We start from the raw sequence: 56327 nt of genomic DNA on the forward strand, positions 1-56327 counted from the left end.
AGGCTGTGCCCGGTCTCCTCTTCACGGGCGCGGAGCCCGAAGATCGTTGAACGGATGATCTTGATAGTCTCGTCGAGATCCTCGACCGCTCGCCCGACGCGGTCGTTCGCGCCCGGGTGCTGGATGAAGCGGGCTGCGCTCTGCAGGGTCATGCCGGTGGCGAACAGCCGCTGGATGGCGAGGTCGTGCAGGTCCCGGGCGATGCGGTCCCGGTCCTCCAGCAGCGCCAGCTGCTCGGCGTCGCGACGGCGGTCGCCCAGCTCCAGGGCGAGGGCCGCCTGGTCGGCGAAGCCGAGCAGCGGGCCGATCTCCTCATCGGTGAAGGCCTGCCCGCCGGCGGGCCGGGCCAGGAGCAATACGCCTTTGACCTCGCCCGCCGCGATTCCCAGCGGCACGGCGACCGCGGGGCCCAGTCCTTCGAACCGGGGCGGACCTGCCGTGAAGCGCGGATCGCCGTTCAAGTCGGTGGTGGTCACCGGTGAAGCCGCCGCGCATGCTGCCCCCGACAGGGTGCCCTCGGCCGGCACGGTCAGCCCCAGCCGGGCGGACGCGTCGCCACCGAGGGCGAGTTCGACCCTCAGATGGTGGGCGCCGGGGAGCGGTACGGACACGTCCGCCACCTCCGCGCCGGTCATCTCGCGCGCCCGCTGGGCGATCAGCCCGATGACGTCCAGCCGCGGGCTTCCCGACAGCAGGGCCCGTGTGATCTCCCCGTTGGCCCGCAGCCAGCCCTGCTGCCGCTTTCCCTCCTCGTACAGCCGGGCGTTGTCGATCGCCACGCCCGCCGCGACCGCCAGAGTGGAGATCACCGCCTCGTCCTCGGCGTCGAACTCCGCACCGCCGCGCTTGTCCGTCAGATACAGATTGCCGAAGACCTGGTCACGCACCCGGACCGGGACGCCGAGGAAGGTGCGCATCGGCGGGTGGTGGGCCGGGAAGCCGTACGAGGACGGGTGCGTGGACAGGTCGGTCAGCCGCAGCGGTTCGGGGTGCTGGATCAGCTCGCCCAGGATGCCTTTGCCCGTCGGGAAGGGCCCGATCTCGGCGATCTCCTCGTCCGTCAGCCCGACGGTGAGGAACTGAGACAGGGTACGGCCGTCGGGACCGATCACACCAAGTGCCGCGTACTGGGCGTCGACCAGGGCGGCGGCGGCCTCCACGATGCGGCGCAGCGCCTGGGTGAGGTCCAGCTCACGGCCCACCGAGAGCACGGCCTCGAGCAAGTGGTGCACCCGGTCGCGCGTGCCACGGGCGGCATCGATGCGTGCCTGCAGCTCTTCCAGCAGCTCGTCGAGCCGCAGCTGCGGCATCCGCGACACCGTCTCCTCCCCGCCCATCTCCGCGCGTCCTCCCGGTCCGGTCACCTACCCCGTCGGCTGCCCGCGCTCACGCTACCGGCTGTGGGAGACACTTGAGCCATGAGGGAGGTTTTCGCCCATGCCGGCCTGGTTGCTCCTAAGGGTTGCTTTGTCCCACGGTGCGGGGCCCATCTCCGCCACGTATTCCCCGAGGATGTTCAGGCCGTGGACCCACAGGGCGCGTTGCACCAGTTCCACTGCATGGGCGGGTCGAGAGGCAAACCGCCCAGGTGAGCACGCGGCCGTCGCCGTCGACTACCTTGCCGGACGGGGCGCCTCCCGAACGGGCCGCCTCCCGAACGGGCCGCCCAACTCGCCCTCATCGGGCGCCCCCTCGCAGACTTCGCCAACATGACGCGCCAATGGCGCAATGGGCTACCGACATCGCCGAGGGCCGGCCCGACGAACTCAAGGCAGCCGCACCCGACTGGGCAGAATTCGAAGACCTCGCACGCCGCGACGGCCGCGCGCCGACGAAGCCCCACGTACAGCAGGACCTGTCGTCGGCTCGTGAACCGCCGGAGTGTGCCGCGTACTCCTGCGGACCACGCCACAGCTCGCTCCGCCCACGCCGCCACCTGTCGAAGCTCCAGGCACCGGTCCGCCCGTACTGAACCACGACAGAACCCGCCTCTTTGGCCGGATCACGCACCAGGGAGTGCTCCGCTCGCCGAGCACTCCCCAGGCAGCTGAGATCGGGGTCAGGAAGCGGTACGGTCCGGCAGGTCCGCCCATCCCAGCGGGTACGCGTCGCGCCCCTCGGTCACCGCCGGTTCCCCTCCGGCCTCGGCGAACGCGGTGAGCGCGGTGATCAGCGCCCCGCGCTGCTCCGGGGCCATCCGCTCGACGATCGCCGCGATCTCGTCCCGTCGGCGTGCGGTGACCTCCTGGACGAGGCGGTGTCCCGCGGGCGTCAGGCTCAGCACGTTCTCCCGTCGGTTCTCCGGGTTGACCCGGCGGTCCATGAGGCCCGCGGCCACCAGCCTGTCATTCATGCGCATCGCCGTGGACGGGCTGACGCCGAGCCGATCGGCCAGGGTTACCAACTTGACGGCCCCCTCGACGGAGAGCACCACCAGCATCCGGAACTGGGCCAGCGTCACCCGGTCCTCGACGGCCGCCAGCGATCGCGCCGACACGGCGACCAGAAGGCGGGAAGCGGTCAGTACCGCGCGGGTCACCTCATCCACGTCATCCGCCCCACCCCGGGGCCGCTTGCGCTCGTCCATGACGTAAGTTCTATCGGCTGAGCCGGGTGCGGCACACGCCGAGGCGAATCCGTCCCGGGGCTGCGGCTTCGGTAGCGCAGCAGGAGCATGGCCGCATCGTCGTGCAGAGGCGTCTCCACATGGGCCATGAGATCTTGGCGGATCGCCGCCAAAGCGGCCTCCGGATCCGGGTCCTTGAGGAAGCGGGCCCGCTCCTCGAGCGGATAGAAACAGCCGGCATGGTCCCGTGCCTCGGTGACACCGTCGGTGTAGAAGAGCAACTGATCACCGGGATCGAAGGGGACCCGGAACGGCTGCGCCGCAGGCCCGTCGTGCGCCCCGAGCCCGAGCGGCAACGCACGCTCGGGCGGTACCGCGAAGCGGACAGCACCATCGGAGCGTACGGACAGGGGGGCGGGGTGACCGTAGTTGAGCATGGTCACCATCGGCTCCGCGCCCACCTCGGCGAGCACCGCGGTCACGAACTTCTCCCCGCACAGGTGGCGGCCCAGCGCTCTCTCCAGCCGCTCGCCGACAGCCACGAGGTCCGGCTCGTCGTGCGCGGCCTCCCGGAAGGCGCCCAGGACCACCGCGGCCGTCTCCACCGCCTCCAGCCCCTTGCCCTGCACATCGCCCACGATCACCCGGACCCCGGCGGGCGAGGTCACCACCTCGTACAGGTCACCGCCGATGCGCGCCTCGGCGACGGCGGAGGTGTACGAAACGGCGACACGGAGGTTCCCCGCGCTCCGGGGGACCGGACGCAGCAGGACCCGCTGCGCCACTTCCGCAATGGAGCGGACGCTGGCGAGTTCTGCTTCTCGGCGCTGCCGCATGACAGCCGCCGCTAGGCCCGCGGCCGTGACTCCCGCGACGGAGATCATGGCGGTGAACCCCCGCCGCTCGTCGACCAGTCCATTGAACACGCCGAGCACGAAGCACAGAATCAGCGCGAGGAGGCCGATCAGTGAGGTGCGGCGCCATCCGCCGACCAGACCTGCGAAGGCAGGTCCCAGCGACACGAGCGGCAGGAACCCAACGTTGGGGCCGGCGGTGATGTCCACGGCGACGACGACCGCCATCACGGCGTACGGAAGGGCGCGCAGCAACCGGGAACTCGGTTGCCTTTTCTCGCCCATGTGCGCTCCGACTCCCGCTGACACGTTGCCCCGTACAGTGAAGCGTCCCCGGGCCATCGGCGCTGTCCAAGGCCACTCCTCTTAAGACTATGCAACGTTCTCGGCGTTCTGAGCATCACGGCTGTTTCGCCGTTATCAAAGCGAAGCTCGCGAAAGAGACATAGGGCTTGGGCAACGAAATGGACCCGGGAAGACTCTGAGGAGCCCCGACCGGCGGCTTGCGTGCACTGTCGAGCTACGTCACCGTGCCAGCGCCGCTCCCGACAGGCCGCGGCCGGGGCCCCTGCCCGGCAATCATTGCACAGTGCAAAAGATTGTTGTCAAGGACCCGCGCACCGTCTTCACCCGAGACAAAATCCCAAGTCGCCCGGCTCCAGTCCGCCCGCGCCGGACGGCGCAGCACGTTCACCGTGGTACGCCGCCTGGCAGCGCTCGCTGACAGCCGCCCTGGCAGTTCACTTGGGGGCGACGTCTGCTTCGACTTCCTTGAAGGTCTTACTGTCCACCAGTCCGGTGTCCTCCAGGACCTCCAGGTGATCCAGCACCGTCTGGTTGGCCTGGCGGGCGTGCCGGCGGATGAGGTCGTTCTGAGTGGAGGCCCTCACTTCTCCGATGGTGGCGAAGATCTTGCCGTGCGAGGCCCGCAGCAGGTTGGCAAAGAGGCGGTCGAACTCGGCACCATGAGCGTTCTTCAACTGGTTGACCCAGCCCTGCTGTTCCGCAGTGGCCTCATCCGGCAACCCGACACCGAGGATCTTGGCGTCCTCGCGCACCAGCTGGTCGAGCTTGCTGTGACCATCGATCAGATGCAATCCAGCGCGTTTTACGACCTCATTCGAGCTGTTGCTCTGCGCCAGCCGACCAGCCGGGATCTCCCACAGGCCCGCCTGCCGGACCTTGACCAGGAATGTCTTGTCCACTTCGGTCACGGGCTGCGGTCCCGACCCCGAGCGGCCCGCGGTGGAGACGGATTGATTCGAGGTGTCCGATCCGCCGAGGTGACCGCCGTTGTGCTGCGGAACACTGCCCGCCACGGACTCCGTTGAAGCCCCGCTGCTCCCGCCCTGAAGGGAGATCACCAAGGCGATGACCGCGACGGCGGCCATCATCGCGAGCGCTATGACGGCCGTACGCGTCCGGTCCTTGGGCCGCAAGGCCCGTCGATGGGGGTTCATGATGCCTCCCGTTGGCAATGGGGACTGTTTCGTCGTATCGCCGGGAGAGCTACGGCTGGCACGGCACGCACCGTGGAGTACGCAGAGGATCGCCGCGACATTCAACCGTCGGACGAGTCATCGTTCATGACGCGGACGCGTGCCGCGCAGCCGGTACGCCTGTGACGGCGACACCATCGGGCGGTCCGGCCTGAGGTGAATCAGGCCGGATCCAACCGCAGTGGATAACCGTGTTGAGGCGCAGCGGAGCGCCGTTCATCTTGGCCGCCACCAGGACCTCGGGCTCACCCCCGGTAGCCGTATCCAGGCGCAAGGCGCGCTGGTACTCCTGCTCGACACCGCGCTCCACACCATGGTCGGCACCCGTGAAGACGACTTCCGCGGCCCCGGACTCCACCCCCGCCTCGCCGAGCAGCAGCCGCAGCGGCACACCCGTCCACTCCGCGGTGCCGACCGCCTCGGCCAACCAAAACTCAAAGGCAACAAGGCAACCAGAACTACCGGCTCCCGGACGGCATCGGCCTCTCCCGGTACACGAGCGTCAGCATCCAGTGCGACCGCTTCGACGTCTCCTTCGGTGCCGCCGAGCTGACACGCGCATAGGTACGGGCATGGCGCCCGACCCAGGACCGGCGTTCCTGGCGACAGCCGTGACATGCGCGGCTGGGTCCACAAATTCAGGCTCCGGCGGAGTCGGTGTTCTCCTTCCTCGCGGCCAATACGCCGGGAAAAATCCGCCAGTCCTGAGGGGCGTGACAAATTCGCCTGTGACCGCGCCATCGACCACCGCTCCCGATCATGCGAGGGCGAAGTAGCGCAGCCAGATGTAGCCCGCTGCCAGGGCCACCGTCACAGCTGTCACGACCAGCCCGTACTTGGTGAACTGCCAGAAGCTGATGGGTGTTCGGTTGCGTTCGGCGATGCCCAGGACGACGACGTTGGCGGAGGCGCCAATGGCGGTGGCGTTGCCGCCGAGGTCGGCGCCGAGGGCGAGGGCCCACCACAGCACGTGGTTGCCGGAGCCGCCCATGTTCTCCACCAGGTCGCTCGTGATGGGCGCCATCGTGGCCACGTACGGAATGTTGTCGACGATGCCGGAGAGCACAGCGGAGGCCCACAACAGCACCATGGAGCCACCGAGTTCGTTTTCTCCGATCACGTTGGCGAGGGACTGGGAGACCTCGGAGATCACGCCGGTTTCGATCAGGCTGCCGACCATGATGAACAGGCCCGCGAAGAAGGCCAGGGTCGGCCACTCGACCTCGCCCAGGACCTCTCCGGTATCCGCCGAGGAAATGGCGACCAGGAGGCCCGCGCCCAGCAGCGCGACGATACTGGGCTCGTAGTGAAGGACGGGGTGCAGCACGAAGCCCGCGACGACCAGGGTCAGCACGATCAGACCCTGGATGAGCAGCTTCGGGTCGTGGATCGCCTCCCGCTCCTCGAGAGCCATGACTTCCTCAGCCCGCTTCTCGTCATGGACGAAGGACTTGCGGAACAAGAAGCGGCATAGCGCGACCAGGACCACTATCAGGATCGCGCTGATCGGGGCGAGGTGGACGAGGAAGTCGTTGAAGGTCAGCCCGCCGCGGCTGGCGATGATGATGTTGGGCGGGTCGCCGACGAGGGTGGCGGTGCCACCGATGTTCGAGGCCAGGACCTCGGCGATGAGGTACGGGGCGACGGGCAGGGCGAGCCGCTCGCACACCAGCAGGGTGACCGGGGCGATCAATAGGACGGTCGTGACGTTGTCCAGTGCGGCGGAGGCGACGGCGGTGATGACGCTCAGCATGGCCATCACGCGGAAGGGCTTCGCCCGGGCGCGCTTGACCGCCCAGATGGCCAGGTACTCGAACATGCCGGTCTTCTTGAGGACCCCGACGATGATCATCATCCCGAGGAGAAGGAAGATGACGTTCCAGTCAATGCCGCTGTGCTCGGAGTAGAAGGCGGAGGCGTCATCGGTCGCCTGGATCACCAGCATGAGCCCGGCTCCGCCGAGGGCGGCAGCAGTGCGGTGGATCCGCTCGCTGATGATCAGGATGTAGGCGCCGACGAAGACGACGAGGGCCGCCCAGCTGTGCCAGTCGTTCACGACAGTCCCATGAGGTGGTCCAGCAGGCGGGCAGCGGTGATCGCGCCGATGACCCGGGCGCGGGTGCCGTCGTGTTCGACCACGGGCACGAGCGGGCTCCGGCAGCGAGCCATCAGAGCAGCCGCTTGCAAGACCGTGCTGTCGGGGCCGATGACCGGCGGCACGGCCCTCCCCTTGGGCAGCCACTCGGCAACCGACAGGTCGGCAAGCATCTCCGGTGGCCGGTAGGCCTGCTGTTCATCGAGCACGGCGGCCTGGGCAGGATCCTTGACCACGTACTCGGGGATCAGGGCTGCAGCGACCTGGGAGCCGGGGAGCACGGCGTACGGCTGCTCGTCGGCGTCGACGACCAGCAGTGCGGGCAGCTTCTGACGTGCCACCAGGCGCACGGCGTCCAGCGCGTCGCTGTCCGCGGACACGAAGGGGTAGGGCTCGGCCAGGTCACGTGCGAGCACCGCGGGTCTCCTTGCCTCGGGTGTCTGCCGGGGATGACTGCGTGGGCACATCGGTGGGCGGTACGGGTCGGTTCTGCTCGCCTGGAATGCCGACAAGGTCGTCGACATGGAACATGCGGGCCACGGGCACGTCGGAGCTGCTGTGCGCGGCGATGGAGAACGCGATGCACACGGCGATGAGGGTGAAGGCCTCCTCGGCCCGCGGGATCCCGGACTGCAGCACGAGCAGTCCGTAGACCACGGAGGCGAAGCCCTTGGGCCCGGACCAGGCCGCCGCGAGCTTCTCGCGGCGGCTGAAGCGCGTACCGATCAGCGAGATCAGCAGCGAAGCCGGGCGGATCAGCACGATGGCCAGGACCACGGACGCGTAACCCCCGAGCGACAGGTCGCCGAACAACTGCGGGGTCAGCAGCGCGCCGAAGACCAGCAGCGCCGCGAACTTGCTCAGCTCCGCCAGCGCCTCCCCCAACGGCTCGAACGCCTCCTTCGCCTCCCTCTGGACCGACGCCAGGACCGCGCCCGCGGAAAAGGCGGCCAGGTAGGGGTTGGCGTGGGTGAGGTGGCAGACCGCGTAGAGGATCACGCCGACGGCGAGCGGCAGCAGCGGCTGCAGCCTGGGCTCCGCGCCCAGCAGCCGGAAACGGACCAATCGGCTGACGATCAGCGGGGCGGCGACGCCGAAGACGAGACCGAGCAGCAACTCGAGTCCGATCTCGCCGATCGGCGCTTCCGCGGAATGCGCCGCCGGTCCGGCGGCCGCGATGAACAGCAGGACGACCGGCAGCGCCAGACCGTCGTTGATGCCGCTCTCGACGTTCAGCAACTGCCGCAGCCGCGCCGGGACTTCCTTGCGGCCCACGATCGCGGAGGCGAACACCGGATCGGTGGGCGCCAGCACCGCGCCGATCAGGAAGGATGTCGTCCAGTCCAGGCCCACCAGGTAGTGGGTGATCAGCGCCATCCCGGCGAAGGCCAGCGGCATGCCGAGCCCGAGCGCCCGGGCCGGGTTTCGCCAGGCGGCCTTCAGCGCGGGGAAGGAGACGTGCATCCCGTCGGTGAAGAGCACCGCGAACAGCGCGAGATCCGCGGTCACGACGACGATCGAGCTGTCCGGGGTGATGTGGATCAGGCCGAGGAAGCCGTCGCTGACCAGCGCCCCGCCGACGAGGAAGAGGAGGGAGGTGGAGAGTACGGACCGGGCCGCCAGGCCCGACAGCAGCACTGCGATCAGCAGCGCGACGCCGAAGACGACAATGAGCGCCACAGGAATTCCCCGATCGGTGAAGAGAGCTCTCTCTTGATCGCCGACCAGGCTTCCCGGCACTCCGCAAGGCACCTTACCGGATCGTTACGCGGTCACAACGGAATCCTGACGCCTCAACCGCCCCGGTCGGAGCGGTAGTGTTCGCGCCAGGGCCCGCCGCGGCACCCGCATGTCGGCCCTGTGAAGGGGAGGGGCATGCACGGGAACCCCGTGATCCATTTGTCCACGCTCGCCATCTTCTCGGTGATCCTGCTGCCGCTGTGCATCGCGATGCTGCGCGGCTGGGCGCCCGGATGGGTACGCAGACGGCTCACGCCTCGGAGCATCCGCAACCGTGGTGCGGCAGTGCTGCTGCTCTACGGCTCCGCAGCGGTCAACGCCGTACTGCGCGCGATGGGAGCGTCCTACGAGGTCGTCATGGCAGCGACGGTTGTGGGGGCTGCCTGCGCCGTAGCGGGCGCACTGTTCGTCGCGGTCTCGGACGTTACGGAAAAGCGCGCACGCCGCAGGGCCGGGAACAACACGGCTCGCCCCTGACCAGAGGGGCAAGCCTGTAGGGCTCGGCCCGGGCGAGGTCCGGTCAGCCCCGTCGAGAACCCAAAGTGGCTGCGTGTACTGCCTGTACCGAATCGCTCCGCAGAGCAACCCTTCACCAGGGCCACTCGTCGCTTCGGGGCCGATGACCCGCGCAGTCCTCCGAAAGACGAAAATGGAAGAAGGCCGCACGGGCGACTCGGCCCGCTGCAGTGCACCGAGGAGGCAGCCATGCGCGCGCGTGACCTGGCGGAGGAGTACCCGTCGGTAAGCCTGGACAGCGATGCGCTGGATGCGGCCCGGTTGCTTGCCGAGCAGCGACTGCCCGGGGTGCTGGTGATGGACAAGGGCCCCGAGCCGTACGCGGTTCTGCCGGCCTCACGACTGGTCAAGCTGCTGGTTCCCGCCTACGTGATCGAAGACCCGACGCTCGCGAGTGTGGTCGACGAGCGCCACGCCGACCAGCTGTGCAAGGCGCTGGCGGGCCGGCCGGTGTCCGACTGCCTGCCCAAGGAGCGCCAGACACCGCCGGTCGCGGACCCCGACGACACCGCGCTGGAAGTGGCCGCACTCATGGCGCGCGAGCGCAGCCCGCTGGTCGCCGTGGTCGAACACCCCAAGGGCCGGAACCACGGCGACGCCCGGCTGCTCGGAGTGATCACCGCCGCGCATCTCCTCGAACGACTCCTCGTCGCCGCCTGAGCGGCCTGAGCGCGAGCAAGCTGAACTGGTACGGGGATCCGGGTGCGTGAGCCGTTCCGCCGTCAGGCCTCCGTTCACGCGGTCCAGGTCCAGTCGGCGACATCGGGGAGGTCGGTGCCGTGCTCGCGGATCCATGCGTGGTGGCGCAGGCGGGTGTCCTCCATCGCCCTGGCGGACCGGCGCGGCCGTACGGCGAGGCCCGGGACGCGGTCGGTGACGTCCATGACCAGGCGGTACCGATCGAGGTCGTTGCGTACGACCATGTCGAAGGGGGTCGCGACGTCGCCCGCGCAGGCCAGCACCACATCCGGTTCGCCGCTGCCGGTCTCCGTTCCGGCCCACTCCCAGACCCCGGCGCCGCGTGCGCAGTAGGCGTGGGCCTGGTCGATGGTCAGCCAGTCGAAGCAGGGCTGCTTGCCGGCGACGACGACGTTGACGTAGTCGCGGCTGTGCAGGACGTGGTCGGCGACCGAGAGCAGGGTGTTGGTGTCCGGCGGGAGGTAGACCCGTACGACCTCGGGGGACTTGTTCAGGACGTGGTCGACGAAGCCGGGGTCCTGGTGGGAGAAGTCGTTGTGGTCCTGCCGCCGGACGTGCGAGGTGACACCCTCAAACCGGGGCGTGACACCGGCCCCTACCCGGACATCTGCACAAAGGACAGCGTCACCGTCCCGGGGACCGTCCTCGCGAAGTGGCGCCAAAAGTACAGCCTGTTCAGCGGCAAGTGGCAGGAGCATGGTCCGGCCTGCGCAGCCGGAATGAAGGCGGCAACGGGAACCTGAAGAAAGAGGTCCTGGACAGCGTGGCCGTGCCCCAGAAACGTCTGCCCCGCGGACGCGTCGCGCAGACCCTGCTCGTAGCGGTGATCATCTGCATCGCGAATCTCCGGGCGGTCAGGCGCTTCCGGCGGGACAGCGCCTTCGTGCCACGCAAGAAGACCGCTGCGAAGGGCTCCGCCTCTGCGGCCATCGCACAGAAACCGGTGGGCGCCACTGAGGCTTGATCGTCACAGCAGCACCGCCTCACGGCGCCGAGCCCAGGGCCCAAAGGCCCCACGAACGACGAATCACCGGCGAGCCTTATGGCCCGACCGGTAACTCGTGAACGGAAGCGGGACGATCTCGTGAACGTCCCGAACGTCGTGTCCGAGGGGGGACTTGAACCCCCACGCCCGATAAAGGGCACTAGCACCTCAAGCTAGCGCGTCTGCCATTCCGCCACCCGGACAAGGTGTCCGCCGCTCGGCCCGTGGCCGTTCCGGCGGGGAAAACCATAGCAAACATCCGGCCGTGCCCGATCACACGACCGTACGACCGCGGGCCGTGACGACCGTGTGTCGGCAGCCTTGAGGCCTTGGGCTGCGGCGCCGGGCGCGGGAGGATGGCACTGGACCCCCCGCCCCGGGCGCCGGCCCGACCCGGGCAGTCCGTGGCAGCGAACCACGAGGAGGCAGCGTGAGCGAGTCGAAGCCGGCCCCTACCGGTGAGGACGAGGTCGTCGACCTGTGCCGGGACCTGATCCGGATCGACACCAGCAACTACGGCGACCACTCGGGCCCCGGTGAGCGCGCCGCCGCCGAGTATGTGGCCGAGAAGCTCGCGGAGGTGGGGCTCGAGCCGCAGATCTTCGAGTCGCGCCCGGGCCGCGCCTCGACGGTCGCGCGCGTCGCGGGCGAGGACCCGTCCCGGCCCGCGCTGCTCATCCACGGCCACACCGACGTCGTACCGGCCAACGCCGTCGACTGGACGCACCACCCGTTCTCCGGCGAGATCGTTGACGACTGCGTCTGGGGCCGCGGCGCTGTCGATATGAAGGACATGGACGCGATGACCCTCGCCGTCGTACGGGAACGGCTGCGCAGCGGCCGGAAGCCCCCGCGGGACATCGTCCTCGCCTTCCTCGCCGACGAGGAGGCGGGCGGCGTCTACGGCGCGCGGCACCTGGTCGACAACCACCCAGGCCTCTTCGAGGGCGTGACCGAGGCGATCGGCGAGGTCGGCGGCTTCTCTTTCACCGTCAACGAGAACCTGCGGCTCTATCTGGTTGAAACCGCCCAAAAGGGCATGCACTGGATGCGTCTGACCGTTGACGGCACCGCGGGACACGGCTCGATGACCAACACCGACAACGCGATCACCGAACTGTGCGAGGCCGTCGGACGGCTGGGCCGCCACGAGTTCCCGGTCCGGGTCACCAAGACCGTACGGTCCTTCCTCGACGAGCTGTCGGACGCGCTCGGCACCCCGCTCGACCCGGAGGACATGGACGCGACGCTCACCAAACTCGGCGGTATCGCGAAGATCATCGGGGCGACGCTGCGCAACACCGCGGCCCCGACGATGCTGGGCGCGGGATACAAGGTCAATGTGATCCCGGGGCAGGCGACCGCACACGTCGACGGCCGTTTCCTGCCGGGGCACGAGGAGGAGTTCCTCGCCGACCTCGACCGGATCCTCGGTCCCCGCGTGAAGCGCGAGGACGTGCACGCCGACAAGGCGCTGGAGACCAGCTTCGACGGCGCGCTGGTCGACGCCATGCAGTCCGCGCTCAAGGCGGAGGACCCGATCGCGCACGCGGTGCCGTACATGCTGTCCGGCGGGACGGACGCCAAGTCCTTCGACGATCTCGGCATCCGCTGCTTCGGCTTCGCACCGCTCAAGCTGCCGCCCGAGCTGGACTTCGCGGGCATGTTCCACGGGGTCGACGAGCGGGTGCCGGTGGACGGGCTGAAGTTCGGCGTCCGGGTGCTGGACCGATTCCTCGACCAGTGCTGATGAAGGCCCCTGCTGGTGAAGGCCCCTGCTGGTGAAGGCCCCTGCTGGTGAAGACCCTTGGGGATGACACGGCAGCCGCTGATACGGGGATCGAACGCACTTAGCCGGAAAGAGTGAAACACCCGGACAGCCCCGTGGCTCGGATTCCCCCTTCCTCGTTACGGCTGTGCAGTCTCGGCTGAGACCGCATGGCCGGCAGGGGAGGCGTGATCGGGATGCTCGACCTTCCCTTCGGCAACACGTGTGTCAACGCGAGACGTTGTACCGCAACCCATGAGGGTGTGATCCCGGGCCCCGGAGTGCGCGCCATGCACTCCGGGGCCCGGGAATTGGCGAGCGGGCAATCGCCCGTGAGCATGTCGAAAGGCGATAGGCAGCAGGGGAGCGAACCTATGCGACAGGTCGCGAGAAAGAGCCTGATCACGGTTGCGGCTGCGAGCGGTGTGCTCGCCGTGACCGGAGGCTATGCGTACGCGGACGCGGACGCGGGAGCAATTTCCGGGAACTCGCCGGGCGTTGGGTCCGGCAATACGGTCCAAGTGCCCGTACACGTGCCGGTGAACCTGTGCGGCAACACGGTCAACGCCGTTGGCCTGTTCAATCCGGCCATGGGCAACAACTGTGCCAACGTGTCCGGCGGCGGGCACGGGTCGGGTGGCAACGACGGCTCGTCCGCTCGTGCCGGGAGCGGCAATTCGGGGGGTGTGGTCTCGGGGAACATCGTGCAGGTACCGATCGATGTGCCGATCAACGCCTGCGGCAACAGCGTCAACGAGATCGGTGTCGGGAACGCCACCAACGGCAACAAGTGCGCGAATGTCTCTCAGGGCACGCCGGGGTACCCGCACGAGCCGGAGCGCCCGCACGACCCGGACCGCCCGAACAACCCGGACAACCCGAGCAAGCCCGATGACGAGGACAAGGGCAAGGACGAGGGCAAGGGCAACGGCCACGTCAAGCCCGGCCACGAGGACGACTCCGAGGTGAAGCCCGCGGTGGAGCACAGGCCGCAGGCCGTCACCGCGCCCGAGGGCGAGGAGGAGCTCGCCGAGACCGGCGCGGGCATGCTGGGCGCCGCCGGAGCCACGAGCGCCGCACTGCTGCTCGGGGGCGCCGTGCTCTACCGCCGCTCCCGGGCCGCGTCCAGGTCGTAAGTCCAGGACAGGCACGGAACGGCGCACGGCGGAGCGGGCCTCGCAGTCGCGGGGCCCGCTCCGTCTTCACCTTGTGTCACCGCATCGTCTCACCACGTAGCGCGCGGCTGGCGAATGATCCGGCGCCGCAGCCGCACCCGGCGGCTCCCATCCGGGTTGAGCCGCAGTCGGTCCAACTCCCAGTGCCCGTACTCTGCATGGTCGGTCAGCAGACGTGTGGCGGCGCTGCGGGAGACCCCTCGTGGCACGTACACGTCGCGAAATTCATATTCCGGCATCGCATCTATTGTGCGGGTAGTGCCCCACTACGGATAGCGTCTGCACTATGTCTGATGCTGCGCAGCCATCCGCTGCCGAGGTACGCGCCGCCGCCGAGGCGGTCAAAGCCGCGCTCGACCGCCACCTCGACGCGGTCGAGAGGCGGTCGGGAGAGGACGACCCGGCCGTCTACACCGCGTTCAACGAGCTGGCCGCGGCGGCCGAGGCGTACGACGAGCTGCTGTACGAGGTCTACGACGAGGTCACGCCCTTCGAGATCCCGGGCGACGGCACGATGCCCGCCTACACCGGCCCCGAGGAGCCGCACGCGCTCAGCGTGCTCATCCGCCGCGACTACACGGTCACGGAATCGCAGCGACTGCTCTCCCAGGCACAGCGGGTGGCCGACCTCGATCCGGATGTGGAGCTCGGCGGCCCAGGGCTGAACGGCGCCGAGGCCGGGACCGGCGTCGGCGTTCACGCGGCACTCGGCGTGCTGTTCGGGGAGTACGAACCGGACGAGATCGCCTCCCGGCACAAGGAGTTCGGCCTGGAGGAAGGTGACTCCACGCTGTGGGTGACGGCTGCCGACGAACCCGCGGAGCCGGGGGAGTGGCTGAATGCGCCGTTCGACCAGGCGGATCCGGAGCGGGTCATCTGCCGCTTCGACGTCAGCGCCGTATTCGACGAGGAGCTCGACGACGAGGAGCTCGAGGACGAGGACGAGGGCGAAGAAGAGGAAGTGGACGACGAGGACGACGACGAGCTCGAGCCGCTCGACTCGGAGCGGTGAACGCCCTCTCGTCCGTTTCTTACTGGTCTCGCGGAACTCGCTGATCCCGCGGACCGATCACCACCGCCGCCGGCCGGGGCTCACCCGTCCGGCGGCGCGCTGCTCCGCAGCAGAGTCCGCAGCCGGGTCGTGCGCTCCTTCACCGGTACTTCCGCGACCGCTCGCGGCAGCGCCTGGTCCGCGCCGTGCACCACGGACAGATGCCGCTCGCCACGGCTGAAGGCGGTGTAGACCCAGGACCGGGTCAGCGCCTGCACCGCATCGCCCGGCAGCACCACTACCGCCGCCGGCCAGCGCATTCCTGCGGCCTGATGGGCGGTGAGCGCCCAGCCGTGCCGTACGGTCTCGCTCACGCGGTCGCGCGGCACGATGATGACGCCCGCGCCCGCGCAGTCCAGATGCAGGCCTTCGGCGTCGGCCGAGACCACCGTGCCCGGCAGGGACCGGCCCGGGGCCGGTACGTATGCCACCCGGTCGCCCGGGTCGAAGCCGCCGAAGCGGCCGGGGCCCGGGTTGATCCGGTCCTTCAGTGCGGCGTTCAGCGCCCGAGTCCCCGCGGCGCCGCCGTGCCCCGGCGTGATGACCTGCGTATGGTCCGCGGGTACGCCGATCGCGCGCGGCACCGAGTCGGCGACCAGCTGCACGGTGCGGTGCACCGCCTCACCGGCGTCCCGCACCGGAACGATCACCACTTCCTTGCCGGGCGCATCCACCTGGCTCAGCTCGCCGATCCCGATGCCGGAGACCAGCTCGCCGATGGGGCCGGGGTCGGGTGTTCGGGATGCGACCTGCGGGCAGGTGCGGGCGGCGAGCAGGTCGGCGAAGACCTTCCCGGGACCGGCCGACCAGAGGACACCGGGGTCTCCGCTCAGGACCAGGCGCGCGCCGTCCGGCAGCGACTCGACGAGCATGGCGGCGGTCTCGACGTCGAGCTGCGGCGCGTCCAGCACGGCGAGCACATCGACCGCGAGCGCCCCCTCGGCGTCCCGGCCCGGGCCCTCCACGCCCGCCAACAGCCCGGCCACGGTCACGGCCGCGGGGCCGAGGCCGCCCGCGGACGAGGGCGCGGTTTCGGCTCCGCCGACTCCCGGCGCCGCGCGGCCGGCGCCTTCCGGCGGGCCGCCGCCTTCACTGTCCACGCCGCCGCTCGGGCCGCTGTCTCCGGCCGCCTCGCCGGACTCCCGCGTCCGGCCGTCCGTCGTGCTATCCGTCGTGCCGCCCGGTGCCTCGTCGGCACTCGCGCCGTGCTGCCCGGCGGCGGCCGGGGCGGGGCCTCCGATCGCCGAACCGGCGGACGCGGCCGTGCCGAACATGGCCGCCAGCCGCTGACGGCCGTCCTCGCTGTGCGCCGCGGCGTACGCGCGCAGGCCCAGCGCGCGGGCCGCGGCCACCATGGCGGCGGGCTCCGCCCGGGCGGCCTCGCCGCCGGTGTGGGCCACGAGGCCACTCCCGGCCACGGCGCTGATCAGTTCCGCGGCCGACGGGGACGGCGCGGCCTCGGCCGCGGCCCGCCAGTCGGCGGCGGACGGCGCTGTCGCGGCGGAAGGCCCGGACACAGTCGCGGAGCCTTCCGCGGCCTGGGCGTCGGCGCCCTGCTGCTCGCCGTCCGCGCCGCGGACCGCGGCGACGCCGGGCGCGGAGGCCGAACCGCTCTCCGGATCAAAGGTGTTGACCAGCCGCGCGAGCCCGTCCGCGAGGCTCTCCTCGGCCAGCGCGTAACGGTCGAGTCCCACCAGCACCCGTACGGGCTGTTCCTCGTTCTCCTCGTCGCCTTCCGACGCCGCCGAGGAAGACGACGCTGACATCGGGCCGGAGCCGGGGGCGTCAAGGGCGTCCCGGAAGACCAGCACCGCGCCGTCCGCGATGGCAGTCCGCAGCGCGGCCTCCGCGTCCGGCACCGATCGCTGCGCGAGTGCGGAGCTCAGGGTCGCGGGTTCCAGAGCCGTGTGCCCTTCGAGGGCGGCGCGCTCCAGCAGCCACTGGACCAGGGCCCGGGCCCGCCGCTCGTCGGCAGGACCGCACTCCGCGCCGAGCAGGGCCCGGGCGAAGCCGTCGGCCTGCTCGGGGCGCACGCCGGGCACGGCGAGGAGTTGCCATGGATCCTCGCGCAGCGCCTGCGCGGCGCGGTCCCCGAACACGTCGAGCACCTTGTCCGCCAGCGCCTCGGGCGCCCCGCCCGCGCCCAGGACCTCCCGCACGGTCGCACTCCGCGCCTGCCGCTCCGTCGGCGGCAGACCGGACAGCCCGCGACGGGAGCCCCCGGCGGCCGCCGGTCCGCCCGGCGCGCCGACCGGTCCCCCGCCTGCCAGACCGTGCGCCGCGTCGCTCCGCCCCTGGCCGTACGCGCCCGGGCCACCGCTCCCGGTACCCGGTCCGGAGGCGGCAGGACCGGCGCTCGGGCTGCCGCCCGCCGTGGGGCCAGGCCCCGTAGGAGCGTTCGCCCGCCCGGCCGCGCCGGGCACGGCGGCCGGACGGCTCTGCTCGGTGAAGAACGACGCCGCGGACCGCTCACCGCTCTCCACGGCCCGCACGGCTGCCGCAAGCGCCTCCGCGGCTGCCGACCGCCCTACTCCCGCCTTCGCTCCCGAGCCGCCGCTGCCGGCCGTCGCGTCGTCGCCTTCGCCGGCCACTCCCTCGGCCCCTGCCGCCCTGTCACCAGCAGGGCCGGAGCCGGAGCCTGTGTCCGGGCCGGTCGGCGCCGTCCGCGCGTCGTCAGGTGTGGGCTCGCCGGCGGGGCGGTCCGTGGTCACAGGGTGCTCCAGTCCTGGTCGGGATAGCGGTGCAGGGGCGCCGATACGTCGTCCAGCGCCTGGCAGATCTCGTCGGGAAGCGTAAGCGCCTCCACTGACAACGCCTCTATGAGCTGCTGCGCGTTGCGCGCGCCGACGATCGGGGCCGCCACACCTGGCCGGTCGCGAATCCACGCGAGGGCCACCTGGAGCGGAGTGGTGGCCAGGCCGTCGGCCGCCGTGGCGACCGCGTCGACGATGCGGCTCGCCGCGTCGTCCAGGTAGGGGGCGACGAAGGCCGCGAGGTCCGGGGAGGCGCCCCGCGAGTCGGTGGGGGTCGCGTGCCGGTACTTCCCCGTGAGCACCCCGCGCCCCAGCGGCGACGACGGCAGCAGCCCCACCCCCAGGTCCAGCGCGGCGGGCAGCACCTCCCGCTCGACGCCCCGCTGCAGCAGCGAGTACTCCATCTGCGTGCTCGCCAGCCGCGTGTGGGCCCCGGGGGCGGCCAGCTGCCAGGTGGCGGCCTTGGCGAGCTGCCAGCCGCAGAAGTTGGAGACGCCCACATAGCGCGCCCGCCCGCTGCTGACCGCGATGTCGAGTGCCTGCAGCGTCTCGTCCAGCGGCGTCGCGTAGTCGAAGGCGTGGACCTGCCAGAGATCGACATGGTCCGTGCCGAGCCGCTCCAGGGAGGCGTCCAGCGCGGCGAGCAGGTGGCCGCGCGAGCCGTCGAAGCGGCGGTCGGGGTCGGGGATGCTGCCCGCCTTCGTCGCGATGACGAGGTCCCGGCGCGGCACGAGGTCCTCGACGAGCTGCCCGAGCAGATACTCGGCGCCCCCGTCCGCGTATACATCCGCCGTGTCCACGAGCGTCCCGCCGGCCTCCCAGAAGGCCTTGAGCTGGTCGGCGGCGTCGTGCTCGCCGGTGTCCCGGCCCCAGGTCAGGGTGCCGAGCCCGATCCGCGATACCCGAAGACCCGTACGGCCGAGGTGCCTCTGCTCCATGGGCCCTGAGATTACTGGCCAGGCCTCCGCGAGCGGTGGGCTGTGGATAACCCTCCACCAACCCGGCACTGACGGATCCCGCCCTCGCACGCTAGAGTCCGCAGGACAGGCACGTTACTGATCGGTAAGGGGAGCGGCTATGCGGCTCGGGATCAACCTCGGCTACTGGGGCGCCGGAATGGACGCCGACAATCTCGCGGTCGCGCGCGAGGCCGACAAGCTCGGCTACTCCGTCTGCTGGGCGGCGGAGGCGTACGGCTCCGACGCCGCCACCGTGCTCTCCTGGGTCGCGGCCCAGACCGAGCGCATCGACGTCGGCTCCGCCATCTTCCAGATCCCGGCCCGCACCCCGGCCATGACGGCCATGACGGCCGCCACCCTCGACTCGCTCTCCGGCGGCCGGTTCCGCCTCGGACTCGGCGTCTCGGGCCCGCAGGTCTCCGAGGGCTGGTACGGCGTCAAGTTCGACAAGCCGCTGGCCCGCACCCGCGAGTACGTGGAGATCATCCGCAAGGCGATGTCCCGCGAGCGCCTCAGCCACGAGGGCGAGCACTGGACGCTGCCGCTGCCCGGCGGCCCCGGCAAGCCGCTCAAACTCACCGTCCACCCGGTCCGCGAGTACATCCCGCTCTACATCGCCGCCATCGGCCCCAAGAACCTCGAGCAGACCGGCGAGATCGCCGACGGCGCGCTGGTCATCTTCTTCGCCCCCGAGCACGCCGAGGAGACCACGATCGGCTCGATCCGCGCGGGCCGCGAGAAGGCGGGCAAGACCCTCGAGGGCTTCGATCTCGTCCCGACCGTCCCGATGGCCGTCGGCGACGACGTGGACGCCCTCGCCGACCTCTTCCGCCCCTACACCGCCCTCTATGTCGGCGGCATGGGCAGCGCGAAGCAGAACTTCTACAACAGGCTCGCCCAGCGCATGGGCTACGAGAAGGAAGCCGCCGAGATCCAGGAGAAGTACCTCGCCGGCGACAAGGACGGCGCGGCCGCCGCCGTACCGAAGGAGCTCATCGACTCCACGACCCTCCTCGGGCCCGTGGACCGCATCTCCGACCGCATGCAGGCCTACGCCGAGGCGGGCGTCACCACCCTGTCCCTCACCCCGGCGGGCTTCACGCTCGAAGAGCGTCTCGCGTCGCTGCGCGCGGGCGTGGAGGCGCTGGAGCGCTCGGGCGTCGGCGAGTAGTCCCGCCCACGACACGTACCAAGACACGTACCGACCATCCGTACGCGCATCGCGGACGAGGGCGCGGCTGGTGCCCGGGATCTCAGCCCGGCACCAGCCGTCCCATCAGCTGCCCGAAGGCGATCAGCCTGGCTGTCTGGCCCGGCCCGCCGTCGTCCAGCGACTTGCTGAACCGGAAGGCCTCGGGCCGGAAGCGGGCCGACGTCAGCGGCGCGTCAGGGTCGCCGCCCGGCACCGTGTTGAGCTCGTGCGGCGTGCCCGTCGCCAGCACCAGATGCACCCCGCGGTCGACCCGGCGGCCCGACTCGTCCCGCCCGACCAGGGTCCGCATGCCCACATGCCGGATCGAGCCCAGCGGCAGCACCTGCACCGACGAATCGAGGACCGTGCCCTCCGGGGCGTTGTCGTCCGCCAGTTCCTCGCTGTGCCACAGGATCAGCCGCCGCCCGTCGCAGACCGCGGCCTCCTGCCACACCGAGGCGCCCGCCTCGGTCAGGTCCACCACCCGCTCCAGGGTGAAGCCCCGCACGCGGTGCCGCCCCAGGACCCCGGCAATAGCTTCGAGCGCGACATCCGCATGCAGAAAGTAGGCGCGCGCCGCGTCGTCCAGGCGTTCGTACGGCGACCAGTCCGAGCTCGCGGGTCCCAGCCGCCGGGGCGCGGGGCGGCTCTTCGCCGCTCTGCTGAACTTGCCCACCCGTCTCACAACCCCCTCCAGGCTCGGAATCACCCTACCCAGAGGTGGCCGGGGAGAGACTGAGAGGTTTTCTGCGGCCGTGGTGGGGGCTCGGGGGTCTTCCCCGCCACGGCCGTCACCCAGCACAACGCGGGGCGGCCCCGGTGGTTACGCGCCGGGAGAGCTCCTGTTGCTCCTCCGTTCGGCGGAGTTGACCGACCGTGCTGTTGCCGGACGGGGCATGTCCCTTTTGACTTTCCCTTTGCGGACGCTCGTACGGAGGTGGCAGTGATGCTCTCGGCCCGAAGCCTGTTCCAGGAGATCCTCGACAACGACAACTCGTTCCGGCTGTTCTGCTCCATCGCGGCAAGCGGCGAGGCACAGGGCGGCTGGGAGAACGGCCGGATCGCCGCACTCGTCCCCGAGTCCCAGCGAGGTCTCGGCCCCAAGATCGTCCGGCACGGCGCGGACGAGGACAAGCACGGGCGGATCTTCAACGCCCTGCTGCGCAAGCGCGGGCTCGAGCCGGTCGACGTCCCCCAGGACGCCGACTACACGATGCTGCTGGAGCGGCAGGGGATCGGCCTGGCCCACGACAAGCTCCGCGCCGACGAGCCGCTGACCGAGTACGACATCGTCGCCTACCTGGCCCACAGCCGCGTCACCGAGCAGCGCGCCTCCGAGCAGATGCAGCTGCTGCGCAAGCACTTCGCCGACCACCCCGACCTCGGCCGCGCGGTGAAGATGATCTCCAACGACGAGGACAACCACCTCGCGTACTGCCACGAGGAGCTGTTGCGCCTGGCCGCCGCCGGCCACGCCCGGACGATCCACCGGATCCTGCGGGAGAGCGCGCTGGCCGAGATCCGGGTCTACCGCGATGTCAGCCTCGTCTTCATGGCGCAGATGGGTCGCATCCTGGGCTGGTCGAAGGCCAAGATGGCGATGCTCGCGGCCGGAATCCACGCGGTGTACGTGTACGAGCGGCTCGGCGGCTGGCGGCGGATGGTCAGCCTGAGGATGCCGGAGCGGCTGGACGCGCTGGGCGGTCCCGCATCGGCCGCCCCCGAGTTCGCCTGATCCACGTCCCGTTCATCCCGTCCTACAGCCAGCCGCGTCGCTTGAACATGCGGTGCAGGCCGAGCACGGCCGCGGCCATGACCGCGATCACCGCCGGATAGCCCCATACGGTCGTCAGCTCCGGCATGTGCGCGAAGTTCATGCCGTAGACCCCGGCGATCATCGTGGGCACCGCGACCATCGCCGCCCACGCCGAGATCTTCCGCAGGTCGTTGTTCTGCCGTACGCCCACCTGCGACAGATGCGCCGCCAGGATGTCGGAGAGCAGCCGGTCGAAGGCCTCGGCGTACTCGCCCGCGCGCGTCAGATGGTCGGCGACGTCGCGGAAGAAGGGCTGCGCGTGCGCGTGCACGAACGGCACGCCGGCCCCGGCCAGCCGCGCGACCGGCTCGGCCAGCGGGCCGACCGCGCGCCGGAACTCGACCACCTGGCGCTTGAAGTGGTAGATCCCCGCCGCGGTGTTGCCCGTGTCGCCGCCCGTCGGCGCGAAGACCTCTGCCTCCAGCTCGTCCAGGTCGGTTTCGAGCTGCGCCGCCACCACGAGATAGCCGTCCACGACCGCGTCGCTCACCGCGTACATCACGGCGGTCGGGCCGTGCCGGAGAACCTCGGGGTCCTCCTCCAGGCGGCGGCGCACCTGGGCGAGCGGGGCCCCCTCGCCGTGCCGGACCGTGACGACGAAGGAGTCGCCCACGAACAGCATCAGCTCGCCGGTCGTCACCGTGCCGGTCGTCTCGTCGTAGAGGACCGGCTTGAGGACCAGGAAGAGGGAGTCGTCGTAGACCTCCAATTTCGGCCGCTGGTGGGCCTTGAGCGCGTCCTCCACGGCCAGCGGGTGCAGTCCGAACTCGCTGGTCACTAGGTCGAACTCGCCCTCGGTCGGCTCGTGGAGACCGATCCACAGGAAGCCCTCACCGGTGGCGCGCGCCTCCGCGAGGGCTTCGGAGAAGTCGGCGGGACCCTCGGTGCGGCGCCCGTTCCGGTAGATGGCGCAGTCCACGATCACGCTGCGCATTCTCCCTCCGTCCGGAGGGATGCGCAGGGGAGGCGGGTTGCGCGAGCCCGTAGGGTTGCAGACATGCCCACGCTGATCCTCGTACGGCACGGCCGTTCCACCGCCAACACCGCGGGGGTGCTTGCGGGCTGGACGCCCGGGGTCGCCCTCGACGAGCGCGGGGCCGCGCAGGCCGCCGCGCTGCCCGGGCGGCTGGCGGGACTGCCGCTGGCTGCCGCCGTGACCAGCCCGCTGCAGCGCTGCCAGGAGACGCTGCGGCCGCTGCTCGACGCCCGCCCGGAGGTGCCGCTGTACGCGGACGAGCGGATCGGAGAGTGCCACTACGGCGACTGGACCGGGCGCAAGCTCAAGGAGCTGGCCGACGAGCCGCTGTGGACCACCGTGCAGCGGTACCCGTCGGCCGCCGAGTTCCCGGGGCCCGAGGGCGAGTCCGTACGGGCGATGCAGGCGCGCGCCGTGGACGCCGTACGGGACTGGAACGCCCGGATCGAGGCCGGGCACGGCGCCGACGCCGTCTTCCTGATGTGCTCGCACGGCGACATCATCAAGTCGCTGGTCGCCGACGCCCTCGGGCTGCACCTGGACCTCTTCCAGCGGATCTCGGTCGAGCCCTGCTCGGTCACCGCGATCCGCTACACCCCGCTCCGCCCCTTTCTGCTCCGGCTCGGCGACACCGGGGAGTTCAGCGCGCTGGCGCCGGACGGGGGCGGTACGCCGCGCGCCGAGGGCGATGCGCCCGTGGGCGGTGCCACGGGCGCACCGTGATCGCCTCGCGCAGTAGGGTGGACGGGCCGCGGCCCGGGGTACGGGGGACCCGCGCGCAACCCGTTCAGACCGTGCGGATCGCAGCGATTCGCCAGTTTCCAGATTCCGCAGCGATGACAAAGGGAGCAGGACGTGGCCCGTCAGGTGTTCCTGTACGACCCACCGGACCGCTTCGTCGCCGGTACGGTCGGGCTGCCTGGCCGCCGGACGTTCTTCCTCCAGGCCAGTGCGGCAGGCCGGACGACCACCGTCGCCCTTGAGAAGACCCAGGTGGCCGCGCTCGCCGAGCGGATCGACGAGCTGCTGGACGAGGTGGTGCGGCGCACCGGGGGCAACGCGCCGGTGCCGGCCGTCGCCCCCGCCGAACTCGCCGACGCCGAGCCGCTCGAGGTCCCCGTCGAGGAGGAGTTCCGGGTCGGGACCATGGCGCTCGCGTGGGACGGCGAGGAACAGCGCATGATCGTCGAGGCGCAGGCGCTCGTCGAGCTCGACGCGGAGACCGAGGAGGACCTCGCGGAGGCGGAGGAGCGGCTGCTGCAGGACGAGGAGAACGGCCCGCCGATGCTGCGGGTGCGGCTCACCGGGCCGATGGCCAGGGCGTTCGCCAAGCGGGCGCTCGAAGTGGTGAACGCCGGACGCCCGCCGTGCCCGCTGTGCAGCCTGCCGCTCGACCCGGAGGGACACGTATGCCCGCGCCAGAACGGATACCGCCGCGGAGCGGCCTGACCGGCCCGGCCGCCGACCCGGCCGGCCCGGCCGCCCCGGCTGACGACTCCGCCGTGTGCGAGCTGCTCGCCGAGGGTGAGCTGACCGTACGCGGACGGATCCGCGAGGCGTCGAACGCGGTGCTCTACTGCTCCGTCGAGCTCGACGGGCGGAGCGGGACCTGCATTTACAAACCGGTCGCCGGGGAGCGGCCGCTGTGGGACTTCCCGGACGGGACGCTGGCGCAGCGCGAGGTGGCGGCGTACGAGCTCTCGCGCGCGACCGGCTGGGACCTCGTCCCGCCGACGGTGCTGCGCGACGGCCCGTACGGCGAGGGGATGTGCCAGCTGTGGATCGAGGCGGACCCGGCGGTCGAGCTGCTGGCGCTCGTCGAGGGGGAGGAGCCGGGGCCGGGCTGGAAGGCCATCGGATTCGCCGAGGTGGGCGGCGGCGGCACGGCGCTGCTGGTGCACGCGGACGATCCGCGGCTGCGGCGGCTCGCCGTCCTCGACGCCGTGATGAACAACGCGGACCGCAAGGGCGGGCACCTGCTGCCCACGGTGGACGGGAAGCTGTACGCGATCGATCACGGGGTGACGTTCAACGCCGAGGACAAGCTGCGCACGCTGCTGTGGGGCTGGGCGGCCGAACCGCTCACCGACGAGGCTCTGGGCGTGCTCCGCCGGATCTCGGAGGACCTCGCGGAGGGCGGCTCCCTCGCCGCCAGGCTCGCGGAGCTGATCACCGCGGACGAGCTGGAGGCGCTGCGGGACCGGGTGGCCGCGCTGATCTCGAAGGGCCGCCACCCCGAGCCGAGCGGCCAGTGGCCCGCCATCCCCTGGCCCCCGGTCTGAGGGGCCCCATGCGGCGGACCTGCGACCACGCATGCGGCGAATCCGCAAGAGCACCACTCCGGCCAACCCTGAAGGTCCGGTTCGTGTGACGATCACGCATCCGGTTACGCTCAAGGCATGTATGCCTGGCCCGCTTCTGAGGTTCCCGCCCTGCCCGGCAGTGGCCGTGACCTCCGGATCCACGACACCGCGACCGGGGGCCCGATCACCCTCGACCCCGGTCCCGTCGCCCGCATCTACGTCTGCGGCATCACCCCGTACGACGCCACCCACCTGGGGCACGCGGCGACCTACAACGCGTTCGACCTCGTCCAGCGCGTGTGGCTCGACACGAAGCGGCAGGTTCACTACGTCCAGAACGTGACGGACGTCGACGATCCGCTCCTCGAGCGGGCCGAGCGGGACGGGCAGGACTGGACGGAGCTCGCCGAGCGCGAGACCGCGCTCTTCCGCGAGGACATGACCGCCCTGCGGATGCTTCCGCCGCAGCACTACATCGGCGCGGTGGAGGCGATACCCGGCATCGTCCCGCTCATCGAACGGCTCCGCGACTGCGGGGCCGCGTACGAGCTCGAGGGGGACATCTACTACTCCGTCGAGTCCGACCCGGCCTTCGGCAAGGTCTCGGGGCTCGACGCCGCGACGATGCGGCGGCTCTTCGCCGAGCGCGGCGGCGACCCGGAGCGCCCCGGCAAGAAGAACCCGCTGGACCCGATGCTGTGGCTGGCCGCCCGCGAGGGCGAGCCGAGCTGGGACGGCGGCTCCCTCGGCCCTGGCCGCCCCGGCTGGCACATCGAGTGCGTCGCCATCGCCCTCGACCACCTCGGCATGGGCTTCGACGTCCAGGGCGGCGGCTCCGACCTGGCCTTCCCGCACCACGAGATGGGTGCTTCGCACGCCCAGACCCTCACCGGCGAATACCCCTTCGCCAAGGCCTATGTGCACGCCGGAATGGTCGCTCTCCATGGCGAGAAGATGTCCAAGTCCAAGGGCAACCTCGTCTTCGTCTCCGCGCTGCGCCGCGACGGCGTGGACCCGGTGGCCATACGGCTCGCCCTTCTGGCGCACCACTACCGCGACAACTGGGAGTGGACCGATGCCGTGCTCGAGGAGGCGGCCGAGCGGCTGGCGCGCTGGCGCTCCGCGGTCTCCCGGCCCGACGGGCCACCGGCCGATGCCGTGGTCGAGGAGATCCGCGAGGCACTCGCGAACGACCTCGACGCGCCCGCCGCGCTGGCGGCCGTCGATCGCTGGGCCGCCGTCCAGGAGTCGGAAGGCGGTACGGACGAGGGCGCGCCCGGACTCGTATCGCGCGCCGTCGACGCGCTGCTCGGTATCGCACTCTGACGCGCTGACGCGCTGATTGCGCCTGACCCGCTCCACTCCGAACGGGGCGCTCCTTCGCCGAAGGAGCGCCCCAATTCCCTTGTACGGGCCCGGGTTCGGCGCGCGTTGGCGGGTGAGATGTGCTGAGGCGAGTGCGTCGGCTGATGCTCTTTCGGAAGGACGCACAGCATGGAACGTTCCTTCGCACGGCGAAGACTGCCCTGCCGGGGCCGATCTCGGCGCCGCGCTCCTGGGGCCGCTGGGCGGCACGGCCCGCGCCGACGGCCGCGGCGCCGGCGCCGAGCGGTGGGCCCACGACCCTTCCCCGGCCCAACGGCTTCCAGCCCGAGGGCATCGCGATCGGAGCAGCCCCGTACGCGTACTTCGGCTCGCTCGCCGACGGATCGATCTACCGGGCGAGCCTGGCGACCGGCCAGGGCGAGGTCATCTCCCAGGGCACGGGCAACATGTCGGTCGGTCTCAAGATCGACGACCGCGGCCGGCTGTTCATCGGCGGTGGCTACAGCAGGGAGATCCGGGTCGTCGGCTCCCGCAGCGGCGAGATCCTGGCCACCTACCCGGTCGGCACGGACACGACGATGGTGAACGACGTCATCCTGACGCCACGCGCGGCCTGGTTCACGGACTCCTTCAACGCCCAGCTGGTACGCGCTGCCGCTGGGGCCGGACGGTGACCGATCCCGACGACCGCGGCCGCGTTCGGCAGGCGGCTCCATCTGCCCAACGCCCGCTTCGATGTCGAGCCGACGCCGACGACGGAATACGACGCGGTGGCCGTCCGGCAGGTCCGCTAGCGGTCAGTGGTCCCGGCGCCGTGTGCCGGATGGCATGCCCGCCCGCACCTCATCGGGGGACGGGCGGGTGGGCCATGCGCACGGCGGTGGGGCTACTCGTCGCCGGTGCCGGGAGCGGAGGTATCGGTTCCGGGATCCGTGTCGTCCTCGTCGTCCTTGGCAGGGGGCTTCGACGGGCGGGTGCGGCCGCTGGAGGCGTCGCGGAAATACGAGCCGCTGTCCCGGCCGTCCCCCGTCGAGCCGCCCTCGGTCGCGTGCCCGCCCGGCTGTCCCGGCCCGGGAGCCGGGCCGGAGCCCGGCTGGCCGTCGCGGCGCCGCAGGTAGCGCTCGAACTCGCGGGCGATGGCCTCGCCCGACGCCTCCGGCAGCTCGGCCGTGTCGCGCGCCTCCTCCAGCGACTGCACGTACTCTGCGACCTCGCTGTCCTCGGCCGCCAGCTGGTCCACGCCCAGCTGCCAGGCCCGCGCGTCCTCGGGGAGCTCGCCGAGCGGGATGCGGATCCCGATCAGGTCCTCCAGCCGGTTGAGCAGCGCGAGCGTCGCCTTGGGGTTGGGCGGCTGCGATACGTAGTGCGGGACCGCGGCCCACAGGCTGACCGCCGGCACGCCCGCGTGCGTGCACGCCTCCTGCAGGATGCCGACGATGCCGGTCGGCCCCTCGTACCGGGTCTCCTCCAGGTCCATGGTCCTGGCCAGGTCCGGATCGGAGGTGACGCCGCTGACCGGGACGGGGCGGGTGTGCGGGGTGTCGCCGAGCAGCGCGCCCAGGATCACCACCATCTCCACACCCAGTTCGTGAGCGAAGCCGAGGATCTCGTTGCAGAAGGAGCGCCAGCGCATGCTCGGCTCTATGCCCCGCACGAGTACGAGGTCGCGCGGCTTGGGCCCGCCGACCCGGGCCACCGAGAGGCGCGTGGTCGGCCAGGTGATTTTCCGGACCCCGTCTTCCAGGAAGACGGTCGGCCGGTTGACCTGGAAGTCGTAGTAGTCCTCGGCGTCCAGCGCCGCGAAGACCTCACCCTTCCATTCCCGGTCCAAGTGCCCGACCGCGGTGGAGGCGGCGTCGCCGGCGTCGTTCCAGCCTTCGAACGCGGCCACCATGACCGGGTCGATCAGCTCGGGAACCCCCTCGAGCTCGATCACCCAGCGCCTCCTTCCGACCGGTGGGCGTGTTTCGGTCCGCCCCCGGCTGCTGTTCCGTTGCGTGCGCCCCCAGCCTACGGCTTCACCCCGGCCCGCCCGCAGCCCCCGCGCAGACCTGGCTGCGGATTCATCCGAGCTGTCCACCGGAACGTTCCAGCAGATCCCTGGAGGTCCGGACTTGATCGCGGCTATACATCGGATGACCAGAAGAGGTCCGATGTTCTTTCGTGGGGCGCGCATGGGTTCGACCGTCACGGGGCTCGAGGTCCACGACATCCGGTTCCCCACCTCGGAGCAGCTCGACGGCTCGGACGCCATGAACCCGAGCCGGACTACCCGGCGGCGTACGTCGTGCTGCACACCGACGCCCCCGCCCTGGACGACACCGCGAGCGGCCACGCAGACGGACACGGCCGCGGTACACGGGCGCGCCGAGGGATACCCCGCCTACACCGCCTCGCCCGGCTGGCTCGGTTACGACGACGCCAAGCTCGTGACGCTCGCCAAGCAGGCCGTCGCCTACGGCTTCGGCCAGATCAAGCTCAAGTCGGCGGCGATCTCGGCGACGACGTACGGCGGCTGGGACTGGAGCTGGGGCTGGGGCTGCGGCTTGCCCGCGAGGCCGTGGGGCCCGATGTGCGCATCGCCTCGACGCCAACCGCGCTGGGACGTGGCGGACGCGCCGCGCTGGATGCGGCGCCCTGGCCCCGTACGAACCGCACTGGATCGAGGAGCCGACCAGCCCCGACGACGTTTCGGCCACGCCGCCGTACGCGCGGGGCAGCCGGTCAAGGTGGCGACCGGCGCACGTCGCCAACGTCGTCTTCACGCAGCTGCTGCAGTCCGGGGCCGTCGACTTACCATCATCATCGCCCTGGCGATCTCCCGCTTCGCGGGCGGCGAGAAGCAGGACTGAGGGGCCTGCCCCCGGGTCCGGCGCGGGCGCGGGGGCAGGACCGAAGGCCGCCTGCGGCGAGCGGTGTCAGAGCGTGGAGCGGAGCCACTGCTCCACGCTCGCGATGTGGACCGTGGCCCAGGAGCGGGCCGCGTCCGCGTCGCGGTCGCGGAGAGCCGCCAGGATCGCCCGGTGCTCCTGCAGCGTCCTGCTCACCGCGTCCTCCTGGGTGAGCCCGCGCCAGATCCGGGCGCGGGTGGTCGGCCCCGACAGCCCGTCCAGCAGGGAGCACAGCACGGAGTTGCCGCCCGCCTGAACGATCCGGCGGTGGAACTCCAGGTCGGCGGCGACCAGTTCCTCCACCGAGGGCGCGGGGCCCAGCGTGTCCAGTTGCTCGCCCAGCGCGTCCAGCTCGGCGGTGCTGATCCGCGCGCTGGCCAGCGCCGTCGCCGCGGGTTCCAGGATCCGGCGGACGGCGAGGAACTCCAGCGCGGTGTCGTCGCGGTGGAAGTCCACCACGAAACTCAGCGCCTCCAGCAGCAGTTGCGGATCGAGGCTGGTGACGTACGTACCGTCGCCCTGGCGCACGTCCAGAATGCGGATGAGGGACAGGGCGCGCACGGCCTCGCGCAGGGAGTTGCGCGAAAGCCCCAGCTCCGCTGCCAGTTCGCTCTCCTTCGGCAGCCGGTCGCCGGGCCGCAGCGCACCGGAGACGATCATGCCCTTGATCCGCTCGATCGCCGCGTCGGTCACGGCCATGAGCGCCTCCTCTTCCCGGGCCGACCCTCCGGGCCGAGACCTCCGATGTCTGGGCTCATTATGCCCCGTGCACGGCGTTCTCATAGGGAGAGGGCGGCGCAGCGGGCCCGGTGCCAATGACGATGGTGGCGTTCAGCTCGTCGAAAACGGCCACCCGCGGGGTCAGCCCACAACGGGCGACGGCAGCGACGGCCTCCTGAGCCTGGCGCTCGCTCGTCTCGAAGAGCAGGTGGCCGCCCGGTGCCAGCCACAGTGACGCCGCGGCGGTCACCCGCCGGAGCACGTCGAGCCCGTCCGAGCCGCCGTCGAGTGCCACCCGCGGCTCGTGGACGCGGGCCTCCGGGGGGAGCAGCTCGATCTGGTCGGTCGGCACATAGGGCACGTTGGCGAGCAGGACGTCGACCCGGCCCCGCAGCGCGGCGGGCAGCGGCTCGTAGAGGTCGCCTTCGTACACCTGGCCACCGGCGGCTGCGACGTTGCGGCGGGCGCACCGTACCGCGGCGGGGTCGATGTCGACGGCGTACAGCTCGGCGCGGTCGAGGGCCGCGCCCAGCGCGGCGCCCACCGCACCGGAGCCGCAGCACAGGTCGACGACGACAGCTCGCGGCGGGGCGAGGGCGGCGGCCTGGCGGACGAGGAACTCGGTGCGGCGGCGGGGGACGAAGACCCCCGGGTCCACGGCGATCCGCAGGCCGCAGAACTCCGCCCAGCCGAGGACGTGTTCGAGGGGCAGGCCCGCGGCTCGCCGGTCCACCATGGCGGCGAGCTCGGCCGGCGTCCGTGCCGTGGTGGTGAGCAACTGCGCCTCGTCCTCGGCGAAGACGCAGCCTGCGGCCCGCAGCCTGGTGACGACGACGGATCGAGGGAGAGGAAGGGGGAGAGGTGACGGGGAAACCGACATGAGAGCCTTTCGGAATGCCGAGGGCGCTCTCGCGGTCACCTGCGTCTGCGTCTACGCGGCAGGGACCGTACGGCCGTGAGGTGAGAGCACCCAGCCTGTTACAGCGGTAATGGGTCTCACCTCCTCGTTCCGTCCACTGCTGGATACGGCAACACTACCTGAGCCGGACAACGCTCAGGCCCAGAGGGCGGAGAGCGTACGCGTAAGGGGCGGCTCCCAGGAGAGCCGCCCCTTACGCCTTACCCCTTGCCCCTTATCCCTTGGCCTTGGCCCTTTGGAGCCAGTCCGGCGTCAGTTCTTCCGGTCCAGCAGGTCCTTCACCCGCGTCCGCACGTCCTCGGTGTCCAGGCCGCGGACCGTCAGCGTCGTACGGCGGCGCAGCACGTCGTCCACCGTCTCGGCCCACTCGTGGTCCCGGGCGTAGACGACCTGCGCCCAGATCTCGGGACCGTCCGGGTGGATCGGCTCGCCCAGCGCCGGGTCCTCGTTCACCAGGCGCGCGATGTCGAAGGACAGCGATCCGTAGTGCGTGGCCAGGTGACGGGCCGTCAGCGGGTCCATCCGGACCCCCGGCTCGCGGTCCACCAGCAGCCGGTGCGCGACCGCGTTGGGGTTGGCGATACCGGGCAGCGGCACCCGGCGGACCAGGCTGGAGACCGGCTCCATGTCCTCGGTCAGCGGCGAACCGGGCAGCTCCGCCAGCTTGTTCATGACCGTGCGGCCGATGTGCCGGTACGTGGTCCACTTGCCGCCCGCGACCGACAGCATCCCGCCGCGGCCCTCGGTCACGACCGTCTCGCGCTTCGCCTTCTCCACGCCGCCGGGGCCGCCGGGCAGTACCCGCAGGCCCGCGAAGGCGTAGGTCATCAGGTCACGGTCGAGGTGCTCGCCGCGCACCGAGAAGGCCGCCTCGTCCAGGATCTGCTGGATGTCGGACTCGGTGGCCCGCACATCGGCCGGGTCGCCCTCGTACACCTCGTCCGTGGTGCCCAGCAGGAGCTGGTCCTCCCACGGCAGCGCGAAGGTGATGCGGTACTTGTCGATCGGCGTGGCCATCGCGGCCTTCCAGGGCGCCTTGCGCTTGAGCACGATGTGCGCGCCCTTGGAGAGCCGGATGCTCGGGTCGGCGCCCTTGTCCTCCAGCTTCCGCAGGTGGTCCACCCACGGTCCGGTGGCGTTGAGCACCACGCGCGCGTCGACACCGAACTCGCTGCCGTCCAGACGGTCCTTGAGCTCCGCGCCGGTGACCCGGCCGCGGGTGAAGCGCAGCCCGGTGACCTCGGCGTGGTTGAGCACCACGGCGCCCGACTCGACGGCGGCGCGGACCGTCATGACGGCCACCCGCGAGTCGTTCATCTGGTGGTCGTAGTAGACCGCGACGGCCTTGAGGTTGTCCGTGCGCAGCGCCGGGTTCCCGGCCACCGCCTTGGCCGGGGATATCACCTTGCCGACGCCGTCGCCGAAGGCGGACAGCGCCGAGTAGGCGAAGACGCCCGCGCCCAGCTTGGCGGCGCCGACCGGCCCGCCCTTGTAGACCGGCAGGTAGAAGGTGAGCGGGTTGACCAGGTGCGGGGCCACGTCCTTGGCCAGCACCCGCCGCTCGTGGTGGTTCTCCGCCACCAGCTTGACCGCGCCGGTCTGCAGGTAGCGCAGACCGCCGTGGACGAGCTTGGAGGAGGCGGAGGAGGTGGCGCCGGCGAAGTCGCCGGCGTCCACCATTGCCACCCGCAGCCCGGATTGCGCGGCGTGCCAGGCCACCGAGGTGCCCAGGATGCCGCCGCCGATCACCAGGAGGTCGTACGTGGCCTTCGAGAGCCGTTCCCGGGTTTCGGCGCGGTCCGGATTCGAACCGGCAGCCGGGTGCGTCCCGAGAGTCGGAACGCTCTGCAGGGTGCTCATATTTACTCCTCGTCGTCGATCCAGCCCATGGTCCGCTCGACGGCCTTGAGCCAGCTCTTGTACTCGCGGTCGCGGACATCCGCGTCCATCTGGGGGGTCCACTCGGCGGCCCGGCGCCAGTTGGCGCGCAGGGCGTCGGTGTCGGGCCAGAAGCCGACGGCCAGGCCGGCGGCGTAGGCGGCGCCGAGGCAGGTGGTCTCGGCAACCATCGGCCGCACCACGGGTGCGTCGAGGAAGTCGGCCATGGTCTGCATCAGCAGGTTGTTGGAGGTCATGCCGCCGTCGACCTTGAGAGCGGTCAGCTCGACGCCGGAGTCCTTGTGCATCGCATCGACGATCTCGCGGGTCTGCCAGGCGGTGGCCTCGAGAACGGCGCGGGCGAGGTGCGCCTTCGTCACGTAGCGGGTGAGGCCGGCGATGACGCCGCGGGCGTCGGATTGCCAGTACGGGGCGAACAGGCCGGAGAAGGCGGGGACGAAGTACGCGCCACCGTTGTCCTCGACCGAGCTGGCGAGGGTCTCGATCTCCGCTGCCGTGCTGATCAGGCCCATCTGGTCGCGCATCCACTGCACCAGCGAGCCGGTGACCGCGATGGAGCCCTCCAGCGCGTAGACCGGCTTGTCGTTGCCGATGCGGTAGCCGACGGTGGTGATCAGCCCGCTGTAGGAGTTGATGACCTTGTCAGCGGTGTTCATCAGCAGGAAGGTGCCGGTGCCGTAGGTGGACTTGGCCTCACCCTCGGAGAAACAGGTCTGGCCGAACAGCGCCGCCTGCTGGTCGCCGAGCGCGGAGGCGACCGGCACGCCCTCGAGAACGCCCTTCGCGGTGCCGTACACCTCGGCCGAGGAGCGGATCTCCGGCAGCACGGCCGCCGGGACCTCCATCGACTCGAGGATCTTGTCGTCCCACTCCATGCTGTGCAGGTTCATCAGCATGGTGCGCGAGGCGTTGGTGACGTCGGTGACGTGCACGCCGCCTTCGGTGCCGCCGGTCAGGTTCCAGATCACCCAGGAGTCCATGGTCCCGAAGAGGATCTCGCCGCGCTCGGCGCGCTCGCGCAGGCCCTCGACGTTGTCGAGCAGCCAGCGGATCTTCGGTCCCGCGAAGTACGAGGCGAGGGGGAGGCCCGTCTCGCGGCGGAAGCGGTCCTGGCCGACGTTGCGGCCCAGCTCCTTGCAGAGGGCGTCGGTGCGGGTGTCCTGCCAGACGATGGCGTTGTGTACCGGCTCACCGGTCGCCTTGTCCCACAGGACGGTGGTCTCGCGCTGGTTGGTGATGCCGATGGCCCGGATGTCGCTGCGGGTGAGCCCCGCCTTGCTGAGGGCCCCGGCGACGACTTCCTGGACGTTGGTCCAGATCTCGGCGGCGTTGTGCTCCACCCAGCCCGGCTTGGGGAAGATCTGCTCGTGCTCCTTCTGGTCGACGGCGACGATCCGGCCGTCGGTGTCGAAGACGATGCAGCGGCTGGAGGTGGTGCCCTGGTCGATAGCGGCGATGAACGGGCCGGCGGTGTGGGCGTCGGTCACGGTGTGCTCCTGGGGTCTGGAGGGGTTGGGAAGGGGCTCAGGCGAAGGCGAGCTCGTACAGGCCGCCCGCGAGGGCGCCGCCGATCAGCGGGCCGACGACCGGGATCCAGGCGTAGCCCCAGTCGGAGCCGCCCTTGTTCGGCAGCGGCAGCAGCGCGTGGACGATACGGGGGCCGAGGTCGCGGGCCGGGTTGATGGCGTAGCCGGTCGGGCCGCCGAGCGAGAGGCCGATGCCGACCACCGTGAGGGCAACGATCAGCACTCCGGTGCCGGAGACGGCCAGGCCCTTGGTGAGACCCAGGGTGAGGATCAGGAGAACGAGCGTGGCGGTGCCGATGATCTCGGTCATCAGGTTCTGCACCGCGTTCCGGACCTCCGGGCCGGTGGAGAAGACGCCGAGCACGGGGCCAGCGGCGGGGGCGGCCGACTTGTCGACCAGGCCTTCCTCGTCCTTCTTCCCGATGATCTCGGGGTCGGTGAGGTGGGCCTGGAACTGGCCCTGGTACGCGAGCCAGGCGAGCGTGGCTCCGATCATGGCGCCGAGCATCTGGCCGGCGAAGTAGACCGGAACGTTGCCCCATTCGCCGCTGGTGATGGCGACGCCGAGCGTGACGGCCGGGTTGAGGTGCGCACCGGAGAGCGGGACGGATATGTAGGCGGCGGTCAGGACAGCGAAGCCCCACCCGAAGGTGATGGCGACCCAGCCGGCGTTGAGCGCCTTCGAGCGCTTCAGGACGACGCCGGCGACAACGCCGGCACCGAGCAGAATGAGTACGGCGGTACCAATGGTCTCGCCGAGGAAGATGTCGGAGCTGGACACCCGCGACTCCTTTGTCAGTCATCCAGGGGAAGGCGGGCCACGGGGTCCCTCCCGTACGCCCGCGCCCTCGGGTGAGGGCGGCTACCGGTCCGCTGCGTCGGACACCATAGCGAAGTTATCGGCAGGTGTTCGACAATGCCGACCGGCGAACGGCAGTTTTCTTCACCGTTACGACTGCGTCAATAGGGGTGCCGCGGTTAATTCGCACCGTTGTCCAAGCGTGACTACGGGCAGCCCAAACGCCTGGTGGCGGAGCGTGTACGAGGGTCGGCGGAGGGTCAGAAGCGGGTGACGCCGAGGTCCCGCGACACCGCGCGGGCGCAGTCCCGGACCGCCGCCACGAGGGCGGACCGAAGGTCGCCGTTCTCACACACCCGCTCCACGGCACCGGTGATGGCGACCGCGCCCACCGGCATGCGGTGCCGGTCGTGGATGGGGGCCGCGACCGAGGCGACGCCCTCCCAGGTCTCCTCCACGTCGGCGGCCCAGCCACGCGCGCGTGTGAGGTCCAGGACGCCCTCGAACTCCTCGAGCGCGGTCACCGTTCGGGTCGTGAACGACTTCCTGTTGCCTTCGGCGACCTCGCTGTGCGCCACCGGGTCGTACGCCGAGAGGACCTTGCCCAGGGCCGTGCTGTGCAGCGGCTGCATGGCGCCGACCTCCAGCACCTGGCGGCTGTCGTCGGGCCGGAAGACGTGGTGCACGATCAGTACGCCCTGCTGGTGCAGGACCCCCAGGTAGACGCTCTCGCCGCTGGACCGTGCCAGGTCGTCCGTCCACACCAGGGCGCGGGCCCGCAGCTCGTGCACGTCCAGATAGCTGTTGCCCAGGCGCAGGAGCTCCGCGCCCAACTGGTAGCGCCCGGAGACCGGGTCCTGCTCGACGAAGCCTTCCTGCTGAAGGGTGCGCAGTATGCCGTGCGCTGTGCCCTTCGCCAGCCCCAGTGCGGCCGACACATCCGACAGACCGAGCCTGCGCTCGCCGCCGGCGAGCAGCCTCAGCATCGCAGCCGCTCGCTCGAGCGACTGGATCGTGCGGGCCATCGGGCAACCTCCTCCACCCACAGGGTTCGACAATGCTGAACACTATCGGCCTTTGCCGACCGCGGGGGTACCACCCTGGAAGTTCGCCGTTCGTGTCCCGTCGTCCCCGCCCGCGCCCTACCGCAACTGTCCGGCCCGTGGAACACCCCGGGCCGGCAACGGCGCCGAAGGTTACCCTGGCCGGGTGCGCCCTCCGAAGGAAGGCGCAAAGCCGACAGCCGTCGCATCCCAGGGAGCGTCTCCATGGCCTCGTACGAGCCATCGTCCGCCGACACCGACCGGGCCTCCGCACTCCGGGAGGCGCTCGCCTCCCGAGTGGTCGTGGCCGATGGGGCCATGGGCACCATGCTCCAGGCGCAGGATCCGAGCCTGGACGATTTCCAGCAGCTGGAGGGCTGCAACGAGATCCTTAACGTCACCCGCCCCGACATCGTGCGCTCGGTCCACGAGGAGTACTTCGCGGTGGGCGTGGACTGCGTGGAGACCAACACCTTCGGCGCCAACTTCGCGGCGCTGGGGGAGTACGACATCGCCGACCGGATCTTCGAGCTCTCCGAATCCGGTGCCCGTATCGCCCGCGAGGCGGCCGATGAGTTCACGGCCGGGGACGGCCGCCACCGCTGGGTGCTGGGCTCCATCGGCCCCGGCACCAAGCTGCCGACCCTCGGCCACGCCCCGTACACCGCGCTGCGCGACGCCTACCAGCAGAACGCCGAGGGCCTGATCGCCGGCGGCGCGGACGCGCTGCTCGTGGAGACCACCCAGGACCTGCTGCAGACCAAGGCCGCGGTCCTGGGCGTGCGCCGCGCCCTGGACGCCACGGGCGCGGACCTGCCGCTGATCTGCTCGGTGACCGTCGAGACGACCGGCACGATGCTGCTGGGCTCCGAGATCGGCGCCGCGCTGACCGCGCTGGAGCCGCTGGGCATCGACATGATCGGGCTCAACTGCGCGACCGGTCCCGCGGAGATGAGCGAGCACCTGCGCTACCTCTCCCGCCACTCGCGGGTGTCGCTGTCCTGCATGCCCAACGCGGGCCTGCCCGTACTGGGCAAGGACGGCGCGCACTACCCGCTGACCCCCGGCGAGCTGGCGGACGCCCAGGAGACCTTCGTCCGCGAGTACGGCCTCTCGCTGGTCGGCGGCTGCTGCGGTACGACGCCCGAGCACCTGCGCCAGGTCGTCGAGCGCGTCCGTGACCTGCGGCCCACCGAGCGCGAGCCGCGCCCCGAGCCCGGCGCAGCCTCGCTCTACCAGACCGTCCCGTTCCGCCAGGACACCTCGTACCTGGCCATCGGCGAGCGGACGAACGCCAACGGGTCCAGGAAGTTCCGCGAGGCGATGCTGGAGGGTCGCTGGGAGGACTGCGTGGAGATGGCGCGCGACCAGATCCGCGAGGGCGCCCACATGCTCGACCTGTGCGTGGACTACGTGGGCCGGAACGGCGTCGCCGACATGGAGGAGCTGGCCGGCCGCTTCGCCACCGCCTCCACCCTCCCCATCGTGCTGGACTCCACCGAGGTGGACGTGATCCGCGCCGGACTGGAGAAGCTGGGCGGCCGCGCGGTCATCAACTCGGTCAACTACGAGGACGGGGACGGGCCCGAGTCGCGGTTCGCCAAGGTCACGAAGCTGGCGGTCGAGCACGGCGCCGCGCTGATCGCGCTGACCATCGACGAGGAGGGCCAGGCCCGTACCGTCGAGAACAAGGTGGCCATCGCCGAGCGCCTGATCACGGATCTCACCACCAACTGGGGCGTGCACGAGTCGGACATTCTCATCGACTGTCTGACCTTCACCATCTGCACCGGCCAGGAGGAGTCCCGGCGCGACGGCATCGCCACCATCGAGGCGATCCGTGAACTCAAGCGCCGCCATCCGGACGTCCAGACCACGCTCGGCCTGTCCAACATCTCCTTCGGTCTCAACCCGGCCGCGCGCATCGTTTTGAACTCGGTCTTCCTCGACGAGTGCGTCAAGGCCGGGCTGGACTCGGCGATCGTGCACGCCTCGAAGATCCTGCCGATCGCCCGGCTGGAGGAGGAGCAGGTCAAGGTTGCCCTGGACCTGATCTACGACCGGCGCAGCGAGGGCTACGATCCGCTGCAGAAGCTCATGGAGCTCTTCGAGGGCGCCACCGCCAAGTCGCTCAAGGCGGGCAAGGCCGAGGAGCTGGCCGCCCTCCCGCTGGACGAGCGGCTGCAGCGCCGGATCATCGACGGCGAGCGCAACGGCCTGGAGGCCGACCTGGACGAGGCGCTCCAGGACCGGCCCGCCCTGGACATCGTCAACGAGACGCTGCTCGCAGGCATGAAGGTGGTCGGCGAGCTGTTCGGGTCCGGCCAGATGCAGCTGCCGTTCGTCCTCCAGTCGGCCGAGGTCATGAAGACCGCGGTCGCCTACCTCGAGCCGCACATGGAGAAGTCCGACGACGAGGGCAAGGGCACGATCGTGCTGGCCACGGTGCGCGGAGACGTCCACGACATCGGCAAGAACCTGGTCGACATCATCCTGTCCAACAACGGCTACAACGTCGTGAACCTGGGCATCAAGCAGCCGGTCTCCGCGATCCTGGAGGCCGCCGAGGAGCACAGGGCCGACGTCATCGGCATGTCCGGGCTGCTGGTCAAGTCCACCGTGATCATGAAGGAGAACCTGGAGGAGCTCAACCAGCGCAAGCTGGCGGCCGATTTCCCGGTGATCCTCGGCGGTGCGGCCCTCACCCGCGCCTACGTCGAGCAGGACCTGCACGAGATCTACGAGGGCGAGGTCCGCTACGCCCGCGACGCCTTCGAGGGCCTGCGCCTGATGGACGCCCTCATCGCGGTCAAGCGCGGTGTCCCCGGCGCGACCCTGCCCGAGCTCAAGCAGCGCCGCGTGCCCAAGCGGGACGTTCAGGTCACCGAGCCGGAGCCGTCCCAGGGCGCCGTACGCTCCGACGTGGCCACCGACAACCCCGTCCCGGAGCCCCCGTTCTGGGGCACCCGCGTGGTCAAGGGCATCCAGCTCGCCGACTACGCCTCGTGGCTGGACGAGGGCGCCCTGTTCAAGGGCCAGTGGGGGCTGAAGCAGGCCCGTACCGGCGACGGCCCCTCGTACGAGGAGCTGGTGGAGTCCGAAGGGCGCCCCCGGCTGCGCGGCTGGCTGGACAAGCTCCAGACCCAGAACCTGCTGGAGGCCGCCGTCGTCTACGGCTACTTCCCCTGCCACTCCAAGGGCGACGACCTCATCCTGCTGGGCGAGGACGGCTCCGAGCGGACCCGCTTCACCTTCCCGCGCCAGCGCCGCGGCCGCCGCCTGTGCCTGGCCGACTTCTTCCGGCCGGAGGAATCCGGCCAGACCGATGTGGTCGGCCTCCAGGTCGTCACCGTCGGGTCGAAGATCGGCGAGGCCACGGCCGAGCTGTTCGCCGCCGACTCCTACCGCGACTACCTCGAGCTGCACGGCCTGTCGGTCCAGCTGGCCGAGGCCCTCGCCGAGTACTGGCACGCGCGCGTGCGCGGCGAGCTGGGCTTCTCCGGCGAGGACCCGGAGGAGATGGAGGACATGTTCGCCCTGAAGTACCGCGGCGCGCGGTTCTCCCTGGGCTATGGCGCCTGCCCCGACCTGGAGGACCGGGCGAAGATCGCCGAGCTGCTCGAGCCGGAGCGGATCGGCGTCCAGCTCTCCGAGGAGTTCCAGCTCCACCCCGAGCAGTCCACGGACGCGATCGTGATCCACCACCCCGAAGCCAAGTACTTCAACGCTCGGTGATCGGGATCGTCGTACACTAGACGGTCCGGTACAGGCCGGTCGGTGCCCTTCCGGGGGCTTCGGCCGGCCCCTTTGTCCCTTAAGGGGCAGCCTGACGAGAGGAGCACGGATGACCAGCATCATCCCCGCACTCGACACCCGTACGGCCGAGGGCTCGGCCCTCCAGGCGGTGCTCCTCGACATGGACGGCACCCTCGTCGACACAGAGGGCTTCTGGTGGGACGCCGAGGTCGAGATCTTCGCCGAGCTGGGCCACGAGCTCGGCGAGGAGCACCGCGAGGTCGTGGTCGGCGGCCCGATGACGCGCAGCGCGTCCTACCTGATCCACGCCACCGGCGCCGACATCACGCTCCCCGCCCTGTCCTCCCTGCTCAACGCCCGGTTCGAGGAGCTTGTGGACCGCGGCGTGCCGCTGATGCCCGGGGCCGCCAGGCTGCTCACCGAGCTGGCTGCCCACGAGGTCCCGACCGCCCTGGTCTCCGCCTCGCACCGCCGCATCATCGACCGGGTGCTCAAGTCGATCGGCCCCGATCACTTCGCGCTCACCGTCGCGGGGGACGAGGTGGCGCGCACCAAGCCGCACCCCGACCCGTACCTGCTGGCCGCGGTGGGCCTGGGCGCCGAGCCTGCCCGCTGCGCCGTCGTGGAGGACACGGCGACCGGCGTGGCGGCGGCGGAGGCCGCCGGATGCCGGGTGGTGGCCGTCCCCTCCGTCGTGCCGATCGAGCCCGCCGAGGGGCGCCTCGTCGTGGGCTCGCTCGAAGAAGTCGACCTCGCCTTCCTCCGCGGGCTCATCAACGGGATGCCCTGAGACGAAGTCGAAAGTGACGTTTCTCACGCACCGGCCCGTCGACAGCCCAGAAAACGATCTGTTCGGAGGTGTCCTCCAAGGGCTGAACGTGCACCCCTATGTCCGTATAGATGGCCAGCTGGCCGAATCGCTCCGGGCCCGGATGCCGGACAACCGAGGGCCGTTATCGGTGCGTGACATCGCCTCAACTTCGTTGTGTTCCGGCGCGTCTGTGACTGCCTACTAATCTCGTGGCGAGAACTTTTGCCGCACCCCTGTGACCAGCAGCCCCTCCTCGGTATGGTCCCGGGATCGACGCTTCCGCAGGAGACCGCCGACGATGAATCGCAAGACCCTGGTGCTGCCGGCCGTAGTGGGCCTGCTAGCTACCCTTCTCGCAGCTTGCGGTGGTTCGGACGAGGCGGGCGACGGCGGCGAGCCCATCGTCGTCGGGACCACGGACGCCTTCGTGACGACGGCGGACTACCCGGCCCCCTTCGACCCGGCGCTCGCGTACGAGGCGGGCGCGTGGAACATCCTCCGGAACACCTTCCAGACACTCATGGCGCTGCCCCGCTCCGGTGGTGACCCGACGCCCGAGGCGGCCGAGAAGTGCAGCTTCTCCGACCAGAAGAACGAGTCGTACCGCTGCACCCTGCACAGCGGCATGCAGTTCGCCAACGGCCACGCCCTCACCGCCGAGGACGTGAAGTTCTCCATCGAGCGTACCCTGGCGATCAAGAACCCGAACGGCCCGGTCGGGCTGCTGTCGAACATCGACGCGGTGGAGACCCCCAGCGACTCCGAGATCGTCTTCCACCTCAAGTCGCCTGACGCGACCTTCCCGCACAAGCTGGCCACCCCCGCCGCGGCCATCGTCGACAGCGAGGCCTACGACGGGACCAAGCTCCGTGACGGCTTCCAGACCGACGGCTCCGGCCCGTACACCCTCCAGACCGAGGAGAAGAACGGCCAGGTCGTCTCCGCCGTCTTCAGCAGGAACCCCAACTACGAGGGCAGCCTGAAGCTGAAGAACGACGAGGTCGAGATGCGCTTCTTCAAGGACTCCGACGCCATGGAAGAGGCCCTGCAGAAGGGCGAGATCGACCTGATGACGCGCACCATGGCGCCGGACCAGGTCGCCCGGCTGGAGCGCGGCGACTCCAAGAGCATCGAGCTTGTCGAGATGCCGGGCCAGGAGATCCGCTACCTGGGCTTCGACACCGATGACTCGACGGCGGGCAAGACGGCCGTGCGCCAGGCCGTGGCGCAGGTCATCGACCGTCAGGCGCTGGTGCGCGACGTGTACGAGCGCACCGCGGAGCCGCTCTACTCGATCGTCCCGTCCAGCGTCGGCTCGCATGTGAACTCGTTCTTCAACAAGTACGGCGAACCGGATGTGACGGAGGCGCGCAAGACGCTGCGCGCGGCGGGCGTCGAGACCCCGGTGCGGTTCACCCTCCACTACACGACCGACCACTACGGCCCCGCCACCGCCAAGGAGTTCAAGGCCCTGCAGGCGCAGCTCAACCGCAGTGGGCTGTTCAACGTGTCCATCGAGGGCGTGCCGTGGAAGGACTTCCGCCCGGCCCAGTCCAACCGCGACTACGCGGTCTACGGCATGGGCTGGTTCCCCGACTTCCCGGACCCGGACAACTTCATCGACCCGTTCTTCGCCAAGGACAACTTCCTCAACAGCCCGTACCGCAATGACACGATCCGCACCCAGCTGATACCGCAGACCCGGCAGCAGGCCCAGCGCACCGCCGCGGCAAAGGACTTCGAGCGGGCGCAGGACATCGTGGCCAATGACGTGCCCGTCCTGCCGCTCTGGCAGGGCAAGCAGTACGTCGCCGCGCGTGACGACGTCACCGGCGTGGAGTGGGCGCTGAACTCGTCCTCCGTGCTCCAGCTCTGGGAACTGGGGCGCGGTATCTCCGGCTGACGCCTGCCACCGACGCCCGACGCCGACGCCTGACGCAAACCCGCAGGACCGTCCAACAAGAGATGTGTGAGGAACGTGCGCGCAAGGAAACGTCATCAGTGGCTCGCCGCCCTGCTCGGGGCAGGACTCGCGGCAGGCCTGCTGGCCGGATGCGGATCGGATGACGCGGACGCGGCCGCTACGGGGCAGCCGATCGTCATGGGGATGACGGACGAGGTCCTGGCGACCGACCCGGCCTCCGGTTACGACCCGGGCTCATGGCTGGTGTTCAACAACGTCTTCCAGTCGCTCATGAGTTTCCCACGGGGCGGTACGACCCCGGAGCCCGAGGCGGCCAAGCGCTGCAGTTTCCAGGACAGCAGCAGCCGGGTCTACAAGTGCGAGCTCCAGGACGGGCTCAGGTTCACCAACGGCAACCCCCTCACCTCCGAGGACGTCGCGTTCTCCTTCCGCCGCACCTTGAAGATCAACGACAAGGCCGGCCCCGCGGTGATGCTGTCGTCGATCAAGGACATCCGGACTCCGGACGAGAAGACCGTCGTCTTCCGCCTCAAGACCCCCGACGCGACCTTCCCCATGAAGATCGCCTCCGGCGCCGGCTCGATCGTGGACCACCGCGAGTACAAGGCGGACGAACTGCGCACCGACGGCAAGGCCGTCGGCTCGGGCGTGTACCGGATGGACTCCTTCGACCCCGAGAAGGAAGCGAAGTTCTCGGTCAACCCGGACTACAAGGGCCCCGCAGAGGTTCAGAACTCCGGAATGACGATGAAGTTCTTCCAGGGCGACCAGCGGGGTCTCAAGAAGGCTGTCGAGGACGGCTCCGTGGACCTCGCCTACCGCGGCCTCGCCATGAAGGACATCGCCGATCTGGAGGCCGCGACCACGGACGACAAGCAGGGCATCGAGGTCGTCGAGGGCACCAGCGCCGAGGTCCAGCACCTGGTCTTCAACGTCAAGCACCCGGTGGCCGGGAAGCTCGCCGTGCGCAAGGCCCTCGCCTTCCTGATCGACCGTCAGGCACTGGTCCGCGATGTGTACGAGCGCACCGCCAAGCCCCTCTACTCGATCGTCCCGGCCGGGATCACCGGCCACAACACGGCCTTCTTCGACACCTACGGGGACCGGCCGCAGCGCGACAAGGCCGAGGCGGCGCTGCGCTCCGCGGGCATCTACGACAAGGTGAAGCTCACCCTCTGGGCCACCCCCGTGCGCTACGGCCCCGGAACCGTGCCCGCGTTCAAGGAGATCGCGCAGCAGCTGAACGCCAGCGGGCTGTTCGACGCCACGGTCGAGAGCGCGGGCCTGGAGAAGTACGAGAAGGGCATCGAGCGGGGGAAGTATGGGGTCTACGTCAAGGGCTGGGTTCCGGACTACCCGGACCCGGACAACTTCACCGCCCCGTTCTTCGGCCACGGCAACGTGCTGGCCAATCACTACGACTCCGAGCGGATCATCAAGCAGCTGATCCCGACGACCGCGGCCGAGTCCAACCGGGCGGCCACCGACGCCAGCTTCCACGAGCTGCAGAACATCGTGGCCGACGAGCTGCCGATGCTGCCGCTGTGGCAGGGCAAGCAGTACGCGGTTGCCCGCGAGAACATCTCCGGTCTCGAGTGGACCCTTGACGCGTCAACGGTGTTCCGCTTCTGGGAAATCAGCAAGAGCACCGAGGAGTAGCCGGTGGCTTCTCCGGAAGAACCGGTGGCTTCCGGAGGAACCGGCGGCTTCGAGGAGAAACCGGAACCTGTGGCTCCGAGGTGTAGCCGGGACGGGCCGGCGTCCCGTACGGTACCGCTGCGGCCCGGGCGCTCTAATGCGTACCGGGCCGCACCAGTCCGCTCTCGTATGCGTAGACCGCGGCCTGCACCCGGTCCCGCAGGCCCAGCTTCGTCAGAACGTGCCCGACGTGCGTCTTGACCGTCGTCTCGCTCACGAACAGATCCGCCGCGATCTCCGCGTTCGACAGCCCCCGGGCGACCAGCTTGAGCACCTCTACCTCGCGCTCGGTCAGGGTGTGCAGGGTGTCGGGCACCGGCTCCTCGCCGGACGGCAGCTTTCCCGCGTACTTGTCGAGCAGCCGCCGCGTGATGCTCGGCGCGAGCATCGCCTCGCCCGCCGCGACCACCCGGATCGCCTGTACGAGCTCATGGGCGGGGGCGTCCTTGAGCAGGAAGCCGCTGGCTCCCGCCCGCAGCGCCTCCACCACGTACTCGTCCAGGTCGAAGGTGGTCAGGACCAGGACCTTCGCGGGCCCGTCCCGGCCAGGACCCGTGATCTGCCGGGTCGCCTCGACCCCGTCCATGCGCGGCATCCGGATGTCCATCAGCACCACGTCCGGCTGCAGCGCCCGCACCTGGTCCAGGGCCTGCAGCCCGTCGCCGGCCTCGCCGACCACGGCCAGGTCCTGCTCGGCCTCCAGGATCATCCGGAAGCCGGTGCGCAGCAGTGGCTGGTCGTCGACCAGTAGGACGCGGATCGCCACAAGGCACCTCGTATTCGTCGGCCGGGACTTCGTCGGCGGGCTTCACTGGACCTGGCCCATTCTGCCCTGGGCCGGGATCACCGGAAGCGGGTAGGGCGGGGGAGTGCCGCCGAACTCCGGGCAGAACGACTGGTGGTCACACCAGTTGCACAGCCTGCTGCGGCGCGGGCGCCAGTCGCCGGTCTCCGTCGCGCGCCGGATGGCGTCCCACAGCGCGTGCAGCTTGCGCTCCACGCCCCGCAGGTCGTCCTCCATCGGGTCGTACGTCAGCACATCGCCGCTGCCGAGGTAGACGAGCTGGAGGCGGCGCGGCACGGTCCCGCGCAGCCGCCACAGCACCAGGGCGTAGAACTTCATCTGGAACAGGGCCCCGGAGGCGTACTCGGGCCGCGGGGCCTTGCCCGTCTTGTAGTCGACGATCCGCACGTCGCCCGTCGGCGCCACGTCGACCCGGTCGATGATGCCGCGCAGGGTGAGCCCTGACTCCAGCTTGGTCTCGACGAACAGCTCGCGCTCCGCCGGCTCGAGACGCGACGGGTCCTCGAGCGTGAACCACCGCGCCACGAGCTGCTCGGCCTCGCTCAGCCACCGCACCAGACGCTCGGCCGCGGGCGTCCTCTCCTCCCCGTCCTGCCTGTTCTCCCCGTCCGCCCCGTCGCCTTCGGCGAACAGCTCCGCGAGCTCCGGGCGGGCCGCCAGCAGCCGCTCCCACTCGCCCGCGACCATGGACCGGGCACGCTGCGCGGTGCGCTCCACCGCGGGGTCGTCGAAGAGCCGCTCCAGCACCGCATGCACCAGCGTGCCGCGCGTCGCCGCCTCGCTCGGCTTCTCCGGCAGCCGGTCGATCACCCGGAACCGGTAGAGCAGCGGGCAGGTCATGAAGTCGCTCGCGCGGGACGGCGACAGCGACGACGGCCGCGCGGCGGCGCTGCCTCCGCCGCCCGGCTCCTCGCCGGGCTTCCCGCCGCCGGGCTCCTCGCCGGGGGTTTCCGTGCCGGACTTCTCGGTGCTGGTTCCCATGGCCTTCGACCCTATGGCCCGCCACTGACATCCGGCCGCATACCATCGACGTCAGACGCCCTCGCGCCGCATGATCGTGGGATTGCACGAAGCCGCACGAAGCGGACGCGCAGCGGAGCGAGGACGGAACGGGCGGATTCACACGAGGGGACACCGGACACCGTGGACGACAGCGGCGAGGGCGGGAAGCCGCAGCGCCCCCGCGAGAGCGGCGGCGGCATTCTCATGGGCCGCCCCTTCGGCGTGCCGGTCTACGTCGCCCCCAGCTGGTTCCTCGTAGCCGCGCTCATCACCTGGGTCTTCGGCGGCCAGCTGGAACGCGTCCTGCCCGAACTGGGAGGCGTCCGCTACCTCGTCTCGCTGTTCTTCGCGGTGGCCTTCTACGGTTCGGTGCTCGTCCACGAACTGGCCCACACGGTCGCCGCGCTCCGCTTCAAGCTGCCGGTGCGCCGTATCCAGCTGCAGTTCTTCGGCGGTGTCTCGGAGATCGAGAAGGAGTCCGAGACACCCGGCAGGGAGTTCGTCCTCGCCTTCGTCGGCCCGCTGCTCTCGCTGGTCCTCTCCGGCGTCTTCTACCTCGCCCTGCAGGCCGTCGAGCCCGGCACCGTCCCCGGCGTCCTGCTCGCGGGCCTGATGGTCTCCAATCTGATCGTCGCCGCCTTCAACCTGCTGCCCGGACTGCCCCTGGACGGCGGCCGGATGCTGCGCGCCGTCGTCTGGAAGATCAGCGGCAAGCCCATGACCGGGACCGTCGCCGCCGCCTGGACCGGCCGGGCGCTGGCCGTGGCCGTCCTCGTCGGCCTGCCGCTGCTCACCCAGACCGGCGCTCTCGGCAGGGCCGCCGAGGACCTCGGCGGCGTGGACACGATCACGGACGCCCTGCTGGCCGCCATCCTCGCCGCGATCATCTGGACCGGCGCCGGCAACAGCCTGCGCATGGCCAGGCTCCGCGAGCACCTGCCCGAGCTCCGGGCCCGTGCCCTGACCCGGCGCGCCGTGCCCGTCCAGTCCGACACCCCGCTCTCCGAGGCGCTGCGCCGGGCGAACGAGGCAGGGGCCCGCGCGCTCGTCGTGGTCGACGGACAGGGCAAGCCCACCGCGGTCGTCCGCGAGGCGGGCATCGCGGGCGTCCCGGAACACCGCCGCCCCTGGGTGGCGGTCAGCGGGCTCGCCCAGGAACTCAAGCCGGGCATGCGGGTCTCCGCCGAGCTGTCGGGCGAGGAGCTCCTGGACACCCTGCGCGCCACACCCGCCACCGAGTACCTGGTGGTGGAGGAGACGGGCGAGATCTACGGCGTCCTGTCCACCGCCGACGTCGAGCGGGCCTTCGTCGCCGCCATGGCACGACCCGCTTCATAGGGCCGGTACGCTGGTCACATGTCCGAACCGACCGGTGCCGCCCGCCGTCGCGGGCCCTTCCAGGTCGGGGACCAGGTCCAGCTCACCGACCCCAAGGGACGCCACTACACCTTCACGCTCGAAGCGGGGAAGAGCTTCCACACCCACAAGGGAGCCTTCCCGCACGACGAGCTGATCGGGGCTCCTGAGGGCAGTGTTGTCCGTACCACGGGAAACGTCGCCTACCTTGCGCTGCGTCCCCTGCTCCCCGACTATGTCCTGTCCATGCCGCGCGGCGCAGCCGTGGTCTACCCCAAGGACGCGGGGCAGATCCTGGCGATGGCCGACATCTTCCCCGGCGCGCGCGTCGTCGAGGCGGGCGTCGGCTCGGGCTCGCTCAGCACCTTCCTGCTGCGCGCCGTCGGCGACCAGGGCATGCTGCACTCGTACGAGCGCCGGGCGGACTTCGCGGAGATCGCGGCGCAGAACGTGCGCCGCTACTTCGGCGGCGAGCACCCTGCGTGGCAGCTCACCGTCGGCGACCTCCAGGACAACCTCTCGGACACCGACGTGGACCGCGTCATCCTGGACATGCTCGCGCCCTGGGAGTGCCTGGAGGCCGTCTCCAAGGCGCTCGTCCCCGGCGGCATCCTGTGTGCGTACGTGGCCACCACGACCCAGCTGGCGCGCACCGTGGAGGAGATCCGCGAGCACGGCACGTTCAACGAGCCGACCGCGTGGGAGACCATGGTCCGCACCTGGCACGTCGAGGGCCTGGCCGTGCGCCCCGACCACCGGATGATCGGACACACCGGATTCCTGCTGACCGCCCGCCGCCTCGCGGACGGCGTCGAGCCGCCGCTGCGCCGCCGCCGCCCCGCCAAGGGCGCATACGGTGAGGACTACGAAGGCCCGGGCAGCGGCAGCCGCTCCTGACACCGGCCAACTCCTGAGACCGGCCAAGTCCTGAAACAGCCCATACCAGCCAAGCGCCACAACGACCAAGCCCCGCCGCCGACTTCCGCACGGAAGCCGGCGGCGGCGCCGTTTCAGCGGCGGCCACGCACCGGTGCGGGCCCGGTCGTTCCGGCCGGGTGTGACATGTGGCACGATGCTGGCCACCCCCGTCGGCTCCGCTTTCACAGGAGACAACTCGCGTGCAGCTCTCTGCAGGCCAGGACCTCCCGCACACCCGCACCCGCCCTGTGCACTGGATCACCACCGCAGCGGCGCTCGCCGCCGTCGTGGCCGGCTCGGCGCTGGTACAGCCCACCAGCGCCATCGCCACGCCGCCGGCCGCCGCCTCGGGCGCCCCCGCCCCGGCTGCGCCCGTCCCGCCCGGCGGGCCCGATCCCAAGAAGGCGGAGTATCCGATCGACTGCGGACCGCAGCCGACAGAGGTCGTCAGCAAGGGATCCGGCGACCTCGACGGCGACGGCCGCCAGGAGACGGTCGCCGTCGTCCGCTGCAAGGCCGGCTTCGGCACCCCGCCCAGCGGCATCTACGTCCTGGCCCACCCGTCGTCGGGCGAGGGCGCCCCGCGGATCGTGGAGACCTTCCTCGACCCGAAGGAGCACATGAACGTCTCCGACCTCGCGGTGCGCGGCGGTACGGTCTCCGCGACCCTGCTCGGTTACTCGTCCGAGAACGTGCCGCGCTGCTGCCCGGATCTGCAGCGGAAGGTCAAGTGGCAATGGCAGGACGGGAAGTTCAGGCTCATCGCACTTCCCGTCGCCGGCAGTGTGTGATCCGTCACTCCGCGTCGGGACCGTAGACTTCGACCTTGTCCGAAACCCGACGTACGTGAATGCAGTCGCCGGGGCACTCCTTGGCGGAGTCGACGACGTCCTGGAGCAGCGGCAGCGGGACGGGCGTTGTGGCGCCCGGCTCGGCCAGCAGCCCGGCCTCCTCGCCCTCCGGCGCAGGTCCCTTCACGTACGCAAGGCCGTCGATGTCGAGCTCGAAGACCTCGGGGGCGTACTGTGCACAGATACCGTCGCCGGTGCACAGGTCCTGGTCGATCCACACCTCGAGAGCCTCGTTCTGTGCGGTCATCTCGCCTGCCGTTCCTGCGTACGGGTACCAATTGAAGCCAACCCTGACGGGTGTTGACCGCCTCGACGATACAACCGGTCGCTTTCCGATGTTGTTGGGTGGGTATTCCCCTGGCGTGGGGACGTGCGCAAGGGTGAAGATCGGACACACCCCGACCGTCTTTGTGATCTAGGGGTTTCAACCCGCACCTGCACAGGTAGGGTCAGGAAGCGTCCAGCTCCCCTTGGAGGAGGTGAGGACCGTGGCAGCCCACGACGACGACATCAACCGCGGCATCCGGCCCGGACGTGGTCCAGAGGACCCGGCGGGACAGGTTGCCTATCTCGAGCAGGAGATCGCCGTCCTGCGGCGCAAGCTCGCCGACTCTCCGCGTCACACGAGGATTCTCGAAGAGCGGATCGTCGAGCTGCAGACCAACCTGGCCGGCGTCTCCGCACAGAACGAGCGTCTCGCCAACACGCTGCGTGAGGCGCGCGACCAGATCGTGGCCCTCAAGGAGGAAGTCGACCGGCTCGCTCAGCCGCCGGCCGGCTTCGGGGTCTTCCTGCAGGCGAACGAGGACGGGACGGCGGACATCTTCACGGGAGGCCGGAAGCTCCGCGTGAATGTCAGCCCGAGTGTCGAGCTGGACGAGCTCCAGCGCGGCCAGGAGGTCATGCTCAACGAGGCCCTCAATGTGGTCGAGGCCATGGAGTTCGAGCGCTCCGGGGACATCGTCACCCTCAAGGAGATCCTTGAGGACGGCGAGCGCGCCCTGGTGCTGGGGCACACCGACGAGGAGAAGGTGGTGCGGCTCGCCGAGCCGCTGCTGGACGCCACCATCCGCCCCGGTGATGCCCTGCTGCTCGAGCCCAGGTCCGGCTATGTCTACGAGGTCGTGCCGAAGAGCGAGGTCGAGGAGCTCGTCCTCGAAGAGGTCCCGGACATCGACTACAACCGGATCGGCGGCCTGGGCAACCAGATCGAGCTGATCAGGGACGCGGTCGAGCTCCCGTACCTCTACCCCGACCTCTTCAAGGAGCACGAACTCCGGCCGCCCAAGGGCGTGCTGCTCTACGGACCGCCCGGCTGCGGCAAGACGCTGATCGCCAAGGCCGTGGCCAACTCCCTTGCCAAGAAGGTCGCCGAGGTGACCGGGCAGCCCGCCGGCAAGAGCTACTTCCTGAATATCAAGGGCCCCGAGCTCCTCAACAAGTACGTCGGTGAGACCGAGCGCCACATCCGCCTGGTCTTCCAGCGTGCCCGGGAGAAGGCGAGCGAGGGCACCCCCGTGATCGTCTTCTTCGACGAGATGGAGTCGCTCTTCCGCACCCGCGGCTCCGGGGTCAGCTCGGACGTGGAGAACACCATCGTTCCGCAGCTGCTCGCGGAGATCGACGGTGTCGAGGGCCTCGAGAATGTGATCGTCATCGGCGCCTCGAACCGCGAGGACATGATCGACCCGGCCATCCTGCGGCCCGGCCGTCTCGATGTGAAGATCAAGATCGAGCGCCCGGATGCGGAGGCGGCCAAGGACATCTTCGGGAAGTACCTGGTCCCGTCCCTGCCGCTGCACTCCGACGATCTGGCCGAGCACAACGGCTCCAAGGAAGCCGCGGTCGACGGCATGATCCAGTCGGTCGTCGAGCAGATGTACGCGGAATCGGAGGAGAACCGCTTCCTCGAGGTCACGTACGCGAATGGCGACAAGGAAGTCCTGTACTTCAAGGATTTCAACTCCGGCGCCATGATCCAGAACATTGTGGACCGGGCGAAGAAGATGGCCATCAAGGCATTCCTCGACCACAACCAGAAGGGTCTGCGGGTCTCCCACCTGCTCGCCGCCTGCGTGGACGAGTTCAAGGAGAACGAGGACCTGCCCAACACCACCAACCCGGACGACTGGGCCCGGATCTCCGGAAAGAAGGGCGAGCGGATCGTCTTCATCCGCACCCTTGTCACCGGAAAGCAGGGCGCGGACACCGGTCGCTCCATCGACACGGTGGCGAACACCGGCCAGTACCTGTAAATGGCAGTCCGGCTGCGGATGCCCCTGGCCGGGGGCATCCGCAGCCGGGTGCGTTTTCGGTGAAAATGATCTCCCAGCCTCCGCAAAGGCGTTCTAGGCTCTTCGGTACCGCCGAGTCTCGGCGCAGTGCGGGGAGGGAGACCGCACACGCATCGAGAAGAAGCGGTACTTGAGCGCCCACCCCACCAGGGGGGCGGCGCCGGGCAAGGAGGGCCGCATGACCGTACGGCGAGTAATGGGCATCGAGACGGAGTACGGGATCTCCGTCCCCGGTCACCCGAACGCCAATGCCATGCTCACCTCGTCCCAGGTCGTCAATGCCTATGCGGCGGCGATGCACCGGGCGCGCCGCGCCCGCTGGGACTTCGAGGAGGAGAACCCGCTGCGGGACGCCCGCGGCTTCGACCTCGCCCGCGAGTCGGCGGACGCCAGCCAGCTCACCGACGAGGACATCGGCCTGGCCAACGTGATCCTCACCAATGGCGCCCGGCTGTACGTCGACCACGCCCACCCGGAGTACAGCGCACCCGAGGTGACCAATCCGCGCGACGCCGTCCTCTGGGACAAGGCGGGCGAGCGGATCATGGCGGAGGCCGCCGAACGCGCAGGTCAGCTGCCCGGTGCCCAGCCGATCCACCTCTACAAGAACAACACCGACAACAAGGGCGCCTCCTACGGCACGCACGAGAACTACCTGATGAAGCGGGAGACGCCGTTTTCGGACATCGTGCGGCACCTCACGCCGTTCTTCGTCTCCCGGCAGGTCGTCACAGGCGCGGGCCGCGTCGGCGTCGGCCAGGACGGCCACGAGCACGGCTTCCAGCTCAGCCAGCGCGCGGACTACTTCGAGGTGGAGGTGGGCCTGGAGACCACTCTCAAGCGCCCCATCATCAACACCCGGGACGAGCCGCACGCGGACGCCGAGAAGTACCGCAGGCTCCACGTGATCATCGGGGACGCGAACCTCTCGGAGATCTCGACCTACCTCAAGCTCGGCACCACGGCGCTGGTCCTGTCCATGATCGAGGACGGCTTCATCGCCGTCGACCTGGCCGTCGACCAGCCCGTACGCACCCTGCACCAGGTCTCGCACGACCCGACGCTCGGCCGTCTGGTCACGCTCCGCAGCGGCCGGACACTCACCGCCGTCCAGCTCCAGATGGAGTACTACGAGCTCGCCCGCAAGTACGTCGAGGACCGCTACGGGGCCGACGCCGACGAGCAGACCGTGGACGTCCTCGCCCGCTGGGAGGACGTGCTCAACCGGCTCGAGCGGGACCCCATGAGCCTCGCGGGTGAGCTCGACTGGGTCGCCAAGCGGGAGGTGCTCGAGGGCTACCGGCGCCGCGACCGCCTCGAGTGGGACGCCGCCCGGCTGCACCTGGTCGACCTGCAGTACGCCGATGTGCGCCCCGACAAGGGTCTGTACAACCGCCTGGCGGCCCGCGGCCGGATGAAGCGCCTGCTGGACGAGGAAGCGGTCCAGCGGGCCCGTACGAGCCCGCCTGAGGACACGCGCGCGTACTTCCGGGGCCGCTGTCTCGAGCAGTACGCCGACGACGTGGCCGCCGCCTCCTGGGACTCGGTCATCTTCGATCTGCCGGGCCGTGACTCCCTGCAGCGGGTCCCCACCCTGGAGCCGCTGCGCGGCACCCGCAATCACGTGAAGGAGCTCCTGGACCGCTGCCGCACCGCCGAGGACCTGGTGCGGGTGCTGTCGGGCGGCTGAGCCGTGGCTGAACGCGCGTTGTCCGGCGGCTGAGCCGCGGCTGAAACAGCGCGGATCCGGGAATCATCGGAGTGCCCGGACGTTGTAGCAACCACAGGGCCGATGTCGGACCCCGGTTGTAGGGTCTGATCTTGTACGTCGAACCGAGCGGGGTGAGGGATATGGCGACCAAGGACACCGGCGGAGGCCAGCAGAAGGCGTCGCGCACCACCGAGGAGGTCGAGGAGACCGCGCAGGACGCGCAGGCCTCGGAGGACCTCAAGGAACGGCAGGAGAAGCTGTCCGACGACGTGGACTCCGTCCTCGACGAGATCGACGACGTCCTCGAGGAGAACGCCGAGGACTTCGTGCGGTCTTTCGTACAGAAGGGCGGTCAGTAAGACCGGTGGCATCCGTCCCGCGCCCTCTCGGAGGGGGCGCGGGACGGATGACATTCACGGCCCCGGGTAAGGTCCCGAGCAGAGTTCCAAGATCTCGTGGAAGGAAACGCGTGGAAGCCAACACTCGTAGCACAGGGCGTCTGCCGGCTGCCTTCCTGACGCCCGGCTCCTCGTCGTTCATGGACTTCCTGGCCGAGCACTCCCCGGACCTGCTCCCGGGGAACCGGCCTCTGCCCGCGGTGCATGGTGCGATCGAGGCGCCGCACGGCACGACGATCGTCGCCGCGACGTTCCCCGGCGGCGTGGTCCTGGCCGGTGACCGCCGGGCCACGATGGGCAACATCATCGCGCAGCGCGACATCGAAAAGGTGTTCCCCGCCGATGAGTACTCGGCGGTGGGCATCGCCGGCACGGCAGGGCTCGCCGTCGAGATGGTCAAACTCTTCCAGCTCGAGCTGGAGCACTTCGAGAAGGTCGAGGGCCTGCAGCTCTCCCTGGAGGGCAAGGCGAACCGGCTGTCGACGATGATCCGGGGCAATCTGGGGATGGCCCTGCAGGGCCTCGCCATCGTTCCGCTCTTCGCCGGCTGGGACGTGGACCGCGAGAAGGGCAGGATCTTCTCGTACGACGTGACCGGCGGGCGCTCGGAGGAGCACGGCTTCGCGGCCACCGGCTCCGGCTCCGTCTTCGCGCGCGGCGCCCTGAAGAAGCTCTACCGCGAGGAACTCACCGAGCGGCAGGCCACCACCCTGGTCGTGCAGGCTCTGTACGACGCGGCCGACGACGACTCGGCGACCGGCGGCCCCGACCTCGCCCGACGGATCTACCCCCTCGTCACGGTCATCACGGACGAGGGCTTCCGGAAGCTCACGGAGGCCGAGTCCTCGGAGATCGCCCGCGCCATCCACGAGCGGCGGCTCGAGGAGCCGGACGGCCCGCGGGCCGCACTGCTCTGAGGCGACGGCGCGCTGGAATGCACGTGTCAATGACAGAAAGGGACGGATAGCCGGTGTCGACGCCGTTCTATGTCTCACCCCAGCAGGCCATGGCCGACCGGGCCGAGTACGCCCGCAAGGGCATCGCGCGCGGCCGCAGCCTCGTCGTGCTGCAGTTCACCGACGGCATCGTCTTCGTCGGCGAGAACCCGTCCCGCGCTCTGCACAAGTTCAGCGAGATCTACGACCGCATCGCGTTCGCGGCGGCAGGCAAGTACAACGAGTACGAGAATCTCCGGATCGGCGGCGTGCGCTACGCCGACCTGCGTGGTTACACATACGACCGCGAGGACGTCACCGCGCGCGGGCTCGCCAACGTCTACGCGCAGACGCTGGGCACCATCTTCTCCAGCGCCGGCGAGAAGCCGTACGAGGTCGAGCTGGTGGTCGCCGAGGTGGGCGAGACCCCGGACGGCGACCAGATCTACCGGCTGCCGCACGACGGCTCGATCGTCGACGAGCACGGGTCCGTGGCGGTGGGCGGCAGCGCGGAGCAGATCAGCAGCTTCCTGGGGCAGCGGCACCGCGAGGGGATGACCCTCGCCGAGGCGATCAAGCTCGCCGTACAGGCGCTGTCCCGGGACAGCAACGGCGGGGAGCGGCAGCTGACCGCCGACCAGTTGGAGGTCGCGGTCCTGGACCGGACGCGGCCGCAGAAGCGGAAGTTCAAGCGCGTCGTCGGGCGCCAGCTCGCCCGGCTCCTCGAGCCGGAGGGCGGTGCGTCCACGGAGACGGCGTCCGCCGGGGGCACCGACGAGTCCACGTCCGGCGATGACACGGAGTCCGGCTCAGCCACGGAGGAGTAACCCGCAGCCCTTCACCCGGGTCGGCGGCCATCGACCGACCCGCGGACCCCCTTGGGGGCCCGGAGACGACGCCGTCGTCTCCGGGCCCCAAGGGTGAAGGGGGTTAGAGACGGTTCGCGGGGGGAGCGCCGACTTCCACCTGCTCGCCCTTTCAGCGGCGGGCGGGTGGGAAGTGCCGCGCCGCAGCGCGGGCCCGGGCGGGGATGACCAGGTCGGGCCCGCGCATACGCGAACGCGGCTATCGCTCGGGCGCGGTCGGGCCCCGGAGTCAGAGCAAGCGGGGCACGGGCGTGGCCCGGTCGGCTGTGGCCATTGACTTTCGGCGGGCCGGCTGCCGTGCGCGGGGCCGAGGCGCTGCGGGCGGCCCGGGCCGGGGTCGTGCGACGGGACTTTGCTGTCGGGCTGCCCCGGGCGGGAGAGCGGCATCCGTGCGTGGGCTGGGCGGCTACCGCGGTGAGCGCCGCAGAGGTGCCCGCGGGGCGCGTGTCCGCGGGCGCGGATTACGCGGGTGGGGGCGGGGCCGTGGAGCCGCGGGGGATCAGGCGTACCGGGACGGCTTCCCCCTCGGCCGGGCGGCCGTCGAGGACGGCCAGGAGGGCGGTCATGCCGCGCGCCCCCACCTCCTCGGCGGGCAGCCGGACCGTGGTCAGCTCCGGCTCCAGGGCAGTCGCCAGGGCGAGGTCGTCGAACCCCGTGACCGAGACGTCCTCCGGCACCCGGAGGCCCAGCCGCCGTACCGCCTTGCAGGCCCCGGCCGCCAGGATGTCGTCGTCGCACAACAGCGCCGTCGGCCGCGGCCCCGGGCGGGACAGCGCCCGCTCCGCCGCCTGCCGCCCGGCGTCTACGCTCAGTTCGGCTGGTTCTCGGCGCACGGCCGCGTCCGGGGCGGCCCGGAGCGCCTCGGCCAGTGCGGCCGCCCGCACGCGGAAGGTCCAGGAGTCCACCGCGGAGGCGAGGTGTACGAGGCGGCG

Annotated in this window: 49 protein-coding genes, 1 tRNA gene and 4 pseudogenes (2 of these 54 running past the window's edge); 28 read left to right on the top strand and 26 right to left on the bottom strand. The window is 70.4% G+C overall.

Going from position 1 to position 56327, the window contains the following annotated elements; translation table 11 throughout:
- Positions 1-1337, bottom strand: partial view of a GAF domain-containing protein gene (locus ACTWP8_RS09815; RefSeq protein ID WP_443321753.1) — the 5' portion only. It extends 379 nt beyond the left edge of the window; the window shows 1337 of its 1716 coding nt (coding positions 1-1337); the start codon lies at positions 1335-1337; its stop codon lies off the left edge, out of view.
- Between the two features lie 383 nt (positions 1338-1720).
- Here ACTWP8_RS09815 and ACTWP8_RS09820 point away from each other — a divergent pair, with 383 nt between their 5' ends.
- On the top strand, positions 1721-1972 hold the full coding sequence (locus tag ACTWP8_RS09820) for a hypothetical protein (RefSeq protein ID WP_443321754.1): 252 nt from the start codon (positions 1721-1723) through the stop codon (positions 1970-1972).
- Positions 1973-2059: 87 nt separating this feature from the next.
- On the opposite strand, the gene ACTWP8_RS09825 is transcribed toward ACTWP8_RS09820, so the two are convergent.
- The 4 genes and pseudogenes from ACTWP8_RS09825 to ACTWP8_RS09840 form a co-directional block, all read right to left on the bottom strand.
- Positions 2060-2587, bottom strand: a complete 528-nt coding sequence (locus ACTWP8_RS09825) for a MarR family winged helix-turn-helix transcriptional regulator (protein WP_443321755.1) — start codon at positions 2585-2587, stop codon at positions 2060-2062.
- Complete coding sequence (locus ACTWP8_RS09830) at positions 2536-3705, bottom strand: PP2C family protein-serine/threonine phosphatase (protein WP_443321756.1); 1170 nt, start codon at positions 3703-3705, stop codon at positions 2536-2538. The genes ACTWP8_RS09825 and ACTWP8_RS09830 overlap by 52 nt, the downstream gene beginning before the upstream one ends.
- 455 nt (positions 3706-4160) lie before the next feature.
- Positions 4161-4814: a DUF4142 domain-containing protein gene (locus tag ACTWP8_RS09835; RefSeq protein ID WP_443321757.1), complete on the bottom strand. Its 654-nt coding sequence runs from the start codon at positions 4812-4814 to the stop codon at positions 4161-4163.
- Between the two features lie 278 nt (positions 4815-5092).
- A pseudogene (locus tag ACTWP8_RS09840) lies at positions 5093-5349 on the bottom strand (molybdopterin-dependent oxidoreductase); the annotation flags it as partial.
- 17 nt (positions 5350-5366) lie between these two features.
- On the opposite strand from ACTWP8_RS09840, the pseudogene ACTWP8_RS09845 reads away from it, so the two are divergent.
- Positions 5367-5483 (top strand): annotated as a pseudogene (locus tag ACTWP8_RS09845) (DM13 domain-containing protein); the annotation flags it as partial.
- A 193-nt stretch (positions 5484-5676) separates the two neighbouring features.
- Here the strand turns inward: ACTWP8_RS09845 and ACTWP8_RS09850 are convergent.
- The 3 genes from ACTWP8_RS09850 to ACTWP8_RS09860 are packed head-to-tail and all read right to left on the bottom strand — an operon-like array spanning position 5677 to position 8694.
- Positions 5677-6975: an ArsB/NhaD family transporter gene (locus ACTWP8_RS09850; RefSeq protein ID WP_443321758.1), complete on the bottom strand. Its 1299-nt coding sequence runs from the start codon at positions 6973-6975 to the stop codon at positions 5677-5679.
- Entirely contained in the window at positions 6972-7430 is a 459-nt protein-coding gene (locus ACTWP8_RS09855) for a CBS domain-containing protein (protein WP_443321759.1), read from the bottom strand. Before ACTWP8_RS09855 ends, ACTWP8_RS09850 begins: the two co-directional genes overlap by 4 nt.
- Positions 7417-8694 (bottom strand): cation:proton antiporter, encoded by a 1278-nt coding sequence (locus tag ACTWP8_RS09860; protein ID WP_443321760.1) that lies wholly within the window; start codon positions 8692-8694, stop codon positions 7417-7419. The genes ACTWP8_RS09855 and ACTWP8_RS09860 overlap by 14 nt, the downstream gene beginning before the upstream one ends.
- A 195-nt stretch (positions 8695-8889) precedes the next feature.
- Here ACTWP8_RS09860 and ACTWP8_RS09865 point away from each other — a divergent pair, with 195 nt between their 5' ends.
- Both ACTWP8_RS09865 and ACTWP8_RS09870 read left to right on the top strand, forming a co-directional pair.
- Positions 8890-9231 carry a hypothetical protein gene (locus ACTWP8_RS09865; protein WP_443321761.1) on the top strand — a complete coding sequence of 114 codons (342 nt, stop codon included), beginning with the start codon at positions 8890-8892 and terminating at the stop codon, positions 9229-9231.
- A 228-nt stretch (positions 9232-9459) separates the two neighbouring features.
- Positions 9460-9930, top strand: coding sequence for a CBS domain-containing protein (locus ACTWP8_RS09870; protein WP_443321762.1), 471 nt, complete (start codon positions 9460-9462; stop codon positions 9928-9930).
- A 74-nt stretch (positions 9931-10004) separates the two neighbouring features.
- Here the strand turns inward: ACTWP8_RS09870 and ACTWP8_RS09875 are convergent.
- Positions 10005-10535: pseudogene (locus ACTWP8_RS09875) on the bottom strand (hypothetical protein); the annotation flags it as partial.
- 203 nt (positions 10536-10738) lie between these two features.
- Here ACTWP8_RS09875 and ACTWP8_RS09880 point away from each other — a divergent pair.
- Positions 10739-10933: a hypothetical protein gene (locus tag ACTWP8_RS09880; protein WP_443321763.1), complete on the top strand. Its 195-nt coding sequence runs from the start codon at positions 10739-10741 to the stop codon at positions 10931-10933.
- 139 nt (positions 10934-11072) lie between these two features.
- Here ACTWP8_RS09880 and ACTWP8_RS09885 read toward each other — a convergent pair.
- Positions 11073-11157 (bottom strand) — tRNA-Leu (locus tag ACTWP8_RS09885).
- A gap of 227 nt (positions 11158-11384) precedes the next feature.
- Here ACTWP8_RS09885 and ACTWP8_RS09890 point away from each other — a divergent pair.
- Together ACTWP8_RS09890 and ACTWP8_RS09895 are read left to right on the top strand one after the other, a co-directional pair.
- Positions 11385-12704 (top strand): M20/M25/M40 family metallo-hydrolase, encoded by a 1320-nt coding sequence (locus ACTWP8_RS09890; protein ID WP_443321764.1) that lies wholly within the window; start codon positions 11385-11387, stop codon positions 12702-12704.
- A 392-nt stretch (positions 12705-13096) separates the two neighbouring features.
- Positions 13097-13858, top strand: a complete 762-nt coding sequence (locus tag ACTWP8_RS09895; RefSeq protein WP_443321765.1) for a chaplin — start codon at positions 13097-13099, stop codon at positions 13856-13858.
- A gap of 89 nt (positions 13859-13947) precedes the next feature.
- Here ACTWP8_RS09895 and ACTWP8_RS09900 read toward each other — a convergent pair whose 3' ends face one another.
- The gene (locus ACTWP8_RS09900) at positions 13948-14136 is read right to left on the bottom strand and encodes a DUF5703 family protein (protein WP_443317436.1); all 189 of its coding nucleotides are present in this window, start codon (positions 14134-14136) and stop codon (positions 13948-13950) included.
- Positions 14137-14183: 47 nt separating this feature from the next.
- On the opposite strand from ACTWP8_RS09900, the gene ACTWP8_RS09905 reads away from it, so the two are divergent.
- Positions 14184-14909, top strand: a complete 726-nt coding sequence (locus ACTWP8_RS09905) for a hypothetical protein (protein ID WP_443321766.1) — start codon at positions 14184-14186, stop codon at positions 14907-14909.
- 80 nt (positions 14910-14989) lie between these two features.
- Here ACTWP8_RS09905 and ACTWP8_RS09910 read toward each other — a convergent pair whose 3' ends face one another.
- Entirely contained in the window at positions 14990-17659 is a 2670-nt protein-coding gene (locus ACTWP8_RS09910; protein WP_443321767.1) for a helix-hairpin-helix domain-containing protein, read from the bottom strand.
- Positions 17656-18639 carry an aldo/keto reductase gene (locus tag ACTWP8_RS09915; RefSeq protein ID WP_443321768.1) on the bottom strand — a complete coding sequence of 328 codons (984 nt, stop codon included), beginning with the start codon at positions 18637-18639 and terminating at the stop codon, positions 17656-17658. The genes ACTWP8_RS09910 and ACTWP8_RS09915 overlap by 4 nt, the downstream gene beginning before the upstream one ends.
- Before the next feature lie 139 nt (positions 18640-18778).
- On the opposite strand from ACTWP8_RS09915, the gene ACTWP8_RS09920 reads away from it, so the two are divergent.
- Positions 18779-19831, top strand: a complete 1053-nt coding sequence (locus tag ACTWP8_RS09920) for an LLM class F420-dependent oxidoreductase (protein WP_443317440.1) — start codon at positions 18779-18781, stop codon at positions 19829-19831.
- An 82-nt stretch (positions 19832-19913) separates the two neighbouring features.
- On the opposite strand, the gene ACTWP8_RS09925 is transcribed toward ACTWP8_RS09920, so the two are convergent.
- Complete coding sequence (locus tag ACTWP8_RS09925) at positions 19914-20537, bottom strand: hypothetical protein (RefSeq protein ID WP_443321769.1); 624 nt, start codon at positions 20535-20537, stop codon at positions 19914-19916.
- A gap of 261 nt (positions 20538-20798) precedes the next feature.
- On the opposite strand from ACTWP8_RS09925, the gene ACTWP8_RS09930 reads away from it, so the two are divergent.
- Positions 20799-21587: a ferritin-like domain-containing protein gene (locus ACTWP8_RS09930; protein ID WP_443321770.1), complete on the top strand. Its 789-nt coding sequence runs from the start codon at positions 20799-20801 to the stop codon at positions 21585-21587.
- Between the two features lie 22 nt (positions 21588-21609).
- On the opposite strand, the gene ACTWP8_RS09935 is transcribed toward ACTWP8_RS09930, so the two are convergent.
- Positions 21610-22602: a magnesium and cobalt transport protein CorA gene (locus ACTWP8_RS09935; protein WP_443321771.1), complete on the bottom strand. Its 993-nt coding sequence runs from the start codon at positions 22600-22602 to the stop codon at positions 21610-21612.
- A 63-nt stretch (positions 22603-22665) separates the two neighbouring features.
- On the opposite strand from ACTWP8_RS09935, the gene ACTWP8_RS09940 reads away from it, so the two are divergent.
- The 5 genes from ACTWP8_RS09940 (at position 22666) to ACTWP8_RS09960 (ending at position 26947) form a co-directional block, all read left to right on the top strand.
- Positions 22666-23367: a histidine phosphatase family protein gene (locus ACTWP8_RS09940; protein ID WP_443317444.1), complete on the top strand. Its 702-nt coding sequence runs from the start codon at positions 22666-22668 to the stop codon at positions 23365-23367.
- Positions 23368-23499: 132 nt separating this feature from the next.
- Positions 23500-24093 (top strand): DUF3090 domain-containing protein, encoded by a 594-nt coding sequence (locus ACTWP8_RS09945; protein ID WP_443317445.1) that lies wholly within the window; start codon positions 23500-23502, stop codon positions 24091-24093.
- On the top strand, positions 24054-24926 hold the full coding sequence (locus tag ACTWP8_RS09950) for an SCO1664 family protein (RefSeq protein WP_443321772.1): 873 nt from the start codon (positions 24054-24056) through the stop codon (positions 24924-24926). Before ACTWP8_RS09945 ends, ACTWP8_RS09950 begins: the two co-directional genes overlap by 40 nt.
- Before the next feature lie 117 nt (positions 24927-25043).
- Positions 25044-26273: a cysteine--1-D-myo-inosityl 2-amino-2-deoxy-alpha-D-glucopyranoside ligase gene (gene mshC / locus ACTWP8_RS09955; RefSeq protein WP_443321773.1), complete on the top strand. Its 1230-nt coding sequence runs from the start codon at positions 25044-25046 to the stop codon at positions 26271-26273.
- Positions 26274-26416: 143 nt separating this feature from the next.
- Complete coding sequence (locus ACTWP8_RS09960) at positions 26417-26947, top strand: hypothetical protein (RefSeq protein ID WP_443321774.1); 531 nt, start codon at positions 26417-26419, stop codon at positions 26945-26947.
- A 212-nt stretch (positions 26948-27159) separates the two neighbouring features.
- Here ACTWP8_RS09960 and ACTWP8_RS09965 read toward each other — a convergent pair whose 3' ends face one another.
- The gene (locus tag ACTWP8_RS09965; protein ID WP_443321775.1) at positions 27160-28209 is read right to left on the bottom strand and encodes a PAC2 family protein; all 1050 of its coding nucleotides are present in this window, start codon (positions 28207-28209) and stop codon (positions 27160-27162) included.
- 217 nt (positions 28210-28426) lie between these two features.
- On the opposite strand from ACTWP8_RS09965, the pseudogene ACTWP8_RS09970 reads away from it, so the two are divergent.
- Positions 28427-29066 (top strand): annotated as a pseudogene (locus ACTWP8_RS09970) (enolase C-terminal domain-like protein); the annotation flags it as partial.
- A 125-nt stretch (positions 29067-29191) separates the two neighbouring features.
- Here the strand turns inward: ACTWP8_RS09970 and ACTWP8_RS09975 are convergent.
- The 6 genes from ACTWP8_RS09975 to ACTWP8_RS10000 form a co-directional block, all read right to left on the bottom strand.
- Positions 29192-29863: a FadR/GntR family transcriptional regulator gene (locus tag ACTWP8_RS09975; RefSeq protein ID WP_443321776.1), complete on the bottom strand. Its 672-nt coding sequence runs from the start codon at positions 29861-29863 to the stop codon at positions 29192-29194.
- Between the two features lie 58 nt (positions 29864-29921).
- Positions 29922-30764 (bottom strand): putative protein N(5)-glutamine methyltransferase, encoded by an 843-nt coding sequence (locus tag ACTWP8_RS09980; RefSeq protein ID WP_443321777.1) that lies wholly within the window; start codon positions 30762-30764, stop codon positions 29922-29924.
- 291 nt (positions 30765-31055) lie between these two features.
- Entirely contained in the window at positions 31056-32663 is a 1608-nt protein-coding gene (locus tag ACTWP8_RS09985) for an FAD-dependent oxidoreductase (protein WP_443321778.1), read from the bottom strand.
- Positions 32664-32665: 2 nt separating this feature from the next.
- The gene (glpK, locus tag ACTWP8_RS09990; RefSeq protein ID WP_443321779.1) at positions 32666-34189 is read right to left on the bottom strand and encodes a glycerol kinase GlpK; all 1524 of its coding nucleotides are present in this window, start codon (positions 34187-34189) and stop codon (positions 32666-32668) included.
- Between the two features lie 37 nt (positions 34190-34226).
- Entirely contained in the window at positions 34227-35009 is a 783-nt protein-coding gene (locus ACTWP8_RS09995) for an MIP/aquaporin family protein (protein WP_443317453.1), read from the bottom strand.
- A gap of 278 nt (positions 35010-35287) precedes the next feature.
- On the bottom strand, positions 35288-36052 hold the full coding sequence (locus ACTWP8_RS10000) for an IclR family transcriptional regulator (protein WP_443321780.1): 765 nt from the start codon (positions 36050-36052) through the stop codon (positions 35288-35290).
- A 243-nt stretch (positions 36053-36295) separates the two neighbouring features.
- Between ACTWP8_RS10000 and metH the strand changes: the two genes are divergently transcribed.
- From metH to ACTWP8_RS10020, 4 genes are all read left to right on the top strand, one after another.
- Positions 36296-39805 carry a methionine synthase gene (gene metH / locus ACTWP8_RS10005; protein WP_443321781.1) on the top strand — a complete coding sequence of 1170 codons (3510 nt, stop codon included), beginning with the start codon at positions 36296-36298 and terminating at the stop codon, positions 39803-39805.
- A 109-nt stretch (positions 39806-39914) separates the two neighbouring features.
- On the top strand, positions 39915-40616 hold the full coding sequence (locus ACTWP8_RS10010; RefSeq protein ID WP_443321782.1) for an HAD family hydrolase: 702 nt from the start codon (positions 39915-39917) through the stop codon (positions 40614-40616).
- A 319-nt stretch (positions 40617-40935) separates the two neighbouring features.
- Positions 40936-42540: an ABC transporter substrate-binding protein gene (locus ACTWP8_RS10015; protein ID WP_443321783.1), complete on the top strand. Its 1605-nt coding sequence runs from the start codon at positions 40936-40938 to the stop codon at positions 42538-42540.
- Between the two features lie 75 nt (positions 42541-42615).
- Positions 42616-44220, top strand: coding sequence for an ABC transporter substrate-binding protein (locus ACTWP8_RS10020; RefSeq protein ID WP_443321784.1), 1605 nt, complete (start codon positions 42616-42618; stop codon positions 44218-44220).
- A 133-nt stretch (positions 44221-44353) separates the two neighbouring features.
- On the opposite strand, the gene ACTWP8_RS10025 is transcribed toward ACTWP8_RS10020, so the two are convergent.
- Positions 44354-45025 (bottom strand): response regulator, encoded by a 672-nt coding sequence (locus ACTWP8_RS10025; protein WP_443317459.1) that lies wholly within the window; start codon positions 45023-45025, stop codon positions 44354-44356.
- Between the two features lie 42 nt (positions 45026-45067).
- The gene (locus tag ACTWP8_RS10030) at positions 45068-46045 is read right to left on the bottom strand and encodes a RecB family exonuclease (RefSeq protein WP_443321785.1); all 978 of its coding nucleotides are present in this window, start codon (positions 46043-46045) and stop codon (positions 45068-45070) included.
- Between the two features lie 162 nt (positions 46046-46207).
- On the opposite strand from ACTWP8_RS10030, the gene ACTWP8_RS10035 reads away from it, so the two are divergent.
- The 3 genes from ACTWP8_RS10035 (at position 46208) to ACTWP8_RS10045 (ending at position 49131) form a co-directional block, all read left to right on the top strand.
- Positions 46208-47404, top strand: coding sequence for a site-2 protease family protein (locus tag ACTWP8_RS10035; RefSeq protein WP_443321786.1), 1197 nt, complete (start codon positions 46208-46210; stop codon positions 47402-47404).
- An 18-nt stretch (positions 47405-47422) separates the two neighbouring features.
- Positions 47423-48319 (top strand): tRNA (adenine-N1)-methyltransferase, encoded by an 897-nt coding sequence (locus ACTWP8_RS10040; protein WP_443317462.1) that lies wholly within the window; start codon positions 47423-47425, stop codon positions 48317-48319.
- Between the two features lie 221 nt (positions 48320-48540).
- On the top strand, positions 48541-49131 hold the full coding sequence (locus tag ACTWP8_RS10045; RefSeq protein WP_443321787.1) for a hypothetical protein: 591 nt from the start codon (positions 48541-48543) through the stop codon (positions 49129-49131).
- Between the two features lie 4 nt (positions 49132-49135).
- Here the strand turns inward: ACTWP8_RS10045 and ACTWP8_RS10050 are convergent, their stop codons facing one another.
- On the bottom strand, positions 49136-49438 hold the full coding sequence (locus tag ACTWP8_RS10050; RefSeq protein WP_443317464.1) for a ferredoxin: 303 nt from the start codon (positions 49436-49438) through the stop codon (positions 49136-49138).
- A gap of 241 nt (positions 49439-49679) precedes the next feature.
- On the opposite strand from ACTWP8_RS10050, the gene arc reads away from it, so the two are divergent.
- The 5 genes from arc (at position 49680) to prcA (ending at position 55356) form a co-directional block, all read left to right on the top strand.
- On the top strand, positions 49680-51446 hold the full coding sequence (gene arc, locus ACTWP8_RS10055; RefSeq protein WP_443321788.1) for a proteasome ATPase: 1767 nt from the start codon (positions 49680-49682) through the stop codon (positions 51444-51446).
- A 217-nt stretch (positions 51447-51663) separates the two neighbouring features.
- The gene (gene dop, locus ACTWP8_RS10060; RefSeq protein WP_443321789.1) at positions 51664-53175 is read left to right on the top strand and encodes a depupylase/deamidase Dop; all 1512 of its coding nucleotides are present in this window, start codon (positions 51664-51666) and stop codon (positions 53173-53175) included.
- A gap of 161 nt (positions 53176-53336) precedes the next feature.
- The gene (locus tag ACTWP8_RS10065; protein WP_443321790.1) at positions 53337-53555 is read left to right on the top strand and encodes a ubiquitin-like protein Pup; all 219 of its coding nucleotides are present in this window, start codon (positions 53337-53339) and stop codon (positions 53553-53555) included.
- Positions 53556-53665: 110 nt separating this feature from the next.
- Positions 53666-54511 (top strand): proteasome subunit beta, encoded by an 846-nt coding sequence (prcB, locus tag ACTWP8_RS10070; RefSeq protein WP_443321791.1) that lies wholly within the window; start codon positions 53666-53668, stop codon positions 54509-54511.
- Between the two features lie 53 nt (positions 54512-54564).
- On the top strand, positions 54565-55356 hold the full coding sequence (gene prcA, locus ACTWP8_RS10075) for a proteasome subunit alpha (RefSeq protein WP_443321792.1): 792 nt from the start codon (positions 54565-54567) through the stop codon (positions 55354-55356).
- A gap of 500 nt (positions 55357-55856) precedes the next feature.
- Here prcA and ACTWP8_RS10080 read toward each other — a convergent pair whose 3' ends face one another.
- Positions 55857-56327, bottom strand: the 3' portion of a protein-coding gene (locus tag ACTWP8_RS10080; protein WP_443321877.1) for a LacI family DNA-binding transcriptional regulator. 573 nt of this gene lie beyond the right edge of the window; only the last 471 of its 1044 coding nucleotides appear in the window; its start codon lies beyond the right edge, outside the window — the gene reads right to left on this strand; its stop codon occupies positions 55857-55859.

The sequence above is a fragment of the Streptomyces sp. 7N604 genome, from assembly GCF_052245475.1.
In the GTDB taxonomy this organism is placed as follows: Bacteria; Actinomycetota; Actinomycetes; order Streptomycetales; family Streptomycetaceae; genus Streptomyces.

What these genes read in the sequence shown, in the direction of transcription:
- ACTWP8_RS09820 (WP_443321754.1), top strand. Translation starts at nt 1,721, where the DNA reads ATGGCGCAATGGGCTACCGACATCGCCGAGGGCCGGCCCGACGAACTC.
- ACTWP8_RS09825 (WP_443321755.1), bottom strand. Translation starts at nt 2,587, where the DNA reads ATGGACGAGCGCAAGCGGCCCCGGGGTGGGGCGGATGACGTGGATGAG.
- ACTWP8_RS09830 (WP_443321756.1), bottom strand. Translation starts at nt 3,705, where the DNA reads ATGGGCGAGAAAAGGCAACCGAGTTCCCGGTTGCTGCGCGCCCTTCCG.
- ACTWP8_RS09835 (WP_443321757.1), bottom strand. Translation starts at nt 4,814, where the DNA reads ATGATGGCCGCCGTCGCGGTCATCGCCTTGGTGATCTCCCTTCAGGGC.
- ACTWP8_RS09865 (WP_443321761.1), top strand. Translation starts at nt 8,890, where the DNA reads ATGCACGGGAACCCCGTGATCCATTTGTCCACGCTCGCCATCTTCTCG.
- ACTWP8_RS09870 (WP_443321762.1), top strand. Translation starts at nt 9,460, where the DNA reads ATGCGCGCGCGTGACCTGGCGGAGGAGTACCCGTCGGTAAGCCTGGAC.
- ACTWP8_RS09895 (WP_443321765.1), top strand. Translation starts at nt 13,097, where the DNA reads ATGCGACAGGTCGCGAGAAAGAGCCTGATCACGGTTGCGGCTGCGAGC.
- ACTWP8_RS09900 (WP_443317436.1), bottom strand. Translation starts at nt 14,136, where the DNA reads ATGCCGGAATATGAATTTCGCGACGTGTACGTGCCACGAGGGGTCTCC.
- ACTWP8_RS09905 (WP_443321766.1), top strand. Translation starts at nt 14,184, where the DNA reads ATGTCTGATGCTGCGCAGCCATCCGCTGCCGAGGTACGCGCCGCCGCC.
- ACTWP8_RS09915 (WP_443321768.1), bottom strand. Translation starts at nt 18,639, where the DNA reads ATGGAGCAGAGGCACCTCGGCCGTACGGGTCTTCGGGTATCGCGGATC.
- ACTWP8_RS09920 (WP_443317440.1), top strand. Translation starts at nt 18,779, where the DNA reads ATGCGGCTCGGGATCAACCTCGGCTACTGGGGCGCCGGAATGGACGCC.
- ACTWP8_RS09930 (WP_443321770.1), top strand. Translation starts at nt 20,799, where the DNA reads ATGCTCTCGGCCCGAAGCCTGTTCCAGGAGATCCTCGACAACGACAAC.
- ACTWP8_RS09935 (WP_443321771.1), bottom strand. Translation starts at nt 22,602, where the DNA reads ATGCGCAGCGTGATCGTGGACTGCGCCATCTACCGGAACGGGCGCCGC.
- ACTWP8_RS09940 (WP_443317444.1), top strand. Translation starts at nt 22,666, where the DNA reads ATGCCCACGCTGATCCTCGTACGGCACGGCCGTTCCACCGCCAACACC.
- ACTWP8_RS09950 (WP_443321772.1), top strand. Translation starts at nt 24,054, where the DNA reads ATGCCCGCGCCAGAACGGATACCGCCGCGGAGCGGCCTGACCGGCCCG.
- mshC (WP_443321773.1), top strand. Translation starts at nt 25,044, where the DNA reads ATGTATGCCTGGCCCGCTTCTGAGGTTCCCGCCCTGCCCGGCAGTGGC.
- ACTWP8_RS09960 (WP_443321774.1), top strand. Translation starts at nt 26,417, where the DNA reads ATGCTCTTTCGGAAGGACGCACAGCATGGAACGTTCCTTCGCACGGCG.
- ACTWP8_RS09975 (WP_443321776.1), bottom strand. Translation starts at nt 29,863, where the DNA reads ATGGCCGTGACCGACGCGGCGATCGAGCGGATCAAGGGCATGATCGTC.
- ACTWP8_RS09980 (WP_443321777.1), bottom strand. Translation starts at nt 30,764, where the DNA reads ATGTCGGTTTCCCCGTCACCTCTCCCCCTTCCTCTCCCTCGATCCGTC.
- ACTWP8_RS09985 (WP_443321778.1), bottom strand. Translation starts at nt 32,663, where the DNA reads ATGAGCACCCTGCAGAGCGTTCCGACTCTCGGGACGCACCCGGCTGCC.
- ACTWP8_RS10000 (WP_443321780.1), bottom strand. Translation starts at nt 36,052, where the DNA reads ATGGCCCGCACGATCCAGTCGCTCGAGCGAGCGGCTGCGATGCTGAGG.
- metH (WP_443321781.1), top strand. Translation starts at nt 36,296, where the DNA reads ATGGCCTCGTACGAGCCATCGTCCGCCGACACCGACCGGGCCTCCGCA.
- ACTWP8_RS10010 (WP_443321782.1), top strand. Translation starts at nt 39,915, where the DNA reads ATGACCAGCATCATCCCCGCACTCGACACCCGTACGGCCGAGGGCTCG.
- ACTWP8_RS10015 (WP_443321783.1), top strand. Translation starts at nt 40,936, where the DNA reads ATGAATCGCAAGACCCTGGTGCTGCCGGCCGTAGTGGGCCTGCTAGCT.
- ACTWP8_RS10030 (WP_443321785.1), bottom strand. Translation starts at nt 46,045, where the DNA reads ATGGGAACCAGCACCGAGAAGTCCGGCACGGAAACCCCCGGCGAGGAG.
- ACTWP8_RS10040 (WP_443317462.1), top strand. Translation starts at nt 47,423, where the DNA reads ATGTCCGAACCGACCGGTGCCGCCCGCCGTCGCGGGCCCTTCCAGGTC.
- ACTWP8_RS10050 (WP_443317464.1), bottom strand. Translation starts at nt 49,438, where the DNA reads ATGACCGCACAGAACGAGGCTCTCGAGGTGTGGATCGACCAGGACCTG.
- dop (WP_443321789.1), top strand. Translation starts at nt 51,664, where the DNA reads ATGACCGTACGGCGAGTAATGGGCATCGAGACGGAGTACGGGATCTCC.
- ACTWP8_RS10065 (WP_443321790.1), top strand. Translation starts at nt 53,337, where the DNA reads ATGGCGACCAAGGACACCGGCGGAGGCCAGCAGAAGGCGTCGCGCACC.